Annotated in this window: 51 protein-coding genes, 1 tRNA gene and 1 other annotated feature; of the genes, 24 read left to right on the top strand and 28 right to left on the bottom strand. The window is 41.9% G+C overall.

The annotated features are described in order from the left end of the window. Both BLP46_RS06420 and BLP46_RS06415 read left to right on the top strand, forming a co-directional pair. Positions 1–284 (top strand): beta-barrel domain-containing protein (locus tag BLP46_RS06420; protein WP_502685987.1); only part of this gene is annotated, 284 nt, incomplete at its 5' end. A gap of 638 nt (positions 285–922) precedes the next feature. Continuing rightward, positions 923–997 (top strand) — tRNA-Cys (locus tag BLP46_RS06415). A 154-nt stretch (positions 998–1,151) separates the two neighbouring features. On the opposite strand, the gene BLP46_RS06410 is transcribed toward BLP46_RS06415, so the two are convergent. After that, positions 1,152–2,579 carry an NCS2 family permease gene (locus BLP46_RS06410; RefSeq protein WP_092977387.1) on the bottom strand — a complete coding sequence of 476 codons (1,428 nt, stop codon included), beginning with the start codon at positions 2,577–2,579 and terminating at the stop codon, positions 1,152–1,154. Positions 2,580–2,813: 234 nt separating this feature from the next. Between BLP46_RS06410 and BLP46_RS06405 the strand changes: the two genes are divergently transcribed. Continuing rightward, positions 2,814–4,163: an MATE family efflux transporter gene (locus BLP46_RS06405; protein ID WP_092977385.1), complete on the top strand. Its 1,350-nt coding sequence runs from the start codon at positions 2,814–2,816 to the stop codon at positions 4,161–4,163. Between the two features lie 90 nt (positions 4,164–4,253). Here the strand turns inward: BLP46_RS06405 and BLP46_RS06400 are convergent, their stop codons facing one another. Continuing rightward, positions 4,254–4,583, bottom strand: coding sequence for a helix-turn-helix domain-containing protein (locus BLP46_RS06400; protein WP_092977383.1), 330 nt, complete (start codon positions 4,581–4,583; stop codon positions 4,254–4,256). Positions 4,584–4,719: 136 nt separating this feature from the next. Here BLP46_RS06400 and BLP46_RS06395 point away from each other — a divergent pair, with 136 nt between their 5' ends. Continuing rightward, positions 4,720–5,796, top strand: coding sequence for a leucine-rich repeat domain-containing protein (locus BLP46_RS06395; RefSeq protein ID WP_092977381.1), 1,077 nt, complete (start codon positions 4,720–4,722; stop codon positions 5,794–5,796). A gap of 122 nt (positions 5,797–5,918) precedes the next feature. Here BLP46_RS06395 and BLP46_RS06390 read toward each other — a convergent pair whose 3' ends face one another. The 12 genes from BLP46_RS06390 to BLP46_RS06335 form a co-directional block, all read right to left on the bottom strand. Further along, positions 5,919–7,265: an MATE family efflux transporter gene (locus BLP46_RS06390; RefSeq protein WP_092977379.1), complete on the bottom strand. Its 1,347-nt coding sequence runs from the start codon at positions 7,263–7,265 to the stop codon at positions 5,919–5,921. 185 nt (positions 7,266–7,450) lie between these two features. Next, positions 7,451–7,684: a KH domain-containing protein gene (locus tag BLP46_RS06385; protein WP_092977377.1), complete on the bottom strand. Its 234-nt coding sequence runs from the start codon at positions 7,682–7,684 to the stop codon at positions 7,451–7,453. A 23-nt stretch (positions 7,685–7,707) separates the two neighbouring features. After that, positions 7,708–7,953, bottom strand: coding sequence for a 30S ribosomal protein S16 (rpsP, locus tag BLP46_RS06380; protein WP_092977375.1), 246 nt, complete (start codon positions 7,951–7,953; stop codon positions 7,708–7,710). Positions 7,954–8,019: 66 nt separating this feature from the next. After that, a complete protein-coding gene (gene ffh / locus BLP46_RS06375) occupies positions 8,020–9,399 on the bottom strand; it encodes a signal recognition particle protein (RefSeq protein ID WP_092977373.1) in 1,380 nt (459 codons plus the stop codon). Between the two features lie 9 nt (positions 9,400–9,408). After that, the gene (gene ylxM, locus BLP46_RS06370) at positions 9,409–9,759 is read right to left on the bottom strand and encodes a YlxM family DNA-binding protein (protein ID WP_092977371.1); all 351 of its coding nucleotides are present in this window, start codon (positions 9,757–9,759) and stop codon (positions 9,409–9,411) included. A 139-nt stretch (positions 9,760–9,898) separates the two neighbouring features. Beyond that, positions 9,899–10,483, bottom strand: coding sequence for a hypothetical protein (locus tag BLP46_RS06365; protein WP_092977369.1), 585 nt, complete (start codon positions 10,481–10,483; stop codon positions 9,899–9,901). A gap of 133 nt (positions 10,484–10,616) precedes the next feature. Then, positions 10,617–11,543, bottom strand: coding sequence for an ABC transporter permease (locus BLP46_RS06360; protein WP_092977367.1), 927 nt, complete (start codon positions 11,541–11,543; stop codon positions 10,617–10,619). A gap of 1 nt (position 11,544) precedes the next feature. Further along, positions 11,545–12,453, bottom strand: coding sequence for an ABC transporter ATP-binding protein (locus tag BLP46_RS06355; RefSeq protein WP_092977365.1), 909 nt, complete (start codon positions 12,451–12,453; stop codon positions 11,545–11,547). Between the two features lie 116 nt (positions 12,454–12,569). Next, complete coding sequence (locus BLP46_RS06350) at positions 12,570–13,004, bottom strand: DUF3021 domain-containing protein (RefSeq protein ID WP_092977363.1); 435 nt, start codon at positions 13,002–13,004, stop codon at positions 12,570–12,572. An 11-nt stretch (positions 13,005–13,015) separates the two neighbouring features. After that, a complete protein-coding gene (locus BLP46_RS06345; RefSeq protein WP_092977361.1) occupies positions 13,016–13,456 on the bottom strand; it encodes a LytTR family DNA-binding domain-containing protein in 441 nt (146 codons plus the stop codon). A 384-nt stretch (positions 13,457–13,840) separates the two neighbouring features. Continuing rightward, positions 13,841–15,517, bottom strand: a complete 1,677-nt coding sequence (gene leuA / locus BLP46_RS06340; RefSeq protein ID WP_092977359.1) for a 2-isopropylmalate synthase — start codon at positions 15,515–15,517, stop codon at positions 13,841–13,843. A gap of 63 nt (positions 15,518–15,580) precedes the next feature. After that, positions 15,581–15,821: a binding site (T-box leader), on the bottom strand. Between the two features lie 143 nt (positions 15,822–15,964). Then, the gene (locus BLP46_RS06335) at positions 15,965–16,687 is read right to left on the bottom strand and encodes a gamma-glutamyl-gamma-aminobutyrate hydrolase family protein (RefSeq protein WP_092977357.1); all 723 of its coding nucleotides are present in this window, start codon (positions 16,685–16,687) and stop codon (positions 15,965–15,967) included. 397 nt (positions 16,688–17,084) lie between these two features. Here BLP46_RS06335 and BLP46_RS06330 point away from each other — a divergent pair, with 397 nt between their 5' ends. From BLP46_RS06330 to BLP46_RS06320, 3 genes are read left to right on the top strand one after another with little or no spacing between them, the layout of a single operon-like run. After that, a complete protein-coding gene (locus BLP46_RS06330; protein WP_092977355.1) occupies positions 17,085–17,630 on the top strand; it encodes a nitroreductase family protein in 546 nt (181 codons plus the stop codon). 19 nt (positions 17,631–17,649) lie between these two features. Further along, positions 17,650–18,024, top strand: coding sequence for a NusG domain II-containing protein (locus BLP46_RS06325; RefSeq protein WP_092977393.1), 375 nt, complete (start codon positions 17,650–17,652; stop codon positions 18,022–18,024). After that, positions 18,014–18,535 (top strand): Gx transporter family protein, encoded by a 522-nt coding sequence (locus BLP46_RS06320; protein WP_318259500.1) that lies wholly within the window; start codon positions 18,014–18,016, stop codon positions 18,533–18,535. Before BLP46_RS06325 ends, BLP46_RS06320 begins: the two co-directional genes overlap by 11 nt. An 87-nt stretch (positions 18,536–18,622) precedes the next feature. Here the strand turns inward: BLP46_RS06320 and BLP46_RS06315 are convergent, their stop codons facing one another. Together BLP46_RS06315 and pgeF are read right to left on the bottom strand one after the other, a co-directional pair. Beyond that, positions 18,623–19,060, bottom strand: a complete 438-nt coding sequence (locus BLP46_RS06315) for an RrF2 family transcriptional regulator (RefSeq protein ID WP_092977353.1) — start codon at positions 19,058–19,060, stop codon at positions 18,623–18,625. 263 nt (positions 19,061–19,323) lie between these two features. Then, positions 19,324–20,154: a peptidoglycan editing factor PgeF gene (gene pgeF, locus BLP46_RS06310; RefSeq protein ID WP_092977351.1), complete on the bottom strand. Its 831-nt coding sequence runs from the start codon at positions 20,152–20,154 to the stop codon at positions 19,324–19,326. 139 nt (positions 20,155–20,293) lie between these two features. Here pgeF and BLP46_RS06305 point away from each other — a divergent pair, with 139 nt between their 5' ends. Continuing rightward, a complete protein-coding gene (locus tag BLP46_RS06305; protein WP_092977349.1) occupies positions 20,294–20,500 on the top strand; it encodes a hypothetical protein in 207 nt (68 codons plus the stop codon). A 57-nt stretch (positions 20,501–20,557) separates the two neighbouring features. On the opposite strand, the gene BLP46_RS06300 is transcribed toward BLP46_RS06305, so the two are convergent. From BLP46_RS06300 to BLP46_RS06275, 6 genes are all read right to left on the bottom strand, one after another. Next, positions 20,558–21,094, bottom strand: coding sequence for an inorganic diphosphatase (locus BLP46_RS06300; protein WP_092977347.1), 537 nt, complete (start codon positions 21,092–21,094; stop codon positions 20,558–20,560). Between the two features lie 240 nt (positions 21,095–21,334). Further along, positions 21,335–23,947 carry a cation-translocating P-type ATPase gene (locus tag BLP46_RS06295; RefSeq protein ID WP_092977345.1) on the bottom strand — a complete coding sequence of 871 codons (2,613 nt, stop codon included), beginning with the start codon at positions 23,945–23,947 and terminating at the stop codon, positions 21,335–21,337. A gap of 225 nt (positions 23,948–24,172) precedes the next feature. Then, positions 24,173–24,454: a hypothetical protein gene (locus BLP46_RS06290; RefSeq protein ID WP_092977343.1), complete on the bottom strand. Its 282-nt coding sequence runs from the start codon at positions 24,452–24,454 to the stop codon at positions 24,173–24,175. A 5-nt stretch (positions 24,455–24,459) separates the two neighbouring features. Next, positions 24,460–25,314, bottom strand: a complete 855-nt coding sequence (rsmA, locus tag BLP46_RS06285) for a 16S rRNA (adenine(1518)-N(6)/adenine(1519)-N(6))-dimethyltransferase RsmA (RefSeq protein ID WP_092977341.1) — start codon at positions 25,312–25,314, stop codon at positions 24,460–24,462. After that, positions 25,311–26,633, bottom strand: a complete 1,323-nt coding sequence (locus BLP46_RS06280; protein ID WP_092977339.1) for an RsmB/NOP family class I SAM-dependent RNA methyltransferase — start codon at positions 26,631–26,633, stop codon at positions 25,311–25,313. Before BLP46_RS06280 ends, rsmA begins: the two co-directional genes overlap by 4 nt. A gap of 230 nt (positions 26,634–26,863) precedes the next feature. Then, entirely contained in the window at positions 26,864–27,526 is a 663-nt protein-coding gene (locus BLP46_RS06275; RefSeq protein WP_092977389.1) for a lactate utilization protein, read from the bottom strand. A 46-nt stretch (positions 27,527–27,572) separates the two neighbouring features. On the opposite strand from BLP46_RS06275, the gene BLP46_RS13030 reads away from it, so the two are divergent. After that, entirely contained in the window at positions 27,573–27,749 is a 177-nt protein-coding gene (locus BLP46_RS13030; protein ID WP_167669197.1) for a hypothetical protein, read from the top strand. A 48-nt stretch (positions 27,750–27,797) separates the two neighbouring features. Here BLP46_RS13030 and BLP46_RS06270 read toward each other — a convergent pair whose 3' ends face one another. After that, positions 27,798–28,334: an N-acetylmuramoyl-L-alanine amidase family protein gene (locus BLP46_RS06270; RefSeq protein WP_092977337.1), complete on the bottom strand. Its 537-nt coding sequence runs from the start codon at positions 28,332–28,334 to the stop codon at positions 27,798–27,800. A gap of 356 nt (positions 28,335–28,690) precedes the next feature. Here BLP46_RS06270 and BLP46_RS06265 point away from each other — a divergent pair, with 356 nt between their 5' ends. Then, positions 28,691–29,233, top strand: a complete 543-nt coding sequence (locus tag BLP46_RS06265; protein ID WP_173311866.1) for an NADH peroxidase — start codon at positions 28,691–28,693, stop codon at positions 29,231–29,233. Positions 29,234–29,735: 502 nt separating this feature from the next. Continuing rightward, positions 29,736–32,084 (top strand): M28 family peptidase, encoded by a 2,349-nt coding sequence (locus BLP46_RS06260; protein ID WP_167669196.1) that lies wholly within the window; start codon positions 29,736–29,738, stop codon positions 32,082–32,084. 86 nt (positions 32,085–32,170) lie between these two features. Here the strand turns inward: BLP46_RS06260 and argS are convergent, their stop codons facing one another. From argS to murI, 3 genes are read right to left on the bottom strand one after another with little or no spacing between them, the layout of a single operon-like run. After that, positions 32,171–33,907 carry an arginine--tRNA ligase gene (gene argS, locus BLP46_RS06255; RefSeq protein ID WP_092977331.1) on the bottom strand — a complete coding sequence of 579 codons (1,737 nt, stop codon included), beginning with the start codon at positions 33,905–33,907 and terminating at the stop codon, positions 32,171–32,173. Between the two features lie 9 nt (positions 33,908–33,916). Next, positions 33,917–34,363: a YwiB family protein gene (locus tag BLP46_RS06250; protein WP_092977330.1), complete on the bottom strand. Its 447-nt coding sequence runs from the start codon at positions 34,361–34,363 to the stop codon at positions 33,917–33,919. Positions 34,364–34,371: 8 nt separating this feature from the next. Next, a complete protein-coding gene (gene murI / locus BLP46_RS06245; RefSeq protein WP_092977328.1) occupies positions 34,372–35,190 on the bottom strand; it encodes a glutamate racemase in 819 nt (272 codons plus the stop codon). Positions 35,191–35,386: 196 nt separating this feature from the next. Here murI and BLP46_RS06240 point away from each other — a divergent pair, with 196 nt between their 5' ends. The 6 genes from BLP46_RS06240 to BLP46_RS06215 all read left to right on the top strand — a co-directional run bounded on the left by BLP46_RS06240 (position 35,387) and on the right by BLP46_RS06215 (position 43,037). After that, positions 35,387–36,178: a DUF7674 family protein gene (locus tag BLP46_RS06240; protein WP_092977326.1), complete on the top strand. Its 792-nt coding sequence runs from the start codon at positions 35,387–35,389 to the stop codon at positions 36,176–36,178. Between the two features lie 264 nt (positions 36,179–36,442). Beyond that, entirely contained in the window at positions 36,443–39,067 is a 2,625-nt protein-coding gene (locus BLP46_RS06235) for a leucine-rich repeat protein (RefSeq protein ID WP_092977324.1), read from the top strand. Between the two features lie 501 nt (positions 39,068–39,568). Continuing rightward, on the top strand, positions 39,569–40,498 hold the full coding sequence (locus tag BLP46_RS06230) for a class I SAM-dependent methyltransferase (RefSeq protein WP_092977322.1): 930 nt from the start codon (positions 39,569–39,571) through the stop codon (positions 40,496–40,498). Further along, positions 40,491–40,952, top strand: a complete 462-nt coding sequence (locus BLP46_RS06225; RefSeq protein ID WP_092977320.1) for an S-ribosylhomocysteine lyase — start codon at positions 40,491–40,493, stop codon at positions 40,950–40,952. Before BLP46_RS06230 ends, BLP46_RS06225 begins: the two co-directional genes overlap by 8 nt. Positions 40,953–40,965: 13 nt before the next feature. Next, positions 40,966–42,123: a trans-sulfuration enzyme family protein gene (locus tag BLP46_RS06220; protein ID WP_092977318.1), complete on the top strand. Its 1,158-nt coding sequence runs from the start codon at positions 40,966–40,968 to the stop codon at positions 42,121–42,123. A 2-nt stretch (positions 42,124–42,125) separates the two neighbouring features. Further along, a complete protein-coding gene (locus BLP46_RS06215; protein ID WP_092977316.1) occupies positions 42,126–43,037 on the top strand; it encodes a PLP-dependent cysteine synthase family protein in 912 nt (303 codons plus the stop codon). A 175-nt stretch (positions 43,038–43,212) separates the two neighbouring features. Here the strand turns inward: BLP46_RS06215 and BLP46_RS13025 are convergent, their stop codons facing one another. Continuing rightward, entirely contained in the window at positions 43,213–43,386 is a 174-nt protein-coding gene (locus tag BLP46_RS13025) for a formate dehydrogenase accessory protein FdhE (protein ID WP_167669195.1), read from the bottom strand. A 219-nt stretch (positions 43,387–43,605) separates the two neighbouring features. On the opposite strand from BLP46_RS13025, the gene BLP46_RS06210 reads away from it, so the two are divergent. Next, positions 43,606–45,048: a nicotinate phosphoribosyltransferase gene (locus BLP46_RS06210; RefSeq protein ID WP_092977314.1), complete on the top strand. Its 1,443-nt coding sequence runs from the start codon at positions 43,606–43,608 to the stop codon at positions 45,046–45,048. 128 nt (positions 45,049–45,176) lie between these two features. Here the strand turns inward: BLP46_RS06210 and BLP46_RS06205 are convergent, their stop codons facing one another. After that, the gene (locus BLP46_RS06205; RefSeq protein ID WP_092977312.1) at positions 45,177–46,649 is read right to left on the bottom strand and encodes a UDP-N-acetylmuramoyl-L-alanyl-D-glutamate--2,6-diaminopimelate ligase; all 1,473 of its coding nucleotides are present in this window, start codon (positions 46,647–46,649) and stop codon (positions 45,177–45,179) included. A 608-nt stretch (positions 46,650–47,257) separates the two neighbouring features. Between BLP46_RS06205 and BLP46_RS06200 the strand changes: the two genes are divergently transcribed. From BLP46_RS06200 to BLP46_RS06175, 6 genes are all read left to right on the top strand, one after another. Next, positions 47,258–48,577, top strand: coding sequence for an extracellular solute-binding protein (locus BLP46_RS06200; RefSeq protein ID WP_092977310.1), 1,320 nt, complete (start codon positions 47,258–47,260; stop codon positions 48,575–48,577). A gap of 192 nt (positions 48,578–48,769) precedes the next feature. Further along, positions 48,770–50,272, top strand: a complete 1,503-nt coding sequence (locus tag BLP46_RS06195) for a carbohydrate ABC transporter permease (RefSeq protein WP_092977308.1) — start codon at positions 48,770–48,772, stop codon at positions 50,270–50,272. Next, on the top strand, positions 50,269–51,132 hold the full coding sequence (locus BLP46_RS06190) for a sugar ABC transporter permease (RefSeq protein ID WP_092977306.1): 864 nt from the start codon (positions 50,269–50,271) through the stop codon (positions 51,130–51,132). Before BLP46_RS06195 ends, BLP46_RS06190 begins: the two co-directional genes overlap by 4 nt. Positions 51,133–51,275: 143 nt before the next feature. Then, on the top strand, positions 51,276–52,940 hold the full coding sequence (locus tag BLP46_RS06185) for an alpha-amylase family glycosyl hydrolase (RefSeq protein WP_092977304.1): 1,665 nt from the start codon (positions 51,276–51,278) through the stop codon (positions 52,938–52,940). A gap of 19 nt (positions 52,941–52,959) precedes the next feature. Next, on the top strand, positions 52,960–54,132 hold the full coding sequence (locus BLP46_RS06180) for a hypothetical protein (protein ID WP_092977302.1): 1,173 nt from the start codon (positions 52,960–52,962) through the stop codon (positions 54,130–54,132). Positions 54,133–54,158: 26 nt separating this feature from the next. Further along, positions 54,159–54,656, top strand: coding sequence for a MutS-related protein (locus tag BLP46_RS06175; protein ID WP_092977300.1), 498 nt, complete (start codon positions 54,159–54,161; stop codon positions 54,654–54,656). The last annotated feature ends 372 nt before the right edge of the window (positions 54,657–55,028 follow it).

Raw genomic sequence — 55,028 nt, 5'->3', positions numbered from 1 at the left:
TTAAAGTCGGTCAAAAGGTAGAATATACGGTGTCGTCAATTTCCTCAACGGATTACGGCAAAGTATATGGAAAAATAACCGACGTTTCGGCAGATTCGTTTGCAGACCAATCAAACAATATGATGTATTACAAGGCTGAAGCTACGCTTGACAGTTCGTCACTATCAAATTTGTCGGGAGAAATAAAGGAACTGAAATCAGGTATGACGGTTGAAGCTCACATTATATCAGGCTCCAAAAAAATAATAATATGGTTCTTGGAACAGCTGAATTTTATTGATTAAGGTTTTTGATAACCGTTAATAAAATGCAGTTGAGTTGAACTTACTAAACCAAGCAGGCAGTTGACTAACGACTGCCTGCTGTTGCTTTATGTGAAAATCTAAATTTTTACACCCGCAATTTTACTTGGTGGGCTCTTTAAAAGCACATTTGGTCTTATTGTTGGCTCTGTCTTTGCCAAAAATATCGATTATAGGAGGCTTGGTGTTGGGTGGTTCTGTCGGTGCTTCATTAGGTTTATCCGCAGCAATAGTTATTTCTGCCGTGTGCTATGAGAAAATAAATGCAAAATAGGGTATTAGTATCGTTATATTTATAATATGATGTAACCAATGTCTATATAACGTTCCCTTTGCGAACATAAGGTCAAAAATTTAAAAAAATCAGATTTTACTTGCTTTATATACATTAATGTGGTGATATGTGTATAAATTGTTAAATTCAGTATAAAACTGTATTTTGGGGAATATCCCGATTGTGCCTGTATAGAATGTATAGGCAGAGGTTATGTTGATGGTCGCAGAAGAATGGATTTAATAAATTTTGGAAAATTGTAATTAAAAATAAAAAAATCACTTGACATTACTGCTGTCTGATGATATAATAACTACTGTTATTGTAAGTGCAAACTTAATAATTTGGTGACATAGCCAAGCGGTAAGGCGTGGGTCTGCAAAACCCTGATTCCCCGGTTCAAATCCGGGTGTCACCTCCAATTAATGCAAGTCGAAAGACTTGCATTTTTTTGTGCGTATATCAAGACGTCAAATTGTTTCAATGCTAAACCCCCTTTAAGTAATGTGTTTTGCACATTACTTAAAGGGGGTTGTTTTTGCTAAATCAGCTTTATTCTTTTGTTTCTGCTTGGATTAAGCAACCAAGAAGAATTTTACGAGGAACAAAAGTGAGATTGCATATGTGAGGATAGAAACCTGTTTTGCTTTGCCTGTGAAAAGGCAGATAACTGAGTATGAAATCATTCCGATACCGATTCCGTGACCGATAGAGCCTGAAATCGGGATTGAAATCATCATCAGAGCAACAGGAATGCCCTGGGTTAAGTCGTCAAAATTAATCTTTTTAAGACCTGAGAGCATAAGAATACCAACATAGATAAGTGCGGAAGATGTTGCTGCGGCAGGAATTATTGCTGCAATAGGAGCAAGGAACATACTTGCAAGGAAAAGTATTGCAGTGGTAAGTGAAGTAAGTCCTGTTCTTCCGCCTGCCTCAACGCCCGAAGCAGACTCAACAAATGTTGTAACTGTTGAAGTACCTGTTACGGAACCTGCAATTGTACCGATTGAGTCAGCAAGAAGAGCCTCTTTCATCTTTGGCATATTGCCGTCTTTGTCAACCATGCCTGCACGTGAAGCTGTGCCGACAAGGGTTCCGATTGTATCAAACATATCAATAATACAGAATGTGATTACCAATGTGATAACGGTAAACCAGCCTATCTGCATAAGGTCGCCAAAATCAAACTTGAACAATGTTGTTTCTGCCATATCCGAGAATGCAGGAATGAACGAAGCTGTTTCAAGTGAAGCAAACGGATTGGTGTGCAGGAAGATAGCCTCTCCGCCCCAATAAATGCATGAAGCTGCAAGCATACCCAAAAGAACGGCTGCTTTTACCTTGTAGTGCGACAGAATTATAATAACAAAAAGTCCGATAAACATTGTAACAACCGAGAGTACCATTTGGCTGTATCCGCTTCCCATAGAGTTTTTTGCAAGCGACGGAGTAAGTGCGCCGAAGAAGTCTCTCATTACATAGAACGGACCGCCGTCATCGGAGTAAACGCCTGCGTTTGAGCCAAGACCGATGTTTAAAAGCATAAGTCCGATTGCAGGAGCGATTCCAAGGCGGATTCCGAGGGGGATTGCGGTTACGATTTTTTCACGTACCTTGATGATTGAAAGAACGGCAAATACAATACCTTCAATCAAAATGATACACAACGCAGCCCTGAATGATTGCAGATAGCTAAGTCCCGTGATGCTGACAATATTTGCAACAACTACCGCAAAGAATGAGTTAAGTCCCATTCCCGGAGCCATTACAAACGGTTTGTTTGCAAGAAACGCCATAACAATTGTTCCGATTGCGGAAGCAATACAGGTAGCCAGGAACACGCCGTTCCACAGTGCTGTGCCGCCGTCCTGACCGAAATTAGTAAGCAGGTTTGGGTTTAGGGCAATGATGTACGCCATTGTCATAAACGTGGTCAAACCTGCAAGAATTTCAGTACGAACAGTGGTGTTGTTTTCTTTGAGCTTGAATAGTTTTTCCATAGATAACACCTTTCTGTTTTTATTCTGCCGTTTATCGACAGATTACTTCATAATTATATCACATTATCTAACTCATAACAATATATTTTATAGTTATACATACGGCTTTTTTGTGTATAATATCGGTTTAGAACTTATAAAATATGTTATTCATTATTTTTTTGCAAATATGTTTTATTGTGTTATAATAATTCGTAGAGTTATTATAATTTGGGGTTAAAGGAATTTTTGTTTATGAAAAGAAATCTTGCAGAGGGCAGTATACTGAAAAACATTGTGTTTTTCTCGCTGCCTTATCTTTTGTCTTATTTTTTGCAAACTTTATACGGAATGGCTGATTTATTTATAATCGGTCAGTTTGACGGAATTGACAGCACAACTGCCGTTTCAATCGGCAGTCAGGTTATGAATATGATAACGGTAATGATTGTCGGACTTGCTATGGGCTCAACGGTAGTAATAGGGCGCTCCGTGGGTGCAGGCGACAAAAAGCGTGCCTCTAACGAAATCGGCAACACCATTACGCTTTTTATGGTTGTGTCGCTTGTCCTCACCGCCGTGCTATTGATTTTTGTAAAGCCGATTGTTTCTGTTGTATCAACGCCGACCGAAGCCGTTGACGGAACAATTTCGTACCTTACGATATGTTTTATCGGAATACCGTTTATTACCGCCTATAACATCATAAGCTCAATCTTTAGGGGAATGGGCGATTCCAAAAGCCCGATGTACTTTATAGCTGTTGCCTGTGCGGCAAACATAGCGTTAGATTACCTCTTTATCGGTGTTTTGGATTTTGACACAGCCGGTGCGGCGCTGGGAACAACATTGTCGCAAACCGTCAGCGTAATTGTTTCGCTTACTGTAATTATCAAACGAAAAAATCTAATAAGCATTTGTCTAAAAGATTTGAAGCCAAAGGTAATTTTGATGAAAAACATACTCAAAATCGGTATTCCCGTTGCATTTCAGGACGGATTTATACAGATTTCGTTTATAATTATTACCATAATTGCCAACAGGCGCGGACTTGACGATGCGGCGGCAGTCGGAATAGTGGAAAAGCTAATCGGAATATTGTTCCTTGTTCCGTCGTCACTGCTTTCAACCGTTTCGGTAATTTCTGCCCAAAACCTCGGAGCAGGCAAGCCTGAGCGTGCCAAGGCAACATTGAGATATGCTACAATTATTAACGTAAGCATAGGAATTGTTTCCGCCGTGTCAATGCAATTTTTTGCCGAGGGTGCAGTGGGATTGTTTACCTCAGACACCAATGTAATTTTGTACGGCGGCGAATATATGCGCAGTTATGTTTGGGATTGTATTCTTGCGGGCGTTCATTTTTGTTTCAGCGGATATTTTTGTGCCTGCGGCAAATCGGGAATTTCGTTTTTGCACAACTTTTTGTCAATCGTGCTTGCACGTGTTCCGATTGCGTATTTTGCCTCAAAGATGTTTGCCGATACGCTGTTCCCAATGGGATTTGCGGCTCCGATAGGCTCGGTTTTGTCGGTTATAATTTGCGTTATAGCCTATATTGTAATTAATAAAAAATCGAAATCTTCAAAAGCTGTTTCTGCTTAGATTATGGCGAAAATCCGATAAAATATACAATTTAAATAAAACTCCCTTTGACTTTAAAGGTCAGAGGGAGTTTTGTGTTCAATGATGAATTTAAGTTGCCGAATTTAATCCAAGAATAATTCCCAGCGATATATTTTTTTGCTTTTCAGGCAAGGCACGATATTTATTTATCAGTATACATTCATCGTTATTCAGTTCGGTTTGAAGTATTTTGTCAAGCGGCTGACGAATATCGGAATAACCGATTATATAATCAACAGATGTGTTAAAGAGTTCTGCAAGTTTTTTGAGTGTTGCAATGCTCGGTTCACTTTTTCCTGTTTCGTATGCACTAATCATCTTTTGAGAAAGGTTAAGCTTTAAAGAAAGTGAAATCTGGCTGATTCCCTTTTCTTTTCTCAGTTCGGCAATTCTGTTCACGGCTTACCTCCAAAATATACTCTATAAGTATAATATTATTACGTTTGTATTGACAAATTATACTTTTTAGGTATAATAATACTTGTATAGAGTATATATTTATACCCTGTAAGTATTATTTGGAGGAGAGAACCTAATGCATATCAGATTTCAAAAATTAGCTTCTGTATTGCTTTCTTTTGCAATAATCGGAGGCACTGTATTAACATCGCAGTTTTCCGTTTTTGCTCATGAGACCTTAAACCAAAGCACCGACAATAACACAACATCGCTGTCGGACAGCTATGAGTACAAGATTAATGATGACGGTACAGCCGAAATTACAAAATATACAGGTTTGGAAAGCGAGCTGACAATTCCTTTTGAGCTTGACGGTTACAAGGTTTGCAAAATAGCAGAAGGAACGTTTTTTCATTGTGAAAACTTATCAAGTATAACTGTTCCGGACAGTGTAACCGAAATAAAAACAGGTGCATTTGGTGAGTGCACAAATTTAACGGATATAAAGCTGTCGGAAAATTTGACACATATAGATGATGGAGTCTTTCATGATTGTACAAACCTCAAATCAATAGTATTGCCAAACTCATTAAAACTTATGGCAAAAGGGGTTTTTGAGAACTGTACAAGCCTTGAGGAGATAAAGCTGCCTGACAATTTAAATTCTATTGGTGTTTGGTCCTTTAAAAATTGTAGTAATCTAAAAAGTATTGTTGTACCTGATAGCGTAACTAATATTAGTAATATGGCATTTGAGAATTGCACTAATCTTGAGAAAATTGTAATACCGACAAATGTGTCTTGGATTTCAACCGATACATTTAAAAACTGCGACAAGGTTACAATATATGGATACGGCGGCAGTTATGCACAAACTTATGCCGATGAAAATAATATCCCGTTTGTTGATATGGGAATTGTTGAACCGACCACCGTCGCTCCGACAACAGTTAAACCTACGGATATTGAAGATACAACAACTGTAACTGAAAATGTTTTCGAGAATACCACTACCACCGCCGAAAACAGCCGAACAGATGCTACTTCAGCTGCAAAACCTTTGGCAACATCAGATACCGGTATTGCCGTAAACAGCACTTCTAACAGCGGAGCAATTCAAACAGGTGCAGGTTCACTTGCAATAGTTTTTGCGGCAATTGTGTCAGCTGTTTGTGCGGTATTTGTTTTTATTCGCAGAAAATTTCATCAATAATAGAATATCACTGCTCTAAATAAACACCCTCTGATTTTAAAGGTCAGAGGGAGCTTTGTGTTTGGTCAGATAATTTTTTATAAAAGACAGGTAAGGTTAGGGCGGTGCTTTGCGTGCCGATTTTATTTAACTGTTCTATTAAATTCTTTCTTATTTTTGAGTCGGATAAAATAATATCCGTATCCTATAATATCGGCAATTGCCCAGCCGATTGTAATTGCTGTCCATATTCCGACCTCGCCTACAACAGGCGCAAGCGCATACGCAAGAGCAACTCGTGTTCCCAGCGACACTATGGTTAAAATCACCGACATTCCCGGGCATTTTATTGCACGATAGAATCCGTAAAGCAGGAAAAGACAACCGATTCCGACATAGAAACAGCCCTCAATCCTGAGGTATTCGGCTCCCGATGCAATTACTGCGGTTTCATTCGGGTTTATGAAAATTTGCATAAGCAGTTCGGCAAATATAAATACAAGCGCAGAGATTACAAGTGAAAATACCGAGCTTAGTACGGTGGCTTTTCTAAAGCCCTCTTTAAGGCATTCTGACTTTCCCGCACCGTAGTTTTGAGCGATGAATGTTGAAAATGCATTGCCGAAATCCTGAACGGGGAGATAGGCAAAGGTGTCAATTTTGACAGCCGCCGCAAACGCAGCCATAGTGACTGCACCAAAGCTGTCTACAAGACGCTGGATAAGCAAAATTCCAAAGTTCATTGCCGATTGCTGTGCACAAGTCAGCACCGAAAGGCTGAGTATTTCGCCGAGTATCTTTTTGTTATACTCAAGGTGTTGCTTTTGTGGTATAAAATCACAGCGTTTAAGGAGTGCATATATTAATATTCCTATGCCCGAAAAGTACTGTGCAATTATTGTGGCAGCCGCCGCACCTGCTATTCCAATATTAAACACAAGCACAAATAAAAGGTCAAGGGCGATATTTGTCAGCGCAGATATTCCGAGAAACCATATCGGCGTAACGGAATTTCCGACAGCCCTGAGCAGGCAGGCGAAGAAGTTATACAGAGAAGTCGCCGCAAGCCCTGCAAATATTATGACAAGGTATTCTCTCATCGAGTCGTAGAGTTCGTTAGGCACTTGAAGAAATACGAGAATCGAATCAATAAATATGTAAACAATTATGTTGATTATGATTGTTACCGCCATAATTAGGGCAAATGCGTGCGCTACGGCGGTTTTTAGGGAATCACGGTCATCTTTGCCGAGATATATTGAAAAGAGCGCACCTGCCCCCATAGACAGTCCGAGAAATACGGAAGTCAAAAACGTCATAAGGGCGTATGCGCTTCCGACTGCGGCAAGGGCATTTTTGCCAAGAGCCTGACCTACGATTAATGTATCCGCAATGTTATAAAACTGTTGCAGTAGGTTTCCTGCCATCATGGGTAGGGCGAAAAGTATCAGCCCTTTTGTTATGCTTCCTTTTGTAAGATTATAATACACGGTATCACCTGATATGAAAACATATTTTAGTTGTTTTTTTTAATCAAAGCAACGCGCTGTCTTGCTTGAAGGGTGCAGAGTTTGCAACAGATTAATTTTGGAAAATTATTACTCGTCGTTTTAAAACAAAAAGCCTCCACACATTGCCTGATAGGAAAGTGTGGAGGTTTTTGCAATGGGAAAAATCAGTCGATTTCAACCATAATTTTTTCTTCGCTGCGAATAGCTGCGCTGCGGGCAATTGTGCGGATAGCCTTGGCAATTCTGCCCTGCTTTCCGATAACTCTGCCCATGTCGCTCTCGGCAACGTGGATGTGATAAACAATTGTTCCGTCCTCGGTAGGAGCGTCGGCTTCAACGTTTACGGAATCAGGGTTATCAACAAGTCCTTTTGCGATAACAGCAAGTAATTCCTGCATATTAATATCCCTTTCAGTCCGAATTAGTCAATGATGCCGTTCTTCTTGAGAAGAGCCTTAACTGTATCTGTCGGCTGTGCGCCGTTAGCAATCCACTTCTTAACAGCTTCGCTGTCAACGTTGAACTCTGATGGCTTCTTTAGGATATCGTATGTTCCGATTTCTTCAATGAAACGTCCGTTTCTTGGGTATCTTGAATCTGCAACTACTACTCTGTAATAAGGAGCCTTTTTTGAACCCATTCTTCTAAGTCTGATTTTTACTGCCATAATTTACACCTCTGAAATTTTTTGGTTTAATATATATTCATCAATCTTTAAGATTGTATGAACGGTTTATTTAAACGGCGGCATTCCGCCCATTGGCATTCCGCCGAGCCCCGGAAGCATATTTTTCTTTCTCTTTTTGCCTTTTTTGCCGTTTTTGCCTCTGGACTTCATTTTCTTCATCATTTTTTGCATCTGGTCAAGCTGTTTAATAAGCCTGTTGACCTCTTCAACACTTCTGCCCGAGCCTGCGGCTATTCTGCGCTTGCGCGACGGATTAATAAGGCTTGGGTTGCTTCGCTCGGCAGGAGTCATTGAATAGATAATTGCCTCTATCCAGTCAATTTGTCTGTCGTCAATGTCAACGTTGTCAAGCTGGTTGCCGATTCCCGGAATTTTTGCCAAAATTCCCTTTAGCGGTCCCATTTTCTTAACCTGTTCAAACTGGTCGAGCAGGTCGTTGAAATCGAGCTTGTTGTTGAGCATCTTCTGTGCCATTTCTTCGGCTTTTTTCTCGTCAAGCTTGTTTTGTGCGTCTTCAATGAGGGTGAGCACATCGCCCATTCCAAGGATACGGCTTGCCATTCTGTCGGGGTGGAAAACCTCAATGTCGTCAAGTTTTTCGCCTGTTCCGGCAAACTTAATCGGCTTTCCGGTAACAGCCTTTACAGAAAGTGCGGCACCGCCTCGGGTATCGCCGTCAAGTTTTGTGAGAATAACACCAGTAATATCAAGCAACTCGTTAAAGGTCTTTGAAACATTTACTGCGTCCTGACCTGTCATTGAGTCGATTACAAGCAAAATTTCGTTCGGATTTACCGCCGCTTTGACTTCTTTAAGCTCGTTCATCAATGCTTCGTCAATATGAAGTCGTCCTGCGGTATCGAGGATTACAATGTCGTTTCCGTAATCCTTTGCGTTGCGGATAGCCGCATTGGCGATTTTTACAGGGTTTTCTTTGCCCATCTCAAAAACAGGCACGCCCGCTTTTTCGCCCACAACCTTTAACTGCTCAATTGCGGCCGGACGATAGATGTCGCACGCAACAAGCAAAGGTCTGTGATTTTTTGCTTTAAGCATTTTTGCAAGCTTTGCGGCGTGGGTGGTTTTACCTGAACCCTGCAAGCCGCACAGCATTATAACCGTAGGCGGTTTTGACGCAAACTCAAGCCTTTCGTTTTCGCCGCCCATAAGTGAGGTAAGCTCTTCGTCAACTATCTTGACAACCATCTGTGCAGGAGTCAGGCTTTCCATAACGTCCTGACCGATTGCACGCTCGGTGACCTTGTTAGTGAAGTCTTTGGCAATCTTGTAGTTTACGTCGGCTTCAAGAAGTGCAAGGCGCACTTCTCGCATAGCTTCTTTTACGTCGCCCTCAGTCAGCTTGCCTTTGCTTTTAAGTTTTTTGAACGCTTCGCCAAGTTTGTCTGCAAGTCCTTCAAATGCCATAGTGTCCTCTTATTCTTTGAGTGCGCCTGCCTTTTGCTCAATGCTTTGAGCAAGCGCCTTGATAGTGTTGTCTTGTGAATCGGTTTTGATTTTTTGTGCAATCACCGCAATTTCGTCAAGCCCCTGTCTAAGGGTTTGAAACTGTCGAAACAGTCCGAGCTTTTTTTCAAAATCAAAAAGCTGCTGTTCACACCTTTTTATGCTGTCTCGCACACCCTGCCGTGTTATGCCCGTTTGAGCGGCAATTTCCGCAAGCGATAAATCGTCGTTATAATACAAATCAATTGCCTGCCTGCCCGACGGCTTTAAAAGCTCGCCGTAAAAATCAAAAAGCAGGGAAACCTCAATATTCTTTTCCATAGCGAAAACTCCTTGCTATGAATGAGTGTAAAGAAAATCTCTTTACACCTCTGGTATTATAATACATATATTGCGATTTGTCAAGAAATTTAGCAAAACAGAAAAGCCCCTCATTGCGAGGGGCTAAAGTATGAAGATATTATTCGGACTTTTCATCCGTTGAGGTTTCGCTGTTACTTTCTGTTGCTTGTTCGGCTGCCGCTTCTTTGATTTCTTCAACCTTGGACTCAACCTTTTCAATTGCGTCCCCGACCTTTTCTTCGACAGCTTCTTTTGCCTGTTCAACCGTTTCTTCCGCTGCTTCGACAACCTCTTTAATTTCGGGCTCAGCCTTATGGATTTTGTTCTTTATGTTATCCGCCTTGGTTGAGACAGAAGCTTTTATTTTTCTTATCGATTCGCCGAGATGTCTGTTTAGGTCTTTTCCAAGCTTATTGTCCTGTTTTGGTGCAGAGTCGGTTTGTTCTTCGCTGCTTTCGGGGGATTCCTGCTCAGCCTCTTCGGAATTTTCGCCGTTTGTTTCAGATTCGTTTTCAGCGGTTTCGGTTTCCTTCGGACTGCTTTCCTCCGAGTTTATTTCCGCCTCAAATTCTTCAAGAAGAGTTTTGTCGTTCTCCTTAATCTTTTTAATGGTAAAAGCCGTTGCGGCTGCTGCGGTTAAAGCGGCAACTGTTCCGATTGCGCCGATTATTACCTTTTTGTTTATATCCGAATTTTTAGACATTCAAATCACCTCAATTATTATTTGATATTAATTATTATATATCAATTTTCAGGAAAAATAAATATACAATGCCTGAAAAGTGTCTGATTTTTGGTAATTCAAATTGATAATTTGGTGATAATTGCTGTAATTTTTATTCCTTTGTCTTGGAAGTGAATTTATACACAATCAGATTAACAGCCAAGAACAGCACTATTGCGGCAATTGAGTATATCATCATAAATGTAAAATCAACTTCACTGCCAAAAATATTGAGCTTAATTGCAAACAATTTGTTCATCTGATTGGCAAATTCTGCGCCCGCCTTTGAGCCGATTGCCGACTGGGCGTTTTCAACGGCGGATTTCATAAGGAGCGAACGCATCATTCCTGCAATTTGAGAGCCGGGAACAAGATTTACAATTGTCTGAACCGTATCCGAAAACTGCGATACGGGAACGTATGCGCCGATTATGAATCCTATTGCCGCCGACACCAAAGCACCAAACGAGCCGAGGGATGAGCTTTTTTTGAAGAACGTTGCAATAACCATAAGTATCAGTGCCGAGGATATGGAGCCGAGGGCTACAAGACCGTACATTTTCAGTATTTCAATTGGGCTGTATGTGGTGTCGCAGCTGATTCCCAAAAAGACAAAGCCTGCTGTCATAAGAATTGCGCTTACAACAAACGTATTTATTACCGAAGCCGTAAAGTATGAAAGCACAACCGTGTGCGGTTTTACCGGAGATGCGGTGTAGTCATAGTTTATTTTGTCTTCCTTGTCTTTAACAATAACAACGAGGGAATTTAGAGCTACCGTTACCAAGGCTGTTCCGATTACACCCGATATCATCCATCCGTTTACAATTTTGTCAATGTCCGAATCACTCAGCAGGTTTTGAAGTTCTCCGAGTCCGTCTTTGATTGAGCCGACATAATTGTCACGCAAAAACAGAACAAATAGTCCGAGAACGATAATTTGCGCCAGCATAGAGAGCAATATGGCGGTTTTATCTTTCATATATATTTTTATGTTTCTTATTGTCATACCTTTGTATGCATTTAGCGTAGCACTCATTTTATTCACCCAGCCTTTTTCCTGTAATGTTAAGAAATACGTCGTCCATATCGCCCTTGATGACCTCAAAATCTTTTATATCAAACTTATTTATAAGTCTTAGTCCATCAGAGCTGTCGTTAATTTTGATTTTGTAGGCATTGTTTACATACTCATAATCTCTGCCCTCATGTGAAATCAGGTTTTCCGTTTCGGCTGACTTTTCGGTGTACCAAACAAGCCTGTTGTTTGCGTAGAGCTTTTTCAGGTTATTCGGTACGTCATTGGCAAGAATTTTGCCCTTGTCAAGAATTACTACCCTGTCGCAGTCGGCTGTTTCTTCCATATAGTGGGTGGTTAAGAATACCGTAAGACCTGTTTCCTTTCTGAGCTTGTGAATTATTTTCCAAACCTGCAACCTTGTCTGAGGGTCAAGTCCGGTTGTGGGCTCGTCAAGAAAGAGTACCTTTGGTCTGTTAAGCAAAGCCCTTGCAACATCAACACGGCGTTTTTGTCCTCCGCTGAGGCGGCAGTAACGCCTGTCGATAAATTCCTCAAGGCTGAATATTTCCGATAATTCTTTAATGCGTTGATTTGCCTGCTTTCTTGAAAAGCCGTAGTATGCTGCGCGTGAGAGCAGGTTTTCTTTTACTGTAAGCTGTTTGTCAAGCACGGAATTTTGAAAGACGATTCCGATAAGAGGCTTTATTTTATCTTTGTCCTTGTCAAGGTCAAATCCGCCTATGCTCAGTTTTCCGGAAGTTTTTTCAAGCACGGTGCAAAGTATATTTATGGTTGTGGATTTTCCTGCACCGTTTACTCCGAGAAAGGCAAAAAACGAACCCTCTTCAACACAGAACGAAATATCTTTTACCGCCTCAACCTGTTTATAATTTTTAACGAGATTTTTCACTTCGATTATATTTTTCATAGGTTTCCCTCCTTTTGTAAACCTATAATAGCACAGTGAAAAACATAAAAAAAGCACCTTGCGGCAAGCTGTTAAAAGCTTGGTGCAAGATGCAAAAATCACAGTGTAAAATACAGTTAATCTTCGGTTTCGTCGTCGTTGAATTTTTCAAGCGCATTGTTTATTCCGTTCACAATATTTCTGTTCATCAGGCACGTGAACAGCCAAACAAAGAAATATATCGCAAGGATTGAAACGAAGATAATCACTCCCTCTGAAAATTTGTCGTACCAGCCGACGAGCCTGCCCTCTGTAAGAATCAGGGCGGTTATCAGAACAAAGTGTATTACTACACGTGTATAGAATTGTTTTTTGGTGGGCTCTTTTTTAAAGTAAAACAAAAACGTGGGCAGTGCTCCGAGCAATCCCGTAAGCATTATAACCCAAGGATATTCGGCAGGGTACTTGTAGTCGGGACCGCCGATAATCAGGTTTTGGGCACTTATTACGAACATTACGGCAACGGTTATTACAAAAAAATGGGTTATGACCGCTTTTATTACCTCTCTCACAGAAAAACACCTCACATTCCCAGACGTTTTTTTAACGCCTGAACATACTGCCTTGAAATAACCACGGTTTCGCCGTTGGCGAGCTTTGCGTCAAGTTTTCCGTTTACAGACGGAGCAACCGAGCGAATTTTTCCGAGGTTCACAATCATGGCTTTTGAACAACGAAACATTTTTGTTCCGCCAAGCTGTTCTTCAAGCTCATAAAGTTTGAGCTTTGACTGATAAACATTGTCCTTGCCGTATATAAACGTTTTGTTGTCAACCGATTCTATGTAAAAAATATCACGAACGGTCAGCCTGAACATCTCGTTGTCTTTGCTGCCGAGAATTATATTTTCGTTTGTCTTAAGTTTTTGCACAAGTGACAGAACTTCATCGTCAATCTCGTGACACTTAACAACAACCTCTTCTTCAAGGCGTTTGTCAATTTGAGTTATGGAAATTTTGAACATAACCCGCCTCCGTATTTTTATGTCTGCAATCAGGCAGTCTGTTTAAATCAAAGCAATGCTCCGCCTAAAGTCGGGAGACATCTGCAATATCATTATATATTTGATTTTATCATATTTGTTTTTAAAAATCTATTGTTTTATCTCATTAACCGTTAATCCGTCATATAAAAATACAGCGCACTTTAACGTGGGTGAAAAAGTCCCCCGCCTAAGAGGTGGGGGACTTTTGGTCTTTAGGTGGGAGATTACAACTCACGCTGAAACCCTGAGGAGCTAACGCTCCTTTACACCATTGCAATCTGTTGCAAGCTCTGCTTCTTGCAAGCAAAGCGTTGCTCCGCTTTAAAAAGAACGCTGTAAATTATTGCTTTATTGAGATGTTAATTATGCTTCGGAACGGTTGATTGCGTTAAGCACGCCGAGAACCGAAGCAACGTTTACGTTTGAATCTATGCCGATTCCAAAAATGTTTTTGCCGTCGGGCTTTTTAAGCTCAATATAGGAAACAGCCTTAGAGTCCGAGCCCTGTGAAATAGCGTGCTGGCTGTATGAGATAAATTCGTATTTATCAAGACCGACTGTTTTGATGGCATTGAAAAATGCGTCTATCGGTCCGTTGCCCACGCCTGAGAGCTGAACTTCGTTTTGTCCGTCAATCAACATTCTACCCTTAAAGTGAACATAGTCCTTGCCGTTTTCGCTTTCTTCATAAATTTTTCTGCGTGTAAGCTGATATTTCATCGGGTGCTCAAGGTAGTTTTTCTCAAATACCTCAAACAGCTCCTTTGGAATAAGCTCTCGTCCGAGTTCTTCACATTTTGCCTGAACAAGTTTTGAAAATTCGGGGTGCATACGCTTTGGCAGGTCGTAACCGAAGCTGTGACTCATAACAAACGCTGCGCCGCCCTTGCCCGACTGTGAGTTAATGCGGATGATAGGCTCGTATTCTCTGCCGACGTCGGCAGGGTCAATCGGAAGATATGGGATTTCCCACATTTCTGAGTTGTGCTCTTTCATATACTGCGTGCCCTTGTTGATAGCGTCCTGATGTGAGCCTGAGAATGCTGTGAATACAAGCTCGCCGATGTACGGCTGACGAGGGTCGATTTTCATATTTGTGCAGCGTTCGTAAATTTCTTTGAGCTTAGGAAGATTTGAAAAATCAAGTTTTGGGTCAACACCCTGGGTAAACATATTAAGTCCCATTGTTACAATATCCATATTGCCTGTGCGCTCTCCGTTGCCGAACAGTGTGCCCTCAACACGCTCTGCGCCTGCAAGCAGTGCAAGCTCGCCTGCCGCAACGCCGCAGCCTCTGTCGTTGTGAGGGTGAACGCTGATAATTGCCGCCTCACGGTTTTTGAGGTGACGGATAAAATATTCAATTTGGTCTGCATATGTGTTTGGAGTGCACATTTCAACCGTGTTTGGGAGGTTAAGAATTACAGGATTTTCTTTGGTTGAGCCAAGCTCCTCCATAACTCTGTCGCAAATCTCAACCGCATTGTCCATTTCTGTTCCGCTAAAGCTTTCGGGAGAATATTCAAAGCGAATATTTGTGTCGCCCGAAAATTCGTCGGTAAGCTGTTTGATGAGCTTTGCGCCGTCAACGGCAATGTCGATTACACCCTGCATATCTGTCTTGAAAACAACCTTTCTCTGCAAGGTTGATGTTGAATTGTAAAAGTGAACAATAACGTTTTTGGCTCCCTTAACAGCCTCAAATGTTTTGCGGATAAGGTGTTCTCTTGCCTGAACAAGCACCTGAATTGTAACATCGTCCGGAATGTGATTGTTTTCAATCAATTCACGGCATATTTCGTATTCTGTTTCGCTTGCGCTTGGGAATCCGATTTCAATTTCTTTAAAGCCCATATCGCAGAGAGCGTGGAAAAATTCGAGCTTTTCTTCAAGGTTCATCGGGTCAACAAGCGCCTGGTTGCCGTCACGCAAATCAACGCTGCACCATATCGGAGCCTTGGTAATGGTATTATTTGGCCAATGTCTGTCCGGAAGATTGATTTGCTTGAACGGAACGTACTTTTTAAATGACGGTTTCATAATAAAAGCCTCCTGAAAATTCACACAAAAAAAGCCCCTCAAAGCAATCTGAAATTAATTGCAATTAGGGACGAAAAATATCGTGGTACCACCCAAATTCAGACGCACATTGCTGCGCGTCCCTCACAGACTTCCAACAAAGTCCTGACTGATAACGCTGTCCGGCGTTTCGCATTACATACAACGTAATTCACACGAAAAACTCAGGGATGAGCTATACACACAAGCCTTTGCGTTGGCTTACACCCACCGCCAACTCTCTTTGCCAAAGGGGATTGCATCTTGTTCCCGTCATAGTCTTTAAGGGGATTTGTTTGTTAAAACTATTATATACAGACAAAACAAAGTTGTCAAGAAAAATTTTGTTTCAAATATTTAATTAAAATGGCTGCTAAGCTTTGAGTTCATAATAGATTTACAATATTTACAAAAGCACAGACCGTTAATTCATGTCTGTGCCCTTGGTTTTTTTGAGGCATTAATGAAAGATGAAAACAACATTTTGCTGTTATTGTCGGTTTTATAAGAAAACTCGGGATGCCATTGAACTGCCCAAACGTAGCTTTTGTTCGGCATATACAACGCTTCCGTCAGTCCGTCCTCCGAATACGCCGCCGCTTTAAGACAGGGTGCAAGTTCACGCACTGCCTGATGGTGGTAACTGTTCACATTAAAGGAATCGCATTTGAGAAGATTGTAAAGCGGTGTGTCTTTGACCAACTTAACGCTGTGAATCGGTTTGTCATAGGGAGGGGATTGGCAGTGGTTAACACTTGATTTGTGCTGAGTCGGCAGGTCCTGATATAATGTTCCGCCAAGTGCGGCGTTTATGAATTGAATCCCACGGCATATGCCGAATATCGCTTTGTCGCTTTTTAGAGCTTGCATTAAAACTGCCTGTTCAAACCTGTCACGTATCTCGCAGAGCTTGCCGCACTCGGCAATCGGCTCTTGTCCGTATATTTTGGGCGAAATATCGTGACCTCCCGTGAACAAAATTCCGTCACACATTGCGACTGTTTGTGCAATGTCGTCTTGACTTTCGGCAAACGGCAAAACAATCGGAAAACCGCCCGCCTCAATGATTCCGTTCATATATCCCGGCAACATCCAGTAAGAATCCTTTTCTTCATCCACAAGGGCAATCAATCCGATTACAGGTTTTTGCATAGTGTCCTCCGTTTATTTAATGTTAAAAGAAAACGGCGTTTGACTCAGAACAACTGAATCAAACGCCTTTGTTATGTTTATAATTTTACCACCTTTATATTTGTTTGTCAATCAAAAGGAAAGATTAAATATATAATATTGCAAAAATTGCATTGATTTTTATCAATGCAAGGGGATAGCTGCTGATTTTGCAATTTAACAATGTGCTAAATGCATATTTGATATTTAAGAATCGCATATGATGTTTGTTTTGCCTAAGCCAAATTGCCTTGAAACACCATATTCGGTATGTTATAATTTAAGTGCAATCTATCGAAAACTTTGCCCTTTGCAAGCAAAGCATTTTTCGATTTAAATAATTTATATAAATGATATTTTTAAAAGACAGGAGATTATTATGGAACTTGTTAATGCAGTAAAAGAGAGAAGAAGTATTCGCAGATTTTCTGACAAATCGGTTTCGCCTGAGCTTATAAGCAAGATTGTTTCAAACGCCGTGTATGCTCCAAGCTGGAAGAATACCCAAACAACAAGATACATAGCAATTGAAAACAGTTTGATAAAGAACCAAATTGCCGATGACGCCGTGTGCGGATTTGAATTTAATTCAAATACCATAAAGAACGCACCTGCTTTGATAGCGGTAACAACACGCAATTTGCGTTCGGGTTATGAGCGTGACGGAAGTTTTTCAACCTCAAAGGGAACCCACTGGCAGTCGTTTGACGCAGGAATTGCCACCCAAACATTTTGCCTTTTGGCTTATGAAAAAGGGCTTGGCACCTGCATTATGGGAATTTATGACGAGAAAAAGGTTAAACAGATTCTGAATATCTCAGATGATTATTCGGTTTCTGCGCTGATTGCAATCGGATTCCCCGCAAGTCCTGTTGAAGTGCCCAAAAGAAAAACCGCAGACGACGTTTTGTCTGTAATTGAATAAGACGTCTGTTTACGAAGTTATGAAAAAAGCAAAATATAAAATTCTTACAGCGGTCTGTATATTGATTTTTGTCTTGGGAGTTGCGGGCTGTCTGTTTGTTGTGCTTTCGCCTGCACGGAACACGGTGAACATTGTGCGTGACGGCGAAGTTTTGTATTCGTTTGACCTGACAAAAACCGAGGACACAACATTTGACATTTACTACAAAGACAGTAAAAATACGATTGAAATAAAAGGCGGAAAAATCAGATTTTCAGCGGCGGAATGTCCCGACAAAACCTGTGTTAAGTCGGGTTGGCTGAGCTCGTCGGCAATGCCCGTGGTCTGTTTGCCAAACCATCTTGTTATTGAGTTTGCAAACAATAATTCAGAGGTGGACGCAGTTGCAGGGTAAGAACAATAAAATGAGTGCAAAAAGAATCGCAAATCTGGCAATGCTCACGGGCATTGCGCTGATAATATTTGTTGTTGAACTGCAAATTCCCAATCCGTTTCCGATTCCCGGCATAAAGCTCGGACTTGCAAACATTGTAACCGTTTACGCCGTGTATCACTACCGTGCGTATGAGGTGTTTATGACGGTGTTTGTCAGGATACTTCTTGCAGCCGTATTTTGCGGCAATTTTATGGCTTTGATATACAGCTTTTCGGGCAGTGTGTTTTGTTTGGTCGGAATGTTGCTTCTGCGAAAAATTGTTGATGAAAAGCACATTTGGATTGCAAGCGTATTGGGAGCGGTTTTGCATAATACAGGTCAGATGATTGCCGCCTCGGCGGTTCTGCAAACCGTGCAGATTTGGCTTTACTATCCGTTCTTAATCGTTTCGGGCTGTCTTGCGGGGCTTTTTACGGGTTTGTGTGCACAGCTGCTTATTTCAAGGCTAAAAAACCGATTGGATATATGAGTCGGCTGTAAATTTACAAAAACAAAAATCGGGCGGATGTTCTCCGCCCGTAAGTGAATGACGACAATTTAAAACTATTGTCTGATATTAAATTACATAATCATTAGCGTACTTTTCACGCTGCATATCCAAAATATCCTGAAGCGTAATGCTGTCAAGGTATTCGTTAATAACTTTGTCAAGACCTTTCCAGACAGGAAGCGTCATACAATCGGCACTTCGCTCGCACTCAATGGGTTTGTGGTCAAGGCACGCAACAGGGGAGAGGCTACCTTCCGTAAGTCTGAGAATGTCGCCGACCGTGTATTTGCTTGGCTCCTTGGCAAGTCGATATCCGCCCTGGTATCCTCGGTTGGCGTTAAGAATATCGGATTTATTGAGAATAGGAATAATTTGTTCAAGATATTTTTTTGATATTTCCTGACGTTTTGCAATATCCTTAAGGGCAATATAGCCGTCGTTCTGATGTTCCGCAAGGTCGAGCAGCATACGCAGAGCATAACGCCCCTTGGTTGAAATCTTCATATTTATGACACCTCTTGTCTTTGTATAATAATACCATATATTTAATAGGTTTTCAAGTGTTTTGCGCCGTGCAAAAAAACGACAGCCGTTATTGAACAGCTGCCGTTGACAGATGATTGTTTAAGTCGGAACAACGCTCTGTTTTGTTTGCAACCGATTGCAAGCATTGCAAATGAGCATTACAGGGGTTCGGACAGAGATTGAATCCCGACTGAATTTCTAAATAAAATTCCTGACAACTTTGCAGTTACATCTGCAAAAGTTTATTTTATGCACATAAACGCACTCATTGTGCCTCTGTGTCCTTTGGTTGCACGGTGGCTCCAAAGCAGTTCGTTGTTGCAGTTTGTGCATACGTCGGAAACCGTTATGTTTTCGTTCTTTACGCCTGCGTGCACAAGAATCTGACGGTTTGTTTCAAGCAGGTCAATCATAAATTTTCCGTTGCCTTTCGGAAAAACAAATTTGGTTGAATCAAGCTCGTCAAGTGCCAAAAAGTTGTCTGCACAGGGTTTGTCAACCTCGTAACAGCATACCGAAATTGCAGGGCCGATTGCCGCTTTTATGTCGCTTGGGTCTGTGCAGTAAAGGCTTTGCATTTTTTTGACAACATTGTCGCCGATTCTGCCCACGGTGCCGCGCCAGCCTGCGTGTGCAAGTCCGATTGCCTTTTGCTTTGTGTCAACAAAAAACAGCGGAGTGCAGTCGGCATAATATGTAACAAGCGTAACGCCGGGTTCGTTGGTTATCAATGCGTCAACGCTTTCAATATCTTTGGGTTTGTAAATTCCTATGCCGACGTTCTCTTTGGTTACGGCACGCACGAATGTGTGGTGGTCCTGAGACGAGGCTGTCAGACTTTCGTAATCAAAGCCTGCGCTTTTGCAAAAACGCTTGTAGTTTTCGGTTACGTTTTCGGGGCTATCGCCTCTGTTGAATGCCAGATTCATAGAGGTAAACTCGTCGGTTGATACTCCGCCGAGACGTGTTGAAAAAGCGTGGTTTATAAAATCAATTTCAGACAGCGAATTGTATGTAAGATATGGAACGCTGTTAACGTTGTTGAGCTTCATAACGTTTGAAGAAAATTTCAAGCTGATACCTCCAATAATATATTTACTTGAAAGTGCGTCGGTTCAATGATATAATTTAAGTGAGTTAATAAGCTCTGCCGATTGCAAGCAAAACAGAGCGTTGTTTCGGTTTAAATAATCAGTATCACGAGGTGATTTTATGAGAAAAAAACTCTTTGGTAATAATATTGAGCCCGATTGTATGTACTGCGAGAATGCAGTGTTTAATAAATACGATGTATTTTGCAAAAAATCTAAGGGAATAAGAAACGGCAGGTGCAGGTCGTTTAAGTATGACCCGCTTATGCGTGAGCCCAAGTCGATTTCTCTCAGGGGCAATTACACCGCCGAGGATTTTAGACTTTAATTTTGTTAAGAAAAGTTTGTCAATAGATTAAACGGTGCGGCTTTTGGCGGATATAATTTATGCAAGCTGAAAATCTCTTATATATCCGTCAATTGAGTTTTGAATAACTTCTTTGGCTTTGTCAACTCCGCCAAATTCGGTCACATTGGTTTCTTTTCCGTTTTCAAGGGTTTTGTAAACCTGAAAGAAGTGCTTGATTTCGTCAAAATAATGCCGCGGCAGTTCGTCAATGTCGCCGAAACAATTGTAGTTTGGGTCGTTGACGGGAACGGCGATTATTTTTTCGTCGTTGCTGTTGTTGTCTATCATATTAAGAACGCCGATTGGCTTACATTCAACAAGAGTCATCGGCTGTATCTTTTCGCTGCAAAGCACCAGCACGTCAAGCGGGTCGCTGTCTTCGGCAAATGTTCTCGGAATAAATCCGTAGTTTGCCGGGTAGTGGGTTGAGGTAAAAAGAACACGGTCAAGCTTTAAAAAACCTGTTTCTTTGTCAAGCTCATACTTGTTTTTGTCGCCCTTTGATATTTCAATAACCGCATAGAACTTATCTTTTGTAATTCTTTTTGGTGAAATGTCGTGCCAAATATTCATACAATACCTTCTTAATAAATTATTGCTTAGCATAGATGCAGAGATACCTAGCCTTTTAAATCGGCAGGATTCGTTGCAGTTTTTGCAATTTGTCGCAAGCTCTGCTTCTTAGAGAAGGGCTGAACTTGCGTTGATTTAAATTATAAATAATGCCTCGGGCGTTGTCAAGATAAATGACAGCGCCCGACTTTTTATTTATTGAATTGTTAGATAAGGTGAAAAAGGCATTTCAAAGAAAGTTTATTTTTTGATTTTTTCCGAAATTACCTTTACAGCTTGGATTATCACTGTCGGAATAAATGCCAAAAGTCCGATAAATCCTGCCTGAGCAGCTGTAAGCGGTTCAACGCTGAACAACGGTTGCATAAACGGCACGAACAGCACAAACGAAAGGAAGAATACGCCTGCAAAAAATGCGCCTATGCTGTAATAGTTTGAGGTGAATCCAAGTTTGAAGATTGAGTGCTTGCTTCGGCAGTTAAATCCGTGAAACAGCCTTGCAAGAGTCAGGGTTGAAAACGCCATTGTGCTTGCCGCTGCGGCGTTTGTCTGCAATCCGATATAGAACGCTATGAGCGTTGAGGCTGCAATCAGCGCACCCTGACCAAACATAAGACAGACAAAGTCTTTGCTCAAAATTCCCTGCTTTGGATTACGCGGTTTTTGAGAAAGCAAGTCTTTTTCGGGCTTCTCCATACCTAATGCAATTGCAGGCAAAGAGTCTGTCAAAAGGTTTATGAACAGAAGATGCACAGGCTCAAACGGTATAGGCAAAGCCAAAAGCGAGGTGTAAAGCACCGCAAATATTGCCGCCATATTGCCCGACAGCAAAAACAAAATTGAGTTTTTGATATTGCGGTAAACATTACGTCCGTTTGCAACAGCCTTTATGATTGTTGCAAAGTTGTCGTCCTGCAAAATCATCGAAGCGGCGTCTTTTGAAACCTCTGTTCCCGTTATGCCCATTGCAACGCCGATGTCTGCCTTTTTGAGCGCAGGTGCGTCGTTTACGCCGTCGCCTGTCATTGAAACAATGTTGCCCTTTCTCTGCCATGCTTCAACAATGCGAATTTTATTTTCGGGAGATACACGGGCATAAACCGATATTTTTTCAATCTTTTTGTCGAGTTCCTCATCGCTCATTGCGTCAAGCTCAAGCCCTGTAACCGCAAGGTCGCCCTCCTGCATAATTCCGATTTGCTTTGCAATTGCCGATGCGGTGATTTTATGGTCGCCTGTTATCATAATCGGTTTTATGCCTGCTCTTATTGCGTCTGCAACCGCCTGCTTTGATTCTTCTCTGGGCGGGTCTATCATTGCAACCAAGCCGAGGAAGATGTAGTCGTATTCCGTCTCTGTGCTCAGTTCTTCTTCCGATTCTTTATACGCAAATGTCAGTACCCTGAGACCGTCCTCGGAATACTTTCTGTTTTGCTCCAAAATTGCCTTTTTGTCATCTTCGGTAATATTTCGCACACCGTCTTTTGTGGCAATTTTAATGCAGCGTTCAAGGATAACGTCAAGCGCACCTTTTGTGAGAATGTGGGGAACTCCGTGCATTTGGTATTTTGTGCTCATCATTTTGCGGTCGGAATCAAACGGAACTTCTTCAATCCTTATAAGACCGTCTCTTACGGCGTTTTCGTCAAAGCCGATGTTTCTGAATGTTTCAAGCAGTGCATATTCGGTCGGGTCGCCGATTCCTTTGCCGTCAACTATGCTTGAATCGTTGTTGAGCACCATATCATAGAGTAGGTGGCGGTGGCTTTCATATTTGAGGTCAAGCTGTTCTTCGATTATGCTTTCGCCGTTTATATAGATTTTTTGAACGGTCATTTTGTTTTGAGTCAGAGTACCTGTTTTGTCGGAACAGATTACCGAAACACAGCCGAGACTTTCAACCGCCTTTAAATCTTTGATTACGGCGTTTTCCTTTGCCATTTTCTGAGTGCCCATAGCCTGAACAATAGTAACGATTGAGCCGAGGGCTTCCGGAATTGCGGCAACCGCAAGCGCAACCGCAAACATCAGCGCATTGAGTATTGTGTCTTGATTGATTGTTCCCGCCTGCAACAGGTTAAGTCCGAAGACAACAACCGAAATTATCATTATGATAATTGCCAGTCGGCTTGAAAACTTGTCAAGGCTTTGCTGGAGCGGAGTTTTCTTCTCTTTTGCCGAGTTCATAAGTGTGGCGATTTTACCGATTTCGGTGTTCATTCCCGTGCCTGTAACGGCAACAATTGCTCTGCCGTAGGTAACAAGACTGCCCGAGTAAACCATATTGGTTCTGTCCGCAAGCGGAACCTCGCCGCTGATTACGTCCTCGCTTTTGTCAACATTTGTGGATTCTCCCGTAAGCGAGCTTTCGTTGACCTGCAAAGAATAGTTGTTGATGATTCGTCCGTCCGCAACCACCAAATCTCCTGCTTCAAGCACGATGAGGTCGCCTTCAACAACGTCTTTGGAGTCAATCTCAATCTTTTGACCGTCACGAATAACCTTTGCGCTTGGAGATGAAAGCGATTTAAGACTTTCAAGCGACTTTTCGGCTTTTACGTGCTGAACCGTGCCCAAAATCGCATTCATTGTGATTACCGCAAAGATTACGATTGTGCTTTCAAGGTTGCCCGAAAAAATTGAGATGATTGCCGCAATAATAAGTATTATTACAAGCAAATCCGCAAACTGGCTGAGAAAAACCATAAGCGTAGACTGCTTTTTGGTTTCCTGCAAAACGTTTTCACCGTTTTTTTTCAGCAGTTCTGCGGCTTGTTCGGAGGTGCGTCCGTCATTTGTTACGCCAAGGTTTTCGAGCACCTCTGATTTTGAGAGCTGATAGGGATTTTTCATAAAAATTCCTCCAATTATTTTTTACGGAAGTTGGCTTGTTCCGTTGTCTTTGGTGTAGTTCACAATATATTATACAAACAAAAAAGACTTTTATTGCAAGGTACAACAACGCTTTGCAATAAAAGTCTCGTTCTTTAAAATATATCCGATACCGTAGGTATGTGTACTGACGAAATATATCACAGATATCTCTGCGAACTACTCCCCTTTATTAACGTAATTCTATCATAGATTTTCTTCGGTGTCAATACTGATTTTTTCGGCTTTTTCTTCTGCCGTTTCATCAAATTTTGGCTGCTTTTGCTTTGGCTTTTTCGGCTTGCTGAGCATTGCAAGAATGATTCCGACAAAACACAGCAAACAGCCGCTTCCCGTAAATACTGCGGAAAAATTAACCCTGCCGAAAAGATATGCGACAACTATTCCGGCTATCAGCAGAGGAATACATATGCACAGCAGGATAAACGCAATTTTGAACAACACGTTCATCTTTTTGGATTTTTCCATTAATATCATCCTTTCTCAAGGCAGTTTGCAATGTCGGCAAAGTTCTGCATACTCAGCTTTTCGGCTCTTGCATTTGTCGGAATACCCAAATTTTCAATCATGGCGATAACCTCGGATTTTTCAATTCCAAGCCCCGAGCTTAACGAGTTTGCAACGGTTTTTCGCCTTTGAGAAAATGCCGCCTTTACAACCGAGAAAAACTTTTTTTCGTCGGCTTCAATCGGCGGCTGACTGAGCACGTCAAGCCGCATTACAGCCGAGTCAACCTTTGGCGCAGGCATAAACGAACCTGCGCTTACGCCGAACAGCATACTCGGTTTTGCATAATAATTAACGGCAACGGTTACGGCTCCGCTTTCTCTTGAGCCCACCTTGGCGCACATTCTCTGTGCCGCCTCCTTTTGCACCATAACCGTAATTGCCTTTATGGGCAGTTTGCTTTCAAGCAATTTCATAATTACGGGAGAGGTTATGTAGTAGGGGAGATTGGCGCATACCACAACATCCATACTGTCAAATTCTTGTGCTATAAGCTTTCCTAAGTCAAGCTCAAGCACGTCGGCATTTATTATTTTTATATTATCGTATTCTTTGAGCGTTTCGTCAAGAACAGGCAGCAGCCTTTTGTCAAGCTCAACGGCAACCACTTTGTCCGAAAGCTTGCAAAGCTCGTTTGTAAGCACTCCGATTCCCGGACCGACTTCAATAACTCCGACGCCTTTGCCTGCGCCCGAAAGTTCCGCCATTCTCGGGCAGACAGACGGATTTATTAAAAAGTTTTGTCCCAAAGATTTTGAAAAGGTAAAGCCGTGCCTGCCCAAAATCTCTTTTATTACACCTATATCTGACAGATTGTTCATTTCAAAGTTCGCAGTCCTTTCGGATATTTGTTTTTCAGCTTGCCGTTTGAGGCTTTGCCGAATCCCGTTGTCATTCCGTTCACGCACACAGCCGTATAGCCTTTCGTTTCAGATGAAATGGGAATTTCTTCGCCGTGAAGAAACGCCTTTATTTCTTTGTCGTTTACGTCAAGGTCAACAAAGCTTACGCAGTCGTCGGGCTTTGCCGCCATAAATGCGCTGTGGTGCGGCTCAATTCTGTTCTTTGCAATTTCTCCCAAAATTATGCCTGCTCTGAGAATCGGCAGCCCTTTTGTTTCAAAAATAAGAGCTTTCGGCAAAATTATAATTTTATCTTTTGCGGTAATAATATTCTCGCCGAACGGACGATTTTTAAATATACTGTCGTAAAATTCCGTGGCTTTGGCGTCAGGTTTTTGACTGAAATTTTGATTTACGGATGTTTTGTAATGTTTTCCAGATTTTCTCAGCCGTGCGGCAAAGTGTCCTTCGCCTCCGTCCATAGGAAAAATTCTTCTGGCGTATTCAAGCGACTTTCTGCCAAACGTTACTCCCGAATCTTCAAGCTCAAAATCGGGATTTTCTTCAAGAAATTTTGTGATAACGCCCTCGTTTTCTTCCTGAGAAAACGTGCAGGTGGAATACACCATAACTCCGCCGCTTTTCAGGGCGTTTTTTGCGCTGTTGAGAATCAAAAGCTGGCGTTCGGCACAGCTTTTTACGTGTTCAACGCTCCATTCGTTTTGCGCTTCGTCATTTTTGCGGAACATTCCCTCGCCGCTGCACGGTGCGTCAACCAGCACCCTGTCAAATTGTCCCGAAAGCCTTTGACAAAGAACGTCGGGATGGCAGTTTGAGACCACCGCATTGGCTATTCCCATTCGCTCTATGTTTGAAAGAAGAATGTTAGCCCTGCTTTTAACGATTTCATTGCTCCACAAAAGTCCCGTTCCGTTCAGCTTTGCGCCGATTTGGGTGCTTTTTCCGCCCGGAGCCGCACATAAATCAAGCACAAAGTCGCCCTCTTCAACACCTAGCATCTCAACCGCCGACGTTGCCGACGGCTCCTGAATATAAAAGGCTCCGGCGTGGTGCAGGGGATTGTTGCCGAGCCCCTCTGTTCCGCTTGGAATATAGTAACCGTCTTTGCAGAACGGTGTGGGCGACAGCGTGAAGCCAATCAGGCTTTTAAGCTTTTCGGCTGTGCACTTTAGGGTGTTTACACGCAGTCCTCTGAAATTTTCGGCGGAATAGAACCTGAGAAATTCTTCAAATTCATCGCCTAAAAAAGATTTCATTCTAAATAAAAAATCATTCATTGAATATTACCATAAATTTCGTTAATAATAAAGGCACAAGGAGGTGTTAATATGAACCAGAATAACAACCAGAACAACAACCAGAATAAGAACCAGAACAACAACCAGAACAAGAATCAGAACAATTCTCAGAACAAAAAAGAGCAGGACTGCAAGTAATTACATTACTCCTGCCGGAAACAAACCGTGTTTAAACGACACGGTTTGTTTTTTTGTTTGTATATTTGTTATCAATATCCGTATTCTTCTCCGATAATGATTACCTTGATTCGTCCAACGTGCCTTTGCTGAGCCGACACTACATAATTACAGCATACTCTGCCTGCCGAATGACATCCGTCGCACAGCTCGGGGTTGTCCTTTTGCAGAGAAACGCATTTTCCTGTTTTGTTGCAATATGTGTCAAGGTTCAGCCTTACCGTGTTTTGCGGAGCGGCAATGGTTTTTACCCTATAAATTGCTTCGTCAATGTCTTTTACAATTTTGTTTACGCCTGCAACCACAACAACGCTTTTTGGGCCGTAAAGAATCGCCGCAACACGGTTTGAGTTGCCGTCAACGTTGTAAAGCTCGCCGTTTTCGGTAATTGCGTTTGCACTTGTAAAGAAAGCGTCCGCACGAAATGCTTTGAGATAGATTTCCTCTACCTCTTCACGGGTAATGCCCTCACGGCTGCGGTCAAGATAGTTATAATCGGATGAGCTTATTATGTCGTAAACGCCTGTCTGCTTTAGGGTGGCTGAACCGCCGTTTGTGATTGTGTCGCCCTTTTTAATCAGCGTTTTTACAAGCTCTCTTGCTTCTTCCGCATTTTCGCAGAAATAAGCGTCCATATTGTTTCTTTTAAGGTTTTTTATGGTTTTTTCAACCCTTGCTTTTAATTCGTCTGTCATAATATCACCGCTTTTTATAGAATAAAAATTTAAATCGGAGCAATATATGCTTCGTCTGCAAGGAAGGAGCTTTAGCTCCTCAGGGATTCGTCGGCAGATTGTAAATCCCGCCGAAACTCCGATATGCACCACCCGCCTTAGAAGCGTTAGGTATCTTTACTATGATTATAACTCAAAAACTTTGTCAAAGCAACAGCCGCCCTGCAAAAAACAGAGCGGCTGAATTGTTTTGATGAGAAAAATATTCACGTTAAGATTAGGTCAAAGTTAATCACGGTTCAACAAACGGCACGCCCAAATACTCCGCTACCGATTGTGAAAGGCTTCTTGCAATATTGTTTATGTTGTCTCTTATCCACATTGCGTCGGTCGGGTTGTCGTGATAGGCAACCTCCACAAGCGCAGACGGAGATTTGGTGCGGCGAACTTCGGCAAGCGAGGTTGTGGGGATTGTCTGAACCTTGTTCGGATACACATTCTGGTAGTTTTCTTTGATGATATTTGCAAAACGCTGACCGTTTGTGCTGGTCGGGTAGTAATAAATTGCGGCTCCCGTGTTTTGTCCTGCGGTTGCCGGCGGAGATGCGTTGCTGTGAATCGCAAGGTGCAGGTCGTAGTCACCCTTGTTGGAATCCGCAATCGCCTGCGAAAGCGTCATATCGGGGTCATTTCGGGAAAAGTCTATTCCGCTTGCCCTGAGATACGGCTCCATTGCGTCGGCGACAAGGTTCATATAGTATTCTTCATTGCCTCCGCCGCTGTACGGGTTAAATTCCTGCAGTGACGGGCTGAGATAAATTGTTGGCATAAAATCTCCTCTTTCAAAGCTTTAGGCAACGCCGCACAATGCGCTTTTTACTTTTGGTTGTTTTTGCACGCATTTGTGTGACATTGCCTTTTTGATATTATTATATTCAGTTTCTTTTTAATGGTACATAAAATACCATCTAAGTTAAAGGGTATCGGCATTTGAGACGGCAGGGCATTGGTTCGGGTAAAAAACGCCGTGCGTTAAGATATACAGTTGTGAAAAATTATATACAAAAGGTTTTTTTATAATTCTGTGTCGGAATTAAGATGTATATTTTGTGTGATAAAATGATTTCGACAAACTGATAATTTGTCATATTTTTACAGTATTAAATACCATTTTAGGAGGTTATTATTATGAAATGGGTCTGTTCAGTATGCGGATATGTTTATGAAGGTCCGGAACCGCCGGAGAAGTGCCCTGTTTGCAAGGCACCGGCTGAAAAGTTTAAGAAAATGGAAGAAGAAGCAGAGTTTGCAACAGTTCACGAAGTTGGCGTTGCAAAGGGCGTAAGCGAAGACATTCTCAAAGACCTCAGAGCAAACTTTGAGGGCGAATGCAGCGAGGTTGGTATGTATCTTGCAATGGCAAGAGTTGCCGACAGAGAGGGTTATCCCGAAGTTTCCGCAGCATTTACAAAGTATGCTTTTGAAGAAGCAGAACACGCAGCTAAATTTGCCGAGCTTTTGGGCGAAGTTGTAACCGACAGCACCAAGAAAAATCTTGAGATGCGTGTTGCCGCCGAAACAGGTGCCTGTGAGGGCAAGTTTGACCTTGCAAAGCGTGCAAAGGCTCAGGACCTTGACGCAATTCACGACACCGTTCACGAAATGGCTAAGGACGAAGCCCGCCACGGCGCAGGTTTCAAGGGACTTTTGAACCGCTATTTTAAGTAATCTGCAAATTGCGGATATACATTCTTAAAACTTAAAATTTCGAAGGCTGTACCAATTGGTGCAGCCTTTTTTACTGGAATCAAAGGAGCATTATTCTTCCCCATGTGCTGAGTTAGCTGTTTTGATATCTGCCGAGCTTCTGCCAAAAATATCGTACGGTTATTGATTTTTTCTATAACCTACTATACCTATATGTTATTAGACAAATGAAGTTTGATGATGTATAATAAGCACATCGACAACAAAGGAGGCACTTTCAATGACGACCATTCACAACGGAAAAGCAAACGAATATCGGTGTATGTGTATGATGCAACCCAAAGACGGCGGTATCATGCGATGTTGTATGTCCCGAATGTGACGTGTCTCGTCAGATTGGGTCTGCATTAATCAAATGAACCATTGTTTTTGGGAAGCCGCAGGTCAGGCTTCCTTTTTATTACGAAAATAAATTGATGAATCAGAAAGGAAATTCAAATTTTTGAATTTTATGGTGATAAAAATGACTTCCGTACATTTACATAAACAAAATCGTTTCACTCGCTGGGGTGCGCCGCTTCTCAGCGCGCTGCTCGCATTGTCTCTGCTTTTTGGCAGTATTTCGGTTACGTTTGCCGATGAAACGGACAACGCCGGCATCTTCAGCGAAACGGAACTTAATTTGCTCAACGCAATTGATACCGACTTTATTTTGGAAAACATTGAATACGTCCACGAAAACATCGGACCGCGCGTAGCCGGAACCCCGGCTGACGAGGCAAGTGCGGAATATTTTTCAGGCGTGTTGAAAACGCTCGGATACGAACCGTTTTCACCTGCCACATCCATTGACGGCACGGACGATTATTTTGAAACTATCTCCGACAGCAAAGCGGTGAACAGCCGTATCGGCGCATCCATTACTATCAACGGCCGTGAATATTCTGCGCTCGCACCTGCATGGAGCGATACCAGCGTATACAAGGGATACAATACGCCCGAAATTTCAGGAGAAACGGTTTATTTAGAATCGGTTGATGATGCGGCCGAAGCCGAAGCAAACGACATCTCAGGCAAAATCGTTTTGACAAACCGTAAGGCAGAATGGGATCGTAACAGCACCGAATACGCCGATGTTGCCCGCACTCTGCAAGAAAAAGGGGCCGTTGCCGTCGTATTCTTTTACAGTAAATACACGGTTTCGGCAGAAGGCGGAACATCCAGAGAACGTGCATTCCCGGCGCCCACTTCCGGAGAGGAGATTAATATCCCGGTTATCCTGGCTTCCTACCTTGACGGTAGACAAATCGTTAAGTCGCTGACCTGCCATGATATTGTCGGCAGCACAACCGCTACCGTTGTGAACCGCCGCAATACGCATACAAGCAATATCCTCGCCGTAAAAGAAGCGGAAACACCGTCCGACAAATATGTGATTGTCGGTGCACACCGTGACAGTGTATTCGGCGCAGAGGGTGTAAACGACAACCTGTCAGGTACCGTAAACGTATTGGCTATTGCAAAAGCACTGAAATCCATTCCAACGGATTATAACGTTATTTTTGCCCTCTGGGCAGCCGAGGAGGACGGATTGGTAGGTTCAAAATATTTTTACAGCGAATTTTTGTACCCGAATAATTGGGGCGTAAACCATGTGGTAGCTTACTATAATATGGATATGGCTGCGACATCTCAGCAACGCAACAGCGTTTTGACGGTTCATACGCCGTACCGTGACGAAAACCGCAACCCGCTTCAAAGCACCGCCGCAGATGTTGCGGAGGCACAGGCAGAACGCTACTGGAACTATACAGACGGAAAATTCTCAGACTGGTGGACAAGAGGACCGGAAGATATTCTGGATTTGCAATATTTCGGTTCTTGCTCGGATCACGCTTCTATTACAGGTGCAACAGGTGCCAACGGAACGGAAAAACTTGCTTTTGGCGAGGGGATCCCTTCGGTATACCTTTTCTGGGGCGATAACATTGGCGACGGTCGCAACGACGTGACCGAACAGAACTATCATTCAATTGGCGACATTTATGAATGGCCGTCTGACGAGGACGTCTTTACCGTTCTCGACGAAACTGAGCCGTATTCGGGCGATTACAGCATTGAACGTGCACAGATTTTGGCAAGCGTATTTGCGCTTTCGGTTTACAACACTGCGGCAAAGCCCGTTGACGGAATTGAAAACGAAGGAACATATGACGGGGACACTAAATTTACAGTTGCCTACAATTACAGAGATAATGTAACGGTAGACGGTCAAAAAGTTACTCTGAACAATGACGGCAGTTATACTATACCTGCTGACAATGCACAGCATACCGTAACGGTTACGGATATTTTTGGAAACACCGCCGATTACACAATTGATGTGTACAAGACTTATACGGTTACATTCATCGCAGACGGAAAAACGGTTGCACAGAAAACCGTTCGCTCAGGTGAAGCGTTGACCGATATCCCCGAGATTCCCGCAAAGGACGGCTACACGGAAACTGCGCCCTATTGGGATATAAACGATTTCAGCTCAATTGAGTCGGATTTGACTGTTAACGCTGTCTACACCGCAGATTCTACTGCATCCGCTTCAACTGCTGCGCCGACAAATCCGCAGGAGACAAGCAGCACAACTGTGCCGGACACATCTTCAACCGCACCGACTGCGTCGGCAAACTCACAGAACGTCAGCAGCACAAGTGCGCCGAACAATTCTTCGACCGCATCAACTGCATCTGCCACATCTGCAACAAACGCTCCAAAGACCGGAGCCGATAATCTGCTGTTTGTTTGGGTAGCCCTTGTAGTTGCCTTAGGCGCTGCACTTACGATAGTGTGGGCACGAAAATACAGGGAAAAATAAAATAGTTTTCACAGACAAATAAAATGACCCTCGTCTTAACGGCGGGGGTCATTTCATTATGGTGTTATATTTATTAATGTTTGTAATTACATACTGTCAGGGCAAGAGATGTTAAACATGGTAAGAACGTTTTTGATTACCGCCCTTGTGCAGTCGCAAAGCGCAAGCCTTGCCTGCATAAGACTTTCGTCTTCGCCCTTAACTCGGCAGGCGTTGTAGAACTTGTGGAACAGAGTTGCGGTTTTTGTTACATAGCGTGTAATTTTTGTCGGGTCGTAGTCTTTTGCGGCACTGAAAATTTCACTTGAATACAGAGCAAGGTGGGAGATAAGCTCTTTTTCCTCGGACGTTGTAAGAAGCGCAAGCTCTTCCGAAGTGCACTTGCGAGGTGCAATGCCGTCTTTTGCAAGAGCCTTGAATATGCTGCAAATTCTTGCGTGGGCATACTGAACATAGTAAACAGGGTTTTGGTTGTCCTGAGTTACCGCAAGGTCAAGGTCAAAATCCATCTGTGTGTTTGCCTCACGTGTGTTAAACAAAAATCTTGCGCTGTCAACAGGAACTTCTTCAAGCAAATCTCTAAGCTGAATTGCTTTGCCTGTACGCTTGCTCATCTTTACAAGCTCTCCGCCCTTAACGAGCTTTACAAGCTGCATAAGCACTACGTTAAGTTTGCTTCCGTCGTAGCCGACAGCGTCCATTGCACCTTTCATACGCATAACGTGACCGTGGTGATCTGCTCCCCAAATGTCTATGAGCGTGGTAAAGCCTCTGTCAAATTTGTTTTTATGATAGGCAATGTCTGCGGCAAAATAAGTCGGGTTGCCGTTCTTGCGCACAAGAACATCGTCTTTTAGCTCAAGGTTGTCAATGTATTTTTGGCTTTTGCCCTCTTTAAGGAACTTTTGTGTGAGCACCTCTTTGTTTTTGTACCAAATTGCGCCCTCTTTTTCATATGTCAAGCCCTTTGAGGTGAGAATGTCAATAACCTCTTTTACGGCACCGCTTTTGTGAAGCTCGCTTTCAAAAAACCACTTGTCATATGTGATTTTGTATGCAGCCATATCTTCCTGCATTTTCTTGATGTTTTTAGGCAGTGCATAATCAACAAGTGCCTTTCTGCGTTCCTCAGAAGAAACATCAAGCAGTTTGTCGCCGTAAATATCCTTGTATTCGTTTGCAAGGTCTGTGATGTCGGCTCCCTGGTATCCGTCTTCGGGAAATTCAATTTCATCGCCCTTGAAAATTTGAAGATAACGTGCTTCAAGCGAACATCCGAATTTTTCAATCTGGTTGCCTGCGTCGTTTACATAAAATTCTCTGTATGCATTGTAGCCTGCTTTGTCAAGAACAGCCGCAAGACAATCGCCGAGCGCGCCGCCTCTTGCGTTGCCCATATGCATGGGGCCTGTCGGGTTTGCCGAAACAAACTCTACCATCACGTTTTCGCCCTTGCCAAAGTCGGACTTTCCGTAGTCTTCGGGGTTTGAGAGAATTTCTTCAACAACGCCCGAATAAAAGTCAGAGCCGAGGAAAAAGTTGATGAATCCCGGACCGGCAGTTTCAAAACGCTCGCAAACCGTATTTGACAAATCAAGATTTGCCTTGATTGCCTGAGCAATTTTGAACGGCGGCATTCTGAATGATTTTGCTCCCGCCATTGCGGCGTTGGTTGCAAAATCTCCGTGAGTTGTGTCGGCAGGAGTTTCGATTATAAATTCGGGAATCTCCGCCTTTGGAAGTTCTCCGTTTTCAATTGCTTTGTTAATTGCGTTTGTAATTGCTGATTTAAGGCTTTCTACCGCCTTTGCATACATATCCATATTATCTCCTCATTCTTTTGCGTGTTTTTCTTCAACCTTTATTTTAAAGCTGTTTTCGCTCACCAAGTCTGTGTTAAAGTCAAGCGTATAGCTTACTTCAAGCGTTCCGCCGTTTTTGCCAAGGGTACTGTTCATCGTTTTTGTAAACACACCGATTGTCAGGTCGCCCGCTATTGTTTGATAGATGCATTGATGACGTTTGTCTCTTTCAAGAAGAAGCTGAGAACCCATCGGACCTTTGCGGTTGATTGTAACCTTGTCCTTCTCAACTTTTATTAGGTTGTTAAAGACAACATTTGGGTCATCGTCGTCATACTCTTTGTATCCGATATAAAAATGGTCTTTTTTTACAAGATAATTTCCGGCGGTAAGCACCTCAATTCGGTCAGTTTGACCGTCAAGCCTTTGCTCTCCGATTATGGAAATCATATATTTTTCCTTATCCTTTTCAGCCATATTTTTCCTCAGTATTGTTCAATATCAATTTGGTTTACCGTGTGTTCCATATCACGGCCCAAAAACAGTCCCGCAATGCTCTCAAATCCGTCGGGAGTGTCGCTGACGTAAAATTCTGCGTTTTTGACCGAATTATCATTGTTGAGCAGATTTTGCTCTTTTAAAACCTTTGCCGCATAAACCGCCGTTTCATACCCCGAATCAATCAGTGTTACGCTGTCGCCCATAAAATCGGAAACAGCCTCTCTTAAAAGCGGATAATGCGTGCATCCCAAAATCAGCGTGTCAATTCCGTTTTGTTTCAGGTCTTTGAGATACCTTTCAATCACAAGTTGGGTAATCTTGTCGTTCCTGTCGATAAATCCGTTTTCAACAAGCGGAACAAAAAGCGGACAAGCCTGTTCAAACACCTCAAATTCGGGATTTAGCTTTTGAAGCCTGAGCTTGTAACTGTGGCTGTTTATGGTAGCCGCTGTTCCGATTACGCCGATTTTGCCGCTTCTGGTTTTTTGTGCTGCGGCAAAAGCCGTGGGATTAACAACTCCGGTGTAGGGAACAGGAAGCTCTGATTCAAGCTCTTTGCCTGCAACCGAGCTTACAGTGCCGCAGGCGGCAACTATCATTTTGACGTTGTGTTTCAATAAAAATGCCGCGTCCTGAAATGCGTATTTTTTGATTGTATCACGGCTTCGGTTGCCGTAGGGAACCCTGCCCGTGTCACCGAAGTAGATGATTTGCTCGTTTGGCAGAACGTGCAAAAATTCCTTTACTGCGCTCAAGCCTCCAAGCCCTGAGTCAAAAACTCCGATTGCGTTTCGGGATGACATATTTAAAACCCTCTTTTTATTTTGATATACAAAACAAATAATACCACATTATTCCCCGTGTTGCAAGTGCCGAGGGTTAAAATACGGCGGCTTGATTGCGGCGGCAAAGAAGATAAAAAACTTGACACGGGCTTGGCTTTGAATGTATAATTGATTAAATGTAAAAAATAATATTATCCGATGAGGAGAGATTAATTTGGATTTTAAAAGTGCATTTAATTTAATAGTAGGCAGAGTTGAAGAAGAACTGACAAAAAGCGGCTACACAAAACAAAAAGTTGCCGCCGAAAGCGACAACGAGCTGGTTGCGCTTTTTACAAGCACAAATATTGCTTATTCAGTTGTATATTTTAAAGACAAAGAACAGATGATTCTTCGCTCGTGCACAATGACCGAGGACGGCCCCGACAACGAATGGAAAACCCTTGCAACATGGCTTTATGACGAAACCGTATCTACCCAAAAGGACGCAGAAAGCATTGCCAATGATTTTGTTGAGGGCGTATCGGGAACAGTTGCAATCAAGCGTGCAAAGCAGGTTAAGCAGAAAAAGAAAAAATCCGACGACGGCAACGCCGACCCGAAGTTTCTTGCAAAGCGTTTTGTAACCTTTTTCCCGGAATTAAAGGAAGAAATAAAAACCGAGGAAGACTGCTATTATCCGTTCCGAGGCGCAACATTTGCCAAAGAGCATATCGCTCCGAAAATTGCAACATATATTAAGCGTGCAAACAAAAAAGAGCTCGAAAAAATTGCCAATGTATTTAACACCCAGTATGGCAACGGCGACGTTGACACACGCTCAATTATCACTATTGTAATTTTAAATTCTCTTGATGAAGAGGAATTTAAAACTATTTCGGAATTTTTTGACGAGGACCTTTCAAAAGCTGCCGTTGCCGGCCGCAAGTATAAGGACAAAACCGTTAAGCCCGAAAAGCCAAAGAAAAAGAATGTATCAAAGGCAAGCACTCTTCTTCAGCAGTAATTAAGCTGTTTGAGCAGGTTGAAATTTAATTATTAATATATTGTTTTAAAAGAGACGGTTTTCGTCTCTTTTATTTTTTGTCTTTTGTTGAATTTTTATTGTGATTCATAATCCCAACATTATACATATTGAATAAAAAATCATAACACAATTTGTTATCGCTGTTTATACCAAAAAATATTGACAATTTTATCCAAAATATGTAAAATTAAACTAAGAGATTAATAAGTATTAATTTCAATTTTTAAAAGAGGGTAAATATCAATGAAAAAACAATTTAAAAAAATTACAGCGGTTTTATTGACTGTTGTAATGGTCTTAAGTGTGTTTACAATCCTGCCGACTTCGGCGGCAAGCATTTCCGATGAACAGACCGTTGGAAGTGACTCGGTTGTAAGTGGTGATTATCAGTACAGCGTAAAGGATGACGGAACGGCGATTGTAGATAAATATGTCGGTTTCGATGTTGATGTTAAGATGCCAAGCAAAATTGACGGTTACAAGATAACTGAAATCGGTGATAATGCTTTCTATAAATACAGATATTTTAAAAGCATTGTAATCCCCGACAGTGTAACGGCAATAGGTGCCTATGTATTTTCCGAATGTGAATACCTGGAAAATGTAGCAATCCCTGACAGCGTAAAATCAATAGGAGATTTTGCATTTGCACAAAGCCCGAGTCTTAAATCAATTGTTTTGCCAAACGGATTGACTTCACTCGGCGAGATGGTCTTTTATAATTGCACGGCTCTTGAAAGCGTAAATATCCCCGAGGTCCTTACCGCAATCAGCGACGGTTTATTTGCAGGTTGCTGTGCTTTGACTGATATTACAATTCCAAATAATATCACATCAATCGGTGTTATGGCTTTTTGGAGTTGTACTAGCCTTACTGACGTTTCGCTTCCCGAAAGTCTTACAAGTATCGAAGACTCGGCATTTTCTACGACAGGATTAACTCAAATTACTATACCGAATGGGGTAACAAGTATCGGTAATGATGCGTTCAAACCTATGGATGAAACTAACCCTATTACAATACGTGGTTATCGAAATTCATATGCTCAGGAATATGCCCGCCAAAACAATTACGCGTTTATTCCGGTTGACGGCGAACCTCTGTTTTCATATGACATAAAGAGTGACGGCACGATTGAAATTACAAGCTGTAATTTTGACGCAGATGATTATAACCAATATTACGGAATGAACGGAACTGAATACGGATATCTTGAGATTCCGTCAAGCATAGACGGATATACCGTAACAATTATTGGCAGTAATGCGTTTTATGGAAAAAGCTTTGTAAATATTACGATTCCCGGTACGGTAAAGGAGATAGGTTCCTCTGCATTTTCAAATTGCTCAATAAATACAATTAATATACCGGAATCGGTTGAAACTATACAATGCGAGGCGTTTTCTGTTTGTTATAATCTTGCTCAAATATATATTCCTGACAGCGTGACATATATCGGGAATGGCGCATTCAGGGATTGTACAAATTTGGTATTTGCCGGATTACCCAATAGATTAATGAGCATTGAAGACTGTTTGTTTGAAAACTGTTCAAGCTTAAACACTGTGACTATTCCTGACTCTGTTGCACAAATTGGATATTTAGCATTTAGCAGGTGTTCTTCTCTGTCATCAGTACTGTTGCCGAGTAGTATAATAATAATTAGTTATGGAGCCTTTATGGGTTGCAGCAGTCTTACCGACATTTCACTTCCGGAAAATCTTTCAATTATTGGAGACTTTGCATTTGCATCGACAGGCTTAACACAAATCACTATTCCAAAAGGTGTAACAAGCATTGGCAGTATGGCGTTTGATAGTGACAATCCGACGGAACTTACTATATACGGCTATCGCGGTTCCTGCGCTCAGGAATATGCCCGTCAAGGCTATTATAAATTTTTTGTAATTGACGGTGAACCGCTGTTTTCATATAACAAAAATGGAGACGGCACAATTGAAATTACAAGCTGTAATTTTGACGCAGATGACTATAACCAGTATTACGGAGGAATGTATTCTGTGGGGGACAGATATCTTGAAATTCCTTCAAGCTTAGACGGATATACTGTAACAAGTATTGGCAACAATGCGTTTTATGGAAAGGACTTCGTAAGTATTACGATTCCCGATACAGTAAAAGAAATAGGTTACTCTGCATTTTCGTTTAATATCTCGTTAAGTACAGTAAGTATACCGCAATCGGTTGAAACCATACAGGGTGATGCGTTTTCCTATTGCCAGAATCTTGTTTCAATATATATTCCTGACAGCGTGACATATATTGGACAAGGAGCATTCAAAAATTGTATAAACTTGGATTTTATTGAATTATCCAATAATTTAACAAGTATTGAAGATAGTTTGTTTGAGGGCTGCTCAAGGTTAGGCAATGTGAGTATTCCAAATACGGTTACAAGCATCGGGGCTTCAGCTTTTAAAGATTGTACATTTTTGGGTGGTATTGAGTTGCCTAATAATCTTGTAAGTATAGGAATGGATGCATTCGCTAACACACTTATAGATAACCTGATTATTCCCGACAGCGTAACAAATATTGACGGAAACCTCGGTGTTAACTCAATATCCTGCAATATAAAAACTTATGCGCTTGAGTATGCGGTTAATTCTGGAATATGTTTTACGATACTTAATCCGATTCTCGGAGATTTGAATCTTGACGGAGAAGTAAACATAAAGGATGCAACTAAGCTTCAGGAATTAATCAGTGATCCTCAGAGGTCAGGTAACTTATATACTTTTATGAGAAATTTCGATGATGTTGCTGATTTAAACAGCGACAATAGCACTGATGTAAGCGATGTAACTTTAATTCAAAAATTGCTTGCCGGATATGCTTTAAAATGATTTAAGCGGATTTTAAATCCAGTTTAAATATCATTAAAGCCGAGTGTCGGTTCAGAAAATTTTATTATTAAATTTGGGTCGGAGCACCTTTGGGTGTTCCGACTTTTTTGTTATACTAAGTTTTATCAAACAGGCATTATACTTATGTTTTTGGCTTGTGCTTTAAAAGTGTTCTGTTTGATATTGCAATTTGGGTTTGAGAGGAAATTTAAAAAAATTAAAATTTTTTGTTGACAGAGGAAAATGTTGGTGCTATAATAAACCTATCAAACACGTAGGAATACTAAGGATTAGATTTGGAGGCAAATTATGAACACAATTTTAAATTACGCCGTTTCCAAAATTAATAACATCCTTTCAATGTCAAACAATTGTTGCTGTATCGCTTGTTGTATCAAACAGGGCGGTGCCGATTTGTTATGCTGATTTTGCATAATCATTTTTGCCGCCTTGTCATTTGATGGCAGGGCGGTTTTTGTTTTATTTGAAAGGAAGATTTTTATGATTGATACTCAAGAAAGTGTAACCGCAAAGCTTTGCTCGTTTGCCCGTGCATACCACTCAAATTACAGCAGACAAAAAATTTTTGATGATTACCTTGCCTACGATATTATGGGTATTGATGAATACCGAGAGGTCGGACAGCTGATTGAAAACAACTTCAATTTTGATTCAATCGGCAAAAACGCTCACTTTAAACCGAGCAGAGTTTACCCGATACTTGATAAATACATTTCTCCGATTCCGCTTTCACGTATTGCATATGCCGAAACAAAGCTGTCGGACTTTGCCGAAAAATACGGCAGATGTCAGTACGTAATCTGCGGAGCGGGAATGGATACATTTGCTTTTCGCAACACCAACCCGAATATAAAGGTTTTTGAGCTTGACCACCCCGACACTCAGCGCTACAAGCTTAAAAAGATAGAAAAACTTGAATGGAATATTCCGCAAAACGTCAGATATGTTCCGATAGATTTTTCAAAAACAAGCCTTGACAAAGCACTTTTAAAGACAGAATTTGATTCAAAAATTCCAACGTTCTTCTCAATTCTCGGCGTAACGTATTATCTTACGCTGTCGGTGTTTGAACAGACTGTCAAAAGCATAGCGTCGCTCAACCTCGACAAGGCAAAGCTTGTGTTTGATTATCCCGATGAAACCACGTTCTCGGGAAACACGGCATCAAGGGTTAGGGAGCTTTCGCAAATAACGGCAAAGCTTGGCGAGCCTATGGCGCACGGCTATCACTACGACGAACTTGCAAGGGCGCTTGCGGACAACAGGTTTAGAATTGCCGAGCATATGTCGCCGAGAGCAATCCAAAAGAGATATTTCAGCAAGCGTTCCGACAATCAGTATGCATTTGAAAACATACACTTCATTTTGGCGGATTACAGACAGAAGCAAGGAGGGACTCATTATGAATAAAATCGCAAGCTTTACTGTAAATCATGATTTGCTTGAAAAGGGAATGTACATTTCTCGAATTGACGGCGATATAGTTACTTACGATATACGAATGAAAAAGCCCAACGGCGGCGATTATCTTGAAAATGCTGCGCTTCACGCATTTGAGCACCTTTTTGCAACGCTGGCGCGCAACAGCGAATTTTCACAGGACGTGATATATGTCGGGCCGATGGGGTGCAGAACAGGATTTTATCTTTTGGTTCGCAATAATATAAACAACAAACAGGCGATAGAGCTTGTTAAAACAATATTCAAAGAAATAGCAGAGTACGAAGGAGCAATTCCCGGAGCAAGCCGCAGGGAATGTGGAAATTACAGGGAACTGAGCCTTGACGGCGCAAAGCAAATTGCACGAGATATGAACGTTGTCCTTAAAGATTGGACAGAAAAAGATTTACAATACAAAGCATAAAGGAGAAATTAAAATGGCTAACTATAAAAATATTGAAACAGCATTCATTCACGGCGGAATCTACGGCGACAAAAATACAGGTGCGGTAAACGTTCCGATTTATCAAACTTCTACATATGAGCAGGACGGCTTGGGTCAGGACAGAGGCTGGGAGTATTCCAGAACAGGCAACCCCACAAGGGCGGCTCTTGAGGCACTTATTGCAGAGCTTGAGCACGGCAAGGCAGGCTTTGCGTTCGGTTCGGGTATGGCGGCAATTACCGCTGTATTAAGCCTGTTTCACGCGGGTGACAAAATAATTATTTCAAGCAATGTTTACGGCGGAACATTCAGGGTGCTTGACAAGGTGTTTAACAGCTTTGAAATAAGCTACTCAATTGAAGATACAACAAATCTTCAAACCCTTGAAACAAAAATCACGCCTGACGTAAAGGCTATACTTATAGAAAGTCCCGCAAACCCCTTGCTTACAATTACAGATATTAAAGGGGTTGCAGACCTTGCAAAAAAGCACAACATTCTTTCAATTGTTGACAATACGTTTATGACGCCGTATCTTCAGCGTCCGCTGGAGCTCGGAGTTGATATTGTTGTTCACAGCGCAACAAAATATCTTGGCGGACACAGCGACGTTGTTTCGGGTTTGGTGGTTGTAAATGATGAAAAACTTGCCGAAAGAATTGCGTTTATTCAAAATTCCACAGGCGGAGTTTTGGGACCGTTTGATTCGTTCTTGCTAATCAGAGGAATTAAGACGCTTGGTGTCAGAATGGACAGACATGTTTCAAACGCCGAAAAGGCAGTTGAATTTTTGCAGAATCACAAGGCTGTAAAAAAGGTTTACTATCCGGGACTTAAAGACGCTCAGGGCTATGAAATCAACAAAAAGCAGGCGAAAAACGGCGGCGCAATGATTTCGTTTGAGTTGTATGAAAATTATGATATAAAGAAATTTTTCTCTTCGCTTAAGCTTATTGCGCTTGCAGAGAGCCTTGGCGGCGTTGAGTCCCTTGTATGCCACCCTGCAAGCATGACGCATGCTTCAATACCTTATGAAACACGTCAGAAAATCGGAATTACAGACGGACTTATCCGCCTTTCAATCGGCATAGAAAACATCGACGATTTAATTGATGACCTAAAGCAGGCAATAGAAGAAAGCGAGCGTTAATTATGGCTTATTATAATTCAATGCAGGAGCTTATCGGCAAAACTCCGCTTGTAAAACTGAACAACACTAAACTTCCGAGCGGAGCAAATATTTTTGCAAAGCTTGAGCTTTATAATCCGTCAGGCAGCGTTAAGGACAGAACGGGCGAATATATGATAAAAAACGCCGAACAACAGGGATTGCTTAAAAAGGGCGGTACCATTATTGAGGCGACCGCAGGCAATACGGGATTGGGCATAGCCTTTGCGGCGCTGAACAAGGGATATAGAATTATCTTTGTTGTACCGACTAAGTTTTCTCAGGAAAAACAAACGCTTATGCGTGCCCTCGGTGCCGAAATTATCAACACTCCCCGTGAGGGTGGAATGCTCGGCGCAGCCGAAAAGGCGGAAGAGCTGAGAAAAAGCATTGACGGTGCCGTGTCGCTCGGACAGTTTAAAAATCAGAGCAATCCGCTTGCCCACTATGAAACCACGGGCGTAGAAATTTATGACGACCTTGACGGCAAAATTGATTATCTTGTTGCAGGCGCAGGCAGCGGAGGAACATTTACGGGAGTTGTGAAGTATCTCAAAGAGAAAGATCCGAATATCAAAGGCGTGCTTGCAGACCCTGTCGGTTCGACAATGGGCGGCGGAGAACACGGCGACTATGATATTGAGGGAATAGGCAACGATTTTATAGCCGATACAATGGATATGTCACTTGTTGACAAGGTTGTAAAGATTACGGACGACGACGCTTTCAGAGGCGCAAGACTGCTTGCAAAAAAAGAGGGAATTTTTGCGGGTTCGTCCTCGGGAGCGGCATTTACAGCCGCACAAAAGCTGATTGAGTCGGGAGCAAGAGGAAACGTTGTTGTTATTTTCCCCGACAGAGGCGACAGGTATTTTTCAAAGCATTTGTACGAATAACCTGATTTTTTGCAAGATAATTAAAAGTGTTGCTCAGGTATAAGCCTTAGCTTTGGTGTTGCACAGATGTTTTGAAAAATATATTGAGAAAACAGAATTGAATGTTATAAAAGAAAATGCCCAAAATAACGTGGCATAAAAAATGGCTGTACCTCATTGATACAGCCGTTTTGCGTTATTCTGATTTAATTTCAATCGGTTTTTCGTCGAAACCGTCAATCTGAAATCTCAGACCGCAGGTTGAACATTCCAAATACGGAGTTCCGTTGTTGATTTTTCCGTTTTCGTCCTCAAAAACAATCATCGGGCTTTCGCAGAACGGGCAAAGTTTTAGTTCCTCGGCTTTCATTTGATTACCTCCAGCATATTTATATAATCGGTATTTTAATCCGGGCAAGCTCTGTTTTGTTGCAAAGAGCGGAGCTTGCGTTATCTGTACTTAGATTATACTATAAATTTGCCGATATTGTAAACCGTTTGTCCAAAAAATCCTTTACAAACAAAACGAAAAGATATAAACTATGAATAATAGATTTTCATTAGGTTACTCAACCAAGGGGGATTTGAATTGAAACAGGAAAATTATTCTATGCTCTGTGATTTTTACGAGCTTACAATGTCGAACGGATATTTCCAGAACGGCTTTTATAAACGCAATGTTTACTTTGACGTTTTCTTTCGCAAAGTTCCCGACAACGGCGGCTTTGCAATTGCGGCAGGTCTTGAAAACGTAATCGAATATATCAGGGAGCTTCACTTTGATGATGATGATATTGAATTTTTGAGAAAAAAGGGAATATTTAACGAAGAATTTCTTAAATATCTCAGGAACTTTAAATTCAGCGGCGATATTTATGCCGTGCCCGAGGGAACTCCCGTGTTTCCAAACGAGCCTATTATGACCGTGCGTGCTCCCGCAATTGAGGCTCAGCTTGTTGAAACCTTTATTTTGCTGACGATAAATCACCAGTCGCTGGTTGCCACCAAGGCAAACAGAATTGTTCGTGCCGCACAGGGAAGAGCAGTTGTTGAATTTGGCTCAAGAAGAGCACAGGGAGCCAGCGGAGCCGTTGAGGGTGCAAGAGCCGCATACATAGGCGGCTGCAAAGGAACCGCCTGCACGCTTACCGACGAGCTTTACGGTGTGCCTGCCGGAGGCACTATGGCACATTCCTGGGTGCAGATGTTTGACAGCGAATATGACGCCTTTAAAACCTATTGTGAGCTTTATCCCGACAACCCGACTTTGCTTGTTGATACTTATAACACGCTCAAAAGCGGAGTTCCGAATGCAATCAAGGTGTTTAAAGAGGTGCTTTTGCCACAGGGCAAGACAGCTTGTGAAATAAGACTTGATTCGGGCGATATTTCGTACCTTTCTAAAAAGGCGAGAAAAATGCTTGACGAAGCCGGACTTACGGAATGTAAAATTACGGCTTCAAATTCACTTGACGAATATCTTATTCGCGACCTTATGATGCAGGGCGCACAGGTTGACAACTTCGGAGTGGGCGAGAGGCTCATAACTTCTTCAAGCTCTCCTGTGTTCGGCGGAGTTTACAAGCTTGTGGCTGTTGAGAGCGAAGCGGGCGACATTGTTCCGAAAATTAAGGTCAGCGAGAATACCACAAAAATCACAAATCCGCACTTTAAAAAGGTTTACCGCTATTTTGACAACGAGAGCGGCAAGGCTCTTGCAGACGAGTTGTGCATTTATGACGAAATCGTTGACAGCACAAGACCGCATACGATTTTTGACCCGAATGCAACCTGGAAAACCAAAACTCTTGAAAACTTCACGGCTAAGGAACTTCTTGTGCCGATTTTCAAGAACGGCGAGTGCATTTACAACAGCCCGACTATTGATGAAATTGCGCAATACTGCAAAGAACAGATACATCTTTTGTGGGATGAGGTAAAGAGATTTGAAAATCCGCACACTTATTATGTCGATTTATCAAAGAAGCTTTACGATATAAAGAACATTTTGCTCAATATTTATGAGGAGTAATTATTAGCAAATTTGCTTTTTCAATCAAAGCATTGCCTGCCTTGATTTAAAGTAAAGAACTGAATAAAAATAAAACTGACGGTTAACCGAATTGGCTGACCGTCAGTTTTGCGTTTGCTTAGTTTAAGTTATTTGTTTTGTGACATTTCTTTAAGAATGTCGGCTACTATTTCTCGCTCGTCCATATGATATTTTACGCCCTTGATTTCCTGATAGTCCTCGTGTCCTTTTCCGGCAAGCACTATTATGTCGCCGTCCTCGGCGTTTTGCATACAATATCTGATTGCGTCTCTGCGGTTTGGAACAACAACATATTTTCCGTCGGTTTTGTTTATGCCGGTTTTAATGTCCTCAATTATGTCCATAACGTCCTCATATCTTGAGTTGTCCTCTGTGATTACCGAGAGGTCGGAAAGTCTGCCCGAGGTTTCTCCCATTTCATATCGGCGAACCTTGGGGCGGTTTCCTCCTGCGCCAAACATAGTGATAAGGCGGTGCGGATTATATTTTCTGAGCGTTGTAAGAACGTTTTCCATAGACAAAGCGTTGTGCGCATAATCAATCAAAAGTGTGTAGTTGCCGTTCACCTTAACAGGCTCAACTCTTCCTTTGACTTTGGCTGCCTTAAGACCTTTTATAATTGCCTCGTCGGGGATGTCAAAAAACGAAACGGCACATATTGCGGCAAGAGCATTGTAAACGTTGAACTTGCCCGGGATTCCGACATCTATCGAGAGGGTTTTAAGACCTGTTGTTTCAAAGTGAACTCCGATAAATCCACCCTCGGACAAAAGATGTTCGTTATATGCTTTCAAATCCGAGTTTTCGCCAAAGCCGTAGGTAAGCACCTTGCCGTCAAAGCCCTCGGTGATTGCTTTCCAGCTTTTATCGTCAATATTTGCGGCGGCTTTGCGGCACTGGCGGAACAAAAGACTTTTGCAGTAAAGGTATTCAGCCATATCCTTGTGCTCAACACCGCCGATGTGGTCGTCTGAAAAGTTGGTGAATATTGCAACGTCAAAGGTCATTCCCGCAAGGCGGTGGTGCTTAAGTCCGATTGATGACGCCTCAATTACCATGGCTTTGCAGCCTGCGTTAATCATATCACGCATAGCCTTTTGAATTTCGTAAGATTCGGGAGTTGTGTTGTCGGTTTTTATTGTTTCTCCGTTATATACAATTCCAAGCGTTCCGATTGTTCCCGTTTTTATTCCTGCCTGTTCAAAAATTTCCGCAACCATTGCCGTGGTTGTTGTTTTTCCTTTGGTTCCCGTGATTGCAACCGTCATAAGCTCTTCGGCAGGTCTGCCGAAAAATTCAACGCTCATAAGCGCTAGCGCAAGTCGGGTGTTTTCAACCTTTACCACAGCGACGTTTTCGGGAACTTCAAAATCAAGCTCGTCGCTGATTACAAGCGCAGAGGCTCCGCTTTGTACTGCGGATTTTGCAAACTTGTGACCGTCGGATGTGTATCCTTTTAAGCACACAAAAGCCGTGCTGTCGCTTGCTTTGCGTGAATCATACACAACATCTGAAATTTCGGGGTTGAGGTCGTTTATCATTTTATATTCTGTATTAACAAGCAATTCTTTAAGCTTCATACCGTACCTCCGTACAATCATATTATATTTAGATTTTATAATTAATATTTATAATACATATAATTATACCAATACTTTGAGAAGATTACAACATCGCCGATAAATTAATTCCAACAATTGTCAGGACGGATTCAAAGCGAAATGTTTATGAAAATACTTTTAAACCGAGTGTTTTATGCATATACTGTTTAGGAAACAAGCATTTGTTTTGGCTGCTTATAATTGATTTTGGTGCGTTAGTGTATTTTAACCAAAAAAATGTAAAAATTAATTAACCTAGGGCGTTTTACACTTAAAATTTTGCCGAATACAGTTGATTTAGCATAATACAGAAAAAGCTGATTGGCTAATTTGCACAAACAATCTATGAGCAAAATCGACAAAAATCGAACTTTAATTTTGTTCAAATAGCGAAAAACACGTGAATTAAAAGTCAAAGTGCACAAATTTAAACTGTGAATTTAACAGTTTAGATAAAAAGTACAAAAGACCTTGAATTTTAATTGTTTTTTTGCTATCATTTAGTTAGTGGAAAACAGGTGCGGAAAGTGCCCTGTTCCATAAATCCGTAAGGAATAAATTATTTTTTTGAAAGAAGGATATTTCCAATGAAAATGAAAAGAATTTTAGCTGTTCTTCTTGCCGGAATGATGACAGCAACTGCATTTGCAGGCTGCGGCGGAGACACATCTTCAGCGGCTTCCGACAACGCAAGCGACGCTTCATCTTCGACAGAACTTCAGGTTAAAGATTCCATCGTAGATTACTCATACTTCGGTGACGAAGACAACGTTACTCTTAAAGTATGGGCACCTGATAAGGCAGTAAACCTTGTTAAACAGCAGGTTGAAGATTTCAAAAAGGCTTATTCCGAAAAGACATTCAACATCGACGTTGTTGCTCAGGGCGAAAGCGACGCTGCTACTCAGATTCTTAACGACGCATCAGTTGCTGCCGATGTATTCTCATTCCCTAGCGACCAGCTCAACAAGCTCGTTGACGCTGACGTAATCGCAAAGGTTGCATTTGTTGACACTGTTAAAGACGAAAACTCAGCTGATACAGTTACCGCAGGTACAATTAAGGATACACTTTACGCTTATCCTGAAACAAACGATAACGGTTATTACCTTGTATATGATAACTCAGTTGTTACAGCAGACGATGTTAAGACACTTGAGGGCACACTTGAAGCTTGTAAGAAAGCAGGCAAGAAGTTCATCATGGACTGCGGCGACGGTTTCTATGCTTGTACTTTTGCTTTCACAGCAGGCGCTAAGATTGACGGTCTTGAAGAAGACGGCGAAACACAGAAGTTTGTTGACTACGACGAAGACGAAGCAGTTGACACATTGATGGCATTCGCAAAACTTATCAAAGACTATAAGGGCACATTCCAGTCACTTAACGTTAAGCAGGTTGCTTCAGGTTTCTCATCAGGTACTTGCGCAGCAGGTGTTGACGGTTCTTGGGATACAGAAGTTAACAAGACAGCTCTCGGCGACAAGTTCGGTGCTGCTAAACTTCCTACAATCAACGTTAACGGAACAGACAAACAGCTTGTTTCAATGTTCGGTTACAAGTACATTGGTGTAAACGGTTCTTCAAAATATCCTGCAACTTCACAGATTCTTGCTCTCTATCTCTCAGGTGAAAAGTGTCAGAAAGAAAGAGCAGAACAGCTCGGTTGGGGTCCTTCAAACCTTAAGGTTCAGGAAGACTCTGTTGTAACAGAAAGTGCAGCTCTTCAGGCAATCAAAGAGCAGTCAGAAAACGCTTGCGTACAGGTTAACATTTCTTCAACGTTCTGGAGCCCAATGGGTAACCTTGGTAACAAGCTCGTTGCTGATGCTTGGGATGCATCTGATAAGGACGCAACAAAGAAGCTTCTTCAGGACACAATTTCAAACGTTCGTGACGAAGGCTAATTAACAGATTAAACAGTATAAAATTATTCTCGCGGGGTGCTTTGAATTTTCAGGGTGCCCCCGAGAAGTCCTTGCTTTACGTTTTCATTAATCACCAAACGAATAATGTCTTGTTATGAAAACGTAAAAGGCATTATTAGTTTGGTGCATTTTAACAAGAGAGATACAGATTAACGTTTAAGGAGCGCTTATATGACATATGTTGAATATAAACAGCTCAATCCGTTTCAGAGATTTGCCCATAACTTTAAAAAATTTATCGTAAGCATTCCAAATGCTCTTGCAAGATTTTTCAAGACTATCGGAAGAGGAATCGTTAACTTTTTTAAGGCGATAGGCAAAGGCTTTAAAAATTACGGAGTTACCTTTACAAAGGGTGACTGGGCAACAAAACTTTCATATTTGATTTTCGGTATCGGTGATATCCACAAAGGAAAATATTACAAAGGAATTTTATATTTCCTCTCAGAAGTATTTTACATACTGTATATGGTATTTTTCGGTTGGACTTTCCTCAGCAAGTTTGATACCCTTGGTACGGTAAAAACACGCGAGGTTATTGACCCGGGTCAGATTATTGCACGTAAAGTATACGGCGACAACTCAATGCTTATTTTGTTGTACTCCGTTTTATCAATAGTAATAACCGTAATTATATTTGCGATTTACATTTCAAACATCAAGGACGCTTATCGTCACCAGATTATGAGAGCTAACGGTCAAAAGCCGACTTCTCTTAAGACTGACGCAAAAGAGTTTCTTGACGGCAAATACCACGTTACATTGCTTTCATTCCCTGTACTTATGATTGGTATTTTTAACGTATTGCCACTCATATTTATGATTTTGATTGCATTTACAAGCTACGACAAAACTCACCTCCCACCGGGAACATTGTTTACTTGGGTAGGTTTTGATAACTTTTCTTCCCTTTTTGACGTTGTAAATAACTCCAAAAAGGCAACTACTTTCCTTGAACTTACAAAATGGACCCTCTTGTGGGCAGTTATTGCTACATTCACAAACTACATACTCGGTATGGTTGTTGCTCTTATGATAAACAAAAAGGGCATTAAGTTTAAGGGCTTGTGGAGAACACTTTTCGTAATCGCAATTGCTGTTCCTCAGTTCGTTTCACTTCTTCTTATGAACCAGATGCTCCAGTCAAACGGTGCAATCAACGTTCTGTTATCGCATTTGACCGGCTCAAACGTCGAGATACAATGGCTGAACAGCTCGGTATTTATGGCGAGAGCAACGGTTGTTATCGTCAACCTGTGGGTTGGTATTCCTTACACAATCCTTTCAATGTCAGGTATTCTTATGAATATTCCTGAGGATTTGTATGAATCGGCACGTATTGACGGCGCAAGTCCGTTTAAGACCTTTACAAAAATCACACTTCCTTATATGATTTTTGTAACAACACCACAGCTTATCACACAGTTTGTCGGAAATATCAATAACTTTAACGTTATTTACCTTTTGACAGGCGGCGGTCCGTCTACCGAAAACTTCTATCAGGCAGGTTACACCGATATTCTTGTAACATGGTTGTTCAACCTTACAATCGGTTCTCAGGACTACGGTCTTGCTGCTGCAATCGGTATCTTGGTATTCATTGTTTGTGCTACGCTTTCACTTATCATCTACAATAATTCCAAGTCAATGAAGGATGAGGAGGCGTTCTCATGATAAAAAGCTATAAATTCAGAAGACATCTTGCGAACGGCTTGATTTATTTGCTTCTTGCAGTGTTGGGTATCATTTGGATTTCTCCGTTTGTATACTTGGTTCTTCACTCATTCAGAGCAGAAGGTCTTATTGCTGTTCCGTACCTCATTCCTCATGAATGGACATTCCAGAACTATATTGATTTGTTTACCGGCTCAGGCGGTACTGCTTCCATCAACTTCCCAAGATGGTTCCTCAACACATTTGTTGTTGCCTGCTTCAGCTGTGTAATCTCAACAATCTCAGTTCTTGCTGTTAGTTACACATTCAGCCGCCTTAGATTTAAGGCTCGTAAAAAGTTTATGAACGTTGGTATGATTTTGGGTATGTTCCCCGGATTCATGACAATGATTGCTATCTATTACCTCTTAAAGGCAATGGGTCTTACTCAGACACTTGTAGCACTTGTAATTTGTTACAGCTGCGGTGCCGGTCTTGGATTCCAGATTTCAAAAGGATTCTTTGATACAATTCCTCGTGCTCTTGATGAAGCTGCCACGATTGACGGAGCTACAAAGAATCAGATTTTCTGGAAAATCATTTTGCCAATGTCAAAGCCAATTGTAGTTTATACGGTACTTACATCATTCATCGGCCCTTGGACAGACTTTATTCTTGCCAAGATTATTATGGGCGATAGTCTTGATAACTATACCGTTGCTATCGGACTACAAAAAATGCTTGCAAACGACTTTATTAACACCTATTACAAGCAGTTCCTTGCAGGTTCTGTTGTTGTTGCCCTTCCTATTACTATTCTCTTCCTTAAGATGCAGAAGTATTATGTTGAAGGCGTTACAGCAGGCGGTGTTAAGGGTTAATTCAAGTTTAATCAAACCCATTTGGGCAGCAGCCAATAACTGCTGCCCTTTTTTTAACAATAATAAAATAAGTACCGTTAATTTGTTTTTATTTAATTATTCAAGTTAGCGGTACAATCCATAAAGTGAAAAGGATTTGTTTTATGAAAAAATTACTTTCAATACTTCTTTGTGCTCTGATTGCCGGCAGTTGTGTACTCACGGGCTGCGGTGCGGACAATTCGTCCCCGGAATCCTCAGACAGCTCTTCAAACTCGGCTTCTTCCGATTCATCCGACCCGATAAGCGGAATAGAAGCTACTGCTTCAACTGATAAATACCGCAACTTTTATCAAATTTTTGTAAATTCATTTTGTGATTCAAACGGTGACCAAATAGGCGATTTGCAGGGTATCATCTCTCAGCTTGATTACCTTAACGACGGCGACCCGAATACGGGTGATGATTTGGGAATCGACGGAATTTGGCTTACTCCGATTATGCCGTCAAAGTCATATCATAAGTATGATGTGGAAAATTACTATGACATCGACCCCGATTTTGGTACACTTGAAGATTTTGAACAGCTTGTCAGCGAATGTCACAGACGTGGAATCAAGCTGATTATCGATTTGGTTTTGAACCATATTTCATCTCAGAATCCTCTCTATAAAAAGGCGGTTGAAGAGGTAGCCGAAAACAAACTTGACGGCAACGCAGAATATTTTGAAATTCACGAAACTTCATATTTCGGCTCCGACACTCAGGTTAACGTGCTTTCAAACGGCTATGCCTGCGAGGCAAACTTCTCTCACGATATGCCCGAGTGGAATCTGAACTCAGAAAAGACCCGTGAAGAGTTTACCAAAATTGCTAAGTTTTGGCTTGACAAGGGTGTTGACGGCTTCAGACTTGACGCCTGCAAGTATTATACAAACAAAAGCACAGACGGCACAGAGTTTTTGAAGTGGTTCTACGACACCTGTAAGACAATAAATCCAGACGTATATATGGTTGGAGAAAACTGGTCGGATGACTCGGACATAAAAGACCTTTACAAATCGGGAATTGACAGCCAATTTGCTTTTAAGTTTGCACAAACTTCGGGCACAATAGTTGAAAGTCTTAATACGCAGTCGGGTTCGGGACTTGTAAAGAAGCTAATCAGCTATGAAAATAAAATGCGTGAAAGCAACGAAAATGAAATCAACGCAATGTTTTTGTCAAATCACGACCAAGTTCGTATTGCCAATGCACTTGAGCCAAAGGGACTTGACACCGAAAAATTTGCGGCGTCTGTCTATATGCTGTTCCCGGGCAATCCGTATATTTACTACGGAGAAGAAATCGGCACAAAGGCAGAGAGCACCTCAAGCGACGCATATTACAGAACCGCAATGGTCTTTGACAGCGACAATTTGCCGAATATTTATGTAAACACAATCGGTGAAGACACGGTAGCTCCAACAGGCGGCGGAGTTAAACAGCAGCTTGAAGATGAGGATTCTTTGCTTAACTTCTATCGCCGAATTATCAAAATAAAGAATCAGAATCCTGAAATTGCCCGCGGTAAAATCACAGGTCAGCAGAATTTTGACGACAAACAGATAGGAGCTTTCTATACAGAGTATGACGGCTCAAAGCTGATGATTATTCATAACTTCAATGGCAGCGACAGCAAAGAGCTGACAATCACTGACGATATGATTAAGAACGCCGTTGTGCGTGCCGACTTGGTAACAACAGACACCGAAACCCACGTTGAGCTTAAAGACGGCAAGCTGACGTTTCCGGCTCATTCAACCGTTATTTTGAAGTCAGCCGAATAAAGGAGGATACCAAAACACTATGGAACAGTTCAGTCTATTGCACCCGCAAAATTCAAAAGCAGAATATATGGAGTTGACAAAAGAGGCTCAAAACGATTTGTCAATCGAATATATTTGCGAAGCGCTTTCTGAGGACGAATATGAGCGCAACAGCATACGTCAGATTTTAACCTCTATTACCTGTGACGAAGAGGTAATCGCCTACCGCTGCGATGTGTTCGACGATTTTCTCAGGTTTCCAAAACTGCGTGAAGATTTGACGTCAATGCTTGAAAAACTTGCGGATTTGCGTGAGATTGAACGCTTTCAAAAGGATGCCGAGGCTTCGTCTTTGTGGCAGCTTGTCAACCGCCTGAGGGAGATGGACGGATACGTTGACTGTATAACTCAGATTAAAACTACGCTTGAAAGCATTGATATACACTCACGTGGGCTTTGTGAGCTTAGGGATAATGTTCAAAAAATTTATAACGAAAGCGGTTTTGAAACGCTGAAAAGCGATATTGTTGATACTCTTGCCAAGGCACAGCGCTTGAAAAGCATTACGCTGGGCGTAAACCTTGACGCATTGCTCCGACCAAAAACCGTGGGAGTTGTGTCGCTGAACGACAAAGAGTTTACCGACAGCGGAATTTTAAAGCGTTTTATGAAGTTTGCGAATAACAACAGCGAGCTGAATCACGGAAACGACGTCAGCGGATTTTTAAGCTTTCACCCTGCAAATCCCTCTACTTCGGGCTTTGGACTGGGAAAGGTGGTAACGGGAGCACAGCAGGACGTCAATCAGGTATATAACTCAAGCCTGACGGGTGCCGACCCGCTTTCAGACGCATTAAAAAAGGTTGTTTCCGATATTTTGCGCCGTACGGTCAATGACATTAAGGCTATGCTTAATAAATACGTCAACATCAACGGATACTCGTTTGTTATGCTTATGCCCGAGATTGTGTTCTATATACGCTTTGCCGAATTAGTAGAAAAAATCAAGGCGTCAGGTGTGCCGATTTGCAAAGCAAATGTGCTTCCGACTTCTGAACGAAAGTACTTTGCAAAGAACATTTATAACCTAAAGCTTGGAATCAAAAAAGCAAGCGGTGAAAATCTTGATATTGTAACCAATGATTTTGACTTTGACGACAACAGAAGAATATATATTCTCACAGGACCTAACAGGGCGGAAAAACAACGATAACACAGGCGGTCGGACTTGCGTTCCTTATGGAACAAAACGGAATCTATGTTCCTGCCGAGTCGTTTGAATTTAGCACGTGCGACAATATTTACACTCACTTTCCCGCTGATGAAAACGATACGGTGGATTTGGGCAGACTTGGAGAGGAGAGCAAGCGGCTTTCAAAGATTTTTGAAACCGCAACAAGCCGCAGTTTGCTTTTGCTGAACGAAAGCCTTGCCACAACAAATGTTGCCGAGGGTTTGTATCTTGCCCGTGATGTGGTAAAGTCAATGCGTTATCTTGGAGTCAGATGTATTTTTAACACGCATATGCACGATTTGGCACGCAATCTTGACGAGCTTAACGGCAGCGTTAAGGGCGACAGCACTGTGGAAAGTATGGTTACGGGAATTGAAGATGACCACCGCTCCTTTAAGGTGCATATCGGACCTCCGCAGGGCGTGAGTTATGCGCGTGACATTGCCGAAAAATATGGCATAACCTTTGATAAGATAAAGCGGCAAATTGATGGCAGAACCTAAATTCGGCTTTGGCTCGTAGCGCAGATAGAGTAAAAAATGTAATAGTACACGCAATTTTCAATAATTTATAATTTAATATCAATGAAACTAAGGCTTGATATCCGTTTAAGGACACCAAGCCTTTGCTTTTGCTGACAATTGTTTTCCGGTATGGATAGATTTGAAAGGGCATTAAGTAGGGAAGAAGATGAAATGCTTTATGGATTTACATTCCAGTATGGATAGATTTAAAGCCATTCTCAGAATAGCCTCGGCAGGGTCTAACTCATTTACATTCCAAGAGTTAATATGTAAAGGGTGGTTTCTGCCGCCTAATACATATATGACTGCGGCTCATTTGTGGTAAACTGAAAAGCAGTTGTAGGAAAGGAG

Source organism: Ruminococcus sp. YE282, from assembly GCA_900101355.1.
GTDB classification, from domain to species: domain Bacteria; phylum Bacillota; class Clostridia; order Oscillospirales; family Acutalibacteraceae; genus Ruminococcoides; species Ruminococcoides bromii_A.
This window is presented reverse-complemented; position numbering and strand designations above follow the sequence as displayed.

Excerpts from the sequence above, each read along its gene's own strand:
- BLP46_RS06410 (WP_092977387.1), bottom strand. The coding sequence starts at position 2,579 with ATGGAAAAACTATTCAAGCTCAAAGAAAACAACACCACTGTTCGTACT.
- BLP46_RS06405 (WP_092977385.1), top strand. The coding sequence starts at position 2,814 with ATGAAAAGAAATCTTGCAGAGGGCAGTATACTGAAAAACATTGTGTTT.
- BLP46_RS06395 (WP_092977381.1), top strand. The coding sequence starts at position 4,720 with ATGCATATCAGATTTCAAAAATTAGCTTCTGTATTGCTTTCTTTTGCA.
- BLP46_RS06385 (WP_092977377.1), bottom strand. The coding sequence starts at position 7,684 with ATGCAGGAATTACTTGCTGTTATCGCAAAAGGACTTGTTGATAACCCT.
- rpsP (WP_092977375.1), bottom strand. The coding sequence starts at position 7,953 with ATGGCAGTAAAAATCAGACTTAGAAGAATGGGTTCAAAAAAGGCTCCT.
- ffh (WP_092977373.1), bottom strand. The coding sequence starts at position 9,399 with ATGGCATTTGAAGGACTTGCAGACAAACTTGGCGAAGCGTTCAAAAAA.
- ylxM (WP_092977371.1), bottom strand. The coding sequence starts at position 9,759 with ATGGAAAAGAATATTGAGGTTTCCCTGCTTTTTGATTTTTACGGCGAG.
- BLP46_RS06365 (WP_092977369.1), bottom strand. The coding sequence starts at position 10,483 with ATGTCTAAAAATTCGGATATAAACAAAAAGGTAATAATCGGCGCAATC.
- BLP46_RS06360 (WP_092977367.1), bottom strand. The coding sequence starts at position 11,543 with ATGAGTGCTACGCTAAATGCATACAAAGGTATGACAATAAGAAACATA.
- BLP46_RS06355 (WP_092977365.1), bottom strand. The coding sequence starts at position 12,453 with ATGAAAAATATAATCGAAGTGAAAAATCTCGTTAAAAATTATAAACAG.
- BLP46_RS06345 (WP_092977361.1), bottom strand. The coding sequence starts at position 13,456 with ATGTTCAAAATTTCCATAACTCAAATTGACAAACGCCTTGAAGAAGAG.
- leuA (WP_092977359.1), bottom strand. The coding sequence starts at position 15,517 with ATGAAACCGTCATTTAAAAAGTACGTTCCGTTCAAGCAAATCAATCTT.
- BLP46_RS06335 (WP_092977357.1), bottom strand. The coding sequence starts at position 16,687 with ATGCAAAAACCTGTAATCGGATTGATTGCCCTTGTGGATGAAGAAAAG.
- BLP46_RS06330 (WP_092977355.1), top strand. The coding sequence starts at position 17,085 with ATGGAACTTGTTAATGCAGTAAAAGAGAGAAGAAGTATTCGCAGATTT.
- BLP46_RS06325 (WP_092977393.1), top strand. The coding sequence starts at position 17,650 with ATGAAAAAAGCAAAATATAAAATTCTTACAGCGGTCTGTATATTGATT.
- BLP46_RS06315 (WP_092977353.1), bottom strand. The coding sequence starts at position 19,060 with ATGAAGATTTCAACCAAGGGGCGTTATGCTCTGCGTATGCTGCTCGAC.
- BLP46_RS06305 (WP_092977349.1), top strand. The coding sequence starts at position 20,294 with ATGAGAAAAAAACTCTTTGGTAATAATATTGAGCCCGATTGTATGTAC.
- BLP46_RS06300 (WP_092977347.1), bottom strand. The coding sequence starts at position 21,094 with ATGAATATTTGGCACGACATTTCACCAAAAAGAATTACAAAAGATAAG.
- BLP46_RS06295 (WP_092977345.1), bottom strand. The coding sequence starts at position 23,947 with ATGAAAAATCCCTATCAGCTCTCAAAATCAGAGGTGCTCGAAAACCTT.
- BLP46_RS06290 (WP_092977343.1), bottom strand. The coding sequence starts at position 24,454 with ATGGAAAAATCCAAAAAGATGAACGTGTTGTTCAAAATTGCGTTTATC.
- rsmA (WP_092977341.1), bottom strand. The coding sequence starts at position 25,314 with ATGAACAATCTGTCAGATATAGGTGTAATAAAAGAGATTTTGGGCAGG.
- BLP46_RS06280 (WP_092977339.1), bottom strand. The coding sequence starts at position 26,633 with ATGAATGATTTTTTATTTAGAATGAAATCTTTTTTAGGCGATGAATTT.
- BLP46_RS06275 (WP_092977389.1), bottom strand. The coding sequence starts at position 27,526 with ATGACAGACGAATTAAAAGCAAGGGTTGAAAAAACCATAAAAAACCTT.
- BLP46_RS13030 (WP_167669197.1), top strand. The coding sequence starts at position 27,573 with ATGCTTCGTCTGCAAGGAAGGAGCTTTAGCTCCTCAGGGATTCGTCGG.
- BLP46_RS06270 (WP_092977337.1), bottom strand. The coding sequence starts at position 28,334 with ATGCCAACAATTTATCTCAGCCCGTCACTGCAGGAATTTAACCCGTAC.
- BLP46_RS06260 (WP_167669196.1), top strand. The coding sequence starts at position 29,736 with ATGACTTCCGTACATTTACATAAACAAAATCGTTTCACTCGCTGGGGT.
- argS (WP_092977331.1), bottom strand. The coding sequence starts at position 33,907 with ATGGATATGTATGCAAAGGCGGTAGAAAGCCTTAAATCAGCAATTACA.
- BLP46_RS06250 (WP_092977330.1), bottom strand. The coding sequence starts at position 34,363 with ATGGCTGAAAAGGATAAGGAAAAATATATGATTTCCATAATCGGAGAG.
- murI (WP_092977328.1), bottom strand. The coding sequence starts at position 35,190 with ATGTCATCCCGAAACGCAATCGGAGTTTTTGACTCAGGGCTTGGAGGC.
- BLP46_RS06235 (WP_092977324.1), top strand. The coding sequence starts at position 36,443 with ATGAAAAAACAATTTAAAAAAATTACAGCGGTTTTATTGACTGTTGTA.
- BLP46_RS06230 (WP_092977322.1), top strand. The coding sequence starts at position 39,569 with ATGATTGATACTCAAGAAAGTGTAACCGCAAAGCTTTGCTCGTTTGCC.
- BLP46_RS06225 (WP_092977320.1), top strand. The coding sequence starts at position 40,491 with ATGAATAAAATCGCAAGCTTTACTGTAAATCATGATTTGCTTGAAAAG.
- BLP46_RS06220 (WP_092977318.1), top strand. The coding sequence starts at position 40,966 with ATGGCTAACTATAAAAATATTGAAACAGCATTCATTCACGGCGGAATC.
- BLP46_RS06215 (WP_092977316.1), top strand. The coding sequence starts at position 42,126 with ATGGCTTATTATAATTCAATGCAGGAGCTTATCGGCAAAACTCCGCTT.
- BLP46_RS13025 (WP_167669195.1), bottom strand. The coding sequence starts at position 43,386 with ATGAAAGCCGAGGAACTAAAACTTTGCCCGTTCTGCGAAAGCCCGATG.
- BLP46_RS06205 (WP_092977312.1), bottom strand. The coding sequence starts at position 46,649 with ATGAAGCTTAAAGAATTGCTTGTTAATACAGAATATAAAATGATAAAC.
- BLP46_RS06200 (WP_092977310.1), top strand. The coding sequence starts at position 47,258 with ATGAAAATGAAAAGAATTTTAGCTGTTCTTCTTGCCGGAATGATGACA.
- BLP46_RS06195 (WP_092977308.1), top strand. The coding sequence starts at position 48,770 with ATGACATATGTTGAATATAAACAGCTCAATCCGTTTCAGAGATTTGCC.
- BLP46_RS06190 (WP_092977306.1), top strand. The coding sequence starts at position 50,269 with ATGATAAAAAGCTATAAATTCAGAAGACATCTTGCGAACGGCTTGATT.
- BLP46_RS06185 (WP_092977304.1), top strand. The coding sequence starts at position 51,276 with ATGAAAAAATTACTTTCAATACTTCTTTGTGCTCTGATTGCCGGCAGT.
- BLP46_RS06180 (WP_092977302.1), top strand. The coding sequence starts at position 52,960 with ATGGAACAGTTCAGTCTATTGCACCCGCAAAATTCAAAAGCAGAATAT.
- BLP46_RS06175 (WP_092977300.1), top strand. The coding sequence starts at position 54,159 with ATGGAACAAAACGGAATCTATGTTCCTGCCGAGTCGTTTGAATTTAGC.